Source organism: Prevotella sp. S7 MS 2 (genome assembly GCF_000762865.1).
GTDB lineage: Bacteria > Bacteroidota > Bacteroidia > Bacteroidales > Bacteroidaceae > Prevotella.
Genome location: NZ_JRPT01000027.1, coordinates 1 through 57,671 on the forward strand (window position 1 = coordinate 1; position 57,671 = coordinate 57,671).

A 57,671-nucleotide genomic window follows, 5' to 3' on the forward strand; every position below is an offset into this window, starting at 1 on the left:
CATAGAATGAGTCTATACGAGGGATTACAAGTATCTGAAATCTCCCAAACATTACATATGAACTATAAGAGCGTTGAAAACAGACTTGGAACAGCCCGAAAAGAGGTGCGACAGTACGTGCGTCGGATGCTAGCTTCATAAAAACAACAATCCCTCGATGTGCATTTCGCTTCATCGAGGGATTGTTGTTTAGTTGTTTTTGCAAGCAATAACCGTTGTCAATTGGTCATCGAAATAGAACGTTTGCTTCAAAGTGTCTGTCCCATTGACATATTTTGCCCGTACGAAGAGCACTTTTTTATTGGGCGAAGTCTTGAATTTGACGCCTTTCTTGAATGATTTTTGCGTTGCAATATTCGTTTCCATGCGTTTGATGACAGCCGGTGTGATGTAGAAAGAAGAGTCTACATCAGAGACCGTAAGGGCTGCAATGTCTTGGTTTACGAGGTTATTGGCCAAGTAATTTTCTACCAAACCCTTTGCCCGATGCTTCATTCCGCATGAGGAAAGAGCCATTGCTATGAAGGCAATGGCCATGTATGATACAGTCTTATTTTTTAGTTGCATGCTTGAGAATGTCTATCAAATGATCCCAAACCATCTGTACGCTTGGAATATAGAGGCGTTCCTCGGGTGTATGGACGTAGCGAAGAGTTGGGCCGAAGCTCACCATATCTACGTTAGGATACTTCTCTGAGAACAGTCCGCATTCCAAACCTGCATGGATACCCAGTACTTTCGGTTCTTTACCAAATAATCTCTTGTAGCTTTCTACAGCGGTTTTGGTCAATTTACTGTCTGGATTCATCTTCCAAGCAGGGTACTTATCGGTGACGGTAAGTTCTGCACCGGCCAATTGGAATGCCGCTTTGACAGTATTGGTCATATTCTCTAAGTTGCTCATTACGTTACTACGCTGGCTTGCAACGACGTAAATCTCGTTGTCAGAAGTCTGTACACTCGCAACATTGCTTGATGTTTCGACCAACCAAGAGATGGCTTCGTCTTGGCACATGGTGAATATTCCGTTGTCAATGGCTTGCATGGCCAAGATGAACTTATTGGAAATGTCCTGAGGTAGCACCTTTACGGCGTCTGTACTTGACATGGCAAACTGCATCGCTTGGTCGGTTACGTGGAACTCTTCTTCCACTTCCGATACGAAAACATTCCAATCTGCCTTTACATTTTCCTTCATATCGCTCTTGACAGCGAATATAATCTTGCCGTCACGAGGGATAGCATTGTGCATTTTTCCTGAATTGAAAGAAGCTAAACGCAGTCCATATTTCTCGTTGGTAAGGTATAAGAAGCGAGTTAAAATTTTGATGGCATTAGCTCGTTTCTTGTTAATATCGTCCCCGGAGTGCCCGCCTGTCAGTCCCTTTAGCGATGCCTCTAGGAAGAAGTAGCCCTCCGGAGCATCCTCACGGTCAAACTTAAACTTGGCATGTGTGGTTTGGCCACCCGCGCAACTGACGAATATCAATCCCTCGTCTTCTGAATCCAAATTGATTAATTGGGTTCCAGTCATGAATCCGGCAGCCAATCCGTGGGCGCCGGTAAGACCGGTTTCCTCGTCACGAGTAAAGAGACATTCTAGTGGACCGTGCTCTATCTGGTCGTCTTCTAACACTGCTAACTGCATAGCCACACCGATACCGTCGTCAGCACCGAGCGTTGTGCCCTTAGCTGTGAGCCAATCTCCATCGACATAAGTCTGTATTGGGTCGGTCAAGAAGTTGAAGTCAACATCCACCAATTTATCACATACCATGTCCATGTGGCTTTGTAGGATGATGGTGTCGCGGTCTTCGTAGCCCTTGGTTGCCGGCTTAGATATTAGCACGTTGCCTATCTCATCGACCTTGGTAGCTAGTCCATGACTCTTACCAAACTCTTTTAAATACTCTATAATTTTCTCCTCGTGTTTCGAGGGACGCGGAATCTGATTTATTTTTGCAAACTGTTCAAAAATGTGTGCAGGCTTTAATTCGTTTTTATTCATTTAATTATGTTATTTTATTTTGTCCTTTTATGGTTTTATATTACCTTTGCGACGTACTAAAAGGGTACATCTTATTCTGCAAAAGTAATAAAAATGGTACAAACATTATTAATGAGCGTGTTAATAATTGCTATCTCTATAGCTTTGTTGAGCGTGAAATTGATATTTAAGAAGAACGGAAAGTTTGCTTCTCAGCATATCCATGACAGTGCTGCCTTGCGTAAACAAGGTATTCATTGCGTCGTAGATCAGGACAAAGAGGCTAGAGCTGCGAACAAGGCATATTAAGAATCATAATTAAATAAAATACAAATGAAAAAGAAAAACATCTTTCTCAATATGGCTCTTGCTGCTACAGCAATTCTTGCCATGACTTCATGTAATCAGTCAGCTCCTAAAGTAGATAACAAAGCTGAGGCTTCTCAGCCTGCTCCTACAAGCTTGAAGATAGCTTATGTAGAAGTAGATAGTATCATGACACAATATAAGTTCTGCAAAGAATTCTCTCTCATCCTTCAGAAGAAGGGGCAGAATATTCAGAATACATTGGCTTCCAAGAACCAGCAATTGCAGGCTGCGGCTGCCAACTTCCAGCAAAAAGTACAGCAGAATGCTTACACTCGTGAGCAGGCTGAGGCTATCCAAGCCGGTCTTCAGAAGCAGAACAACGACTTACAGGCTCTTAATCAGCGTCTAAGTAGTGAGTTTCAAGTAGAGACCGATAAGTATAATAAGGCTTTACGCGATAGCATTCAGAACTATCTGAAGACTTACAATCAAGATAAGAAGTACAGCATTATCTTGAGTAAGGCCGGTGATAACCTACTCTATGCAGACAAGGCATACGATATTACCAACGAGGTAATTGCAGGTTTGAACAAAGCTTACAAGTCTACAGTAAAGGCTGGAGCTGATAAAAAGTAAGAAACAATTTCTAAATATTAAATACCTTCTCGTTTCGAGAGGGTATTTTTTTTGTCTATAATCGGTGCTTGCTGTCATTTGTTTTTGTACTTTTGTATTATGACAAGAAAAGAACGATACGAGTATATACTCGATTATTTTCGTCGCGAGAAGCCTAGTGTGGGCACAGAATTGCAATTCGGCAGTGCTTTCCAACTGCTCGTTGCCACATTGCTCAGTGCACAATGCACCGATAAACGTATCAATGAGGTGACTCCGGAACTCTTCCGCCACTATCCGGATGCCCGCTCCATGTCGCAAGCCGAGCCCGAAGAGGTGTTCGAATATGTGCGAAGTGTGTCTTATCCCAATGCCAAAAGCAAGCATTTGGTAGAGATGTCGCGTATGATAGTGAGCGATTTCGGCGGAGAAGTACCTAGCGAAATGACTGATTTAGTGAAACTTCCGGGAGTGGGGCGTAAGACTGCTAACGTGCTTCAAGCCGTTTGGTTTGGTCGTGCAACAATGGCTGTTGATACCCATGTCTATCGGGTGAGCCATCGACTAGGGCTCGTCCCCAAGACGGCTAACACTCCTTTGAAGGTTGAGCAAGTCCTCATGAAGAGCATACCCGACGAGGATATACCCAATGCACATCACTGGTTGTTGCTGCATGGACGCTATGTGTGCCAGAGTGCACGTCCTAAATGCGAAGTGTGTCCATTCGATTCGTTCTGTCCTAAACTGTTGGAAGGAAGTAAATTAGAATAAATAATGTATGGATATAAGGAGAATCAATAAGTTTTTGCAGGCCATTGCAGCCAATAATAATCGCGAGTGGTTTCAAGAACACAAAGCAGAATACGAGGCCTGTAAAGCTGATTTCGAGCAGAGTGTAGACCAACTTATTTTGGCAATAGCCAAGTTTGACCCTTCAATTAGTTATCTGACGGCTAAAGATTGTACCTATCGCTTCTATCGAGATACACGTTTCAGTGAGGATAAGAGTCCGTACAAGACTCATTTCGGAGCTTATGTCAGTGCCAAAGGAAAGAAGAGTCTCCATGCCGGTTATTATCTCCATATAGCTCCGGATGGCTGTATGCTTGCCAGTGGAGCATATTGGTTGCCTACCAATATACTTACCTCGTGTCGCAATGAGATTCTTGGTAATACCGAGGCATGGCTCAAGTGTGTGGAGAATGGTGCCTTTGTCAAGACCTTCGGCTACGCCAATGAGGGTGATATGGAGGTGAAGTCGGGCAAAGGATTCGGCATGACTCGTCTGAAGACTGCACCGAAAGGATTTCCTCGTGATTCGGAATTAGTACCTTATCTACGCATGAAAGATTATGTGTGTTGGCAGTATGTGCCGGCTACCCTGTTTGAAAAGGAGAATTGGATAGCTGAGAGTGTGAAGGTATTCAAGGTTGCCAAGCCCATGATGGACTTTATGAACAGCGTCATAGATGACTACGAATAAAATGAAAATGGGAGTTAAACGAGTTTAGTCTTTTCTTTTTTATATGTAGACAAATTCGTTTAATCCCCAATAGTTTTGTAGCTTAGTATTTTAGCTAAATTACGATAATGCCCTTATAATTCTGCATCCGACTTATCAAATGTAGTCGTATTCATATTACCGGTCTCAATACCGAGTTTCAACCATTTCATGCGTTGCTTGCTAGTTCCGTGGGTGAAACTCTCCGGTTGACTATATCCACGTGCTTTTTCTTGCAAGTAGTTGTCTCCAATTACCTGTGCACAGTTAATAGCCTCTTCTAAATCACCCTCTTCCAGACTGTTGTATTCTTCGTTGTCATAGTGTGCCCATACGCCCGCATAGTAGTCTGCCAATAGTTCCAGTCGTACGCTTACCTTATTGGCATCGGCTTTACTCATCGAGTTCATGGCTTGATGGGCTTTGCCGAGTGTTCCTAATAGGTGTTCTACGTGGTGTCCTACCTCGTGGGCTATGACATAAGCGTAGGCGAAATCGCCCTCAGCCCCTAGTTGACTCTTCATCTGTGAGAAAAACGAAAGGTCTATATAAAGCTTTTGGTCGGCCGAACAATAGAACGGACCTACCGATGCCGATGCGTTACCGCAAGCGCTTTGAACTTGTGAGGTGAACAGTACAAGCGTAGGAGGTGTGTATTTACGCCCCATCTTTTGGAACACTTCGGTCCATACATCTTCTGTTCCTGCAAGGATTTGGCGTGAGAATTTAGCTAATTCCTGCTCTTCCGGAGCGAACGATTGTTCCTCTCTTGGTGAGGTCTGATCTTGTAATTGTTCCAATCCTCCTTGTTGTACGACGTTGTTAACGACATCGCCAAGGTTGCCACCCGACATGAATGTGATGATGGCAATGAGGATAATACCTCCTATACCACCTATACCAGCCTTGGCACCTCCGCTCATTCCTCTGCGATCTTCAACGTTGTTGCTCTCGCGTCTACCTGATAATCTCATAACTCTTATTCTAAAACTATGTTAATGTATTTTGTAAACTTACGCAAAAAATCCGAATACAGCATCGTAATGGTGTGATTTTTCTCTCTTTGATTATCGTGCTTTTATTTCTTGTCTCTTTACTTTTTCCCTTTCAACTCATCACTTCTCACTCTTAACTCATCACTCTTTACCATGCTGCAAGGCCTTGGCAGTCTTGCTGTTTGGCTTTTGCAGCGATGTTGAAGAGTCGATGCAGCGATGCTGCGAAGCCCTTGCAGTGAGGTTAGTTTTTAAGTTTATGGATTTATAAGTTATTGAGTTCTGTGGTAAATACAATTTGTTTACACATGGAAAAATAGAAACTTGAATCGTAATCGTTGCATTCTAACGATTTATTCGTTATATTTGCGTAGAGCAACCGAATGTGGAACTAATACTAAAAGCTATGGATAAGAACGAAAAATTTATTATTACGATAAATCGAGAGTTTGGTAGTGGTGGGCATGCTATTGGTGAAGAGCTGGCTCAAAGGCTCGGAGTGAAGTTGATAGACAAGCAGGTGTTACAGGCTGTGGCCGATAGGTTCAGCCTGTCTAAAGAAGAGGCTGAGGCTTTGGAGCAGCGCCGCCCATCTTGGTGGGACGACTTTACACACTTCTATCAGTCGTTTATGGCTATGAACGAGTATCATGTTACCCCTCGCGATATCACGTCTCGACAATTGTTTTTTGCTCAAGGTAAGGCCATGAGCGAGATAGCTAGTCGTGAATCTTGCGTGATAATAGGTCGCTGTGGATTTGATATTTTCAAGGATACGCCTAACGTTTTGAAGCTGTTTGTGCATGCTTCGCGTGATTATAGAGTTCGGCGTATCATGGAACGATATGGTGTAGACGAGCAAAAGGCTATGCAGATGATAGACGATAACGACTATACGCGACAACTTTATACCAAGATTTTCACAGGGCACGAGTGGTATGATGTGCACAACTACGATTTGACATTAAACGTAGGAAAGTATGGGCAGAGTGGTGTCGTAGATTTATTGATGCGATTTATTGACTCCTAAAAATGCTTTTCGGGGCAGTATTACAGTAGAAAACTTTTTGCAAAGTGCTGATTTTTTCGTATTTTTGCAACGTTTTTGAGTATACATAAAAATCATTATATAATGAATATTTCTTATAAATGGCTTAAAGAATATGTCGATTTTAATCTCACTCCTCAAGAGACAGCGGACGCGTTGACTTCTTGTGGACTTGAAGTCGGTTCGCTAGAAGAGGTACAAACCATCAAAGGAGGGCTGAAAGGCTTGTTTGTTGGTAAGGTGTTGACCTGTGAGGCACATCCAAACAGTGACCATTTACACGTTACTACAGTAGACTTAGGCAAGGAAGCGCCACAGCAAATCGTATGTGGAGCAGCCAACGTGGCAGCCGGACAAAAGGTTATCGTAGCCGATTTGGGGTGCGTGCTTTACGATGGTGACGACTCGTTCACCATCAAAAAGAGTAAATTGCGTGGTGTAGAATCATTGGGAATGATTTGTGCTGAAGATGAAATCGGAGTGGGAACATCTCACGATGGTATCATCGTGTTGCCCGAAGATGCACCGGTGGGTATGCCTGCTGCAGAATATTATCATCTAGAAAGTGACTGGTTAATAGAGGTAGATATCACTGCTAACCGCAGCGACGGGTTGAGTCATTATGGTGTGGCTCGTGATTTGTATGCTTGGTTGTTGCAGAATGGGTATGAAACCAGTCTGCATCGTCCTGATACATCAGCTTTCCAAGTAGACAACCACGATCTGCCCATTGACGTGGAGATACAGAATACGGATGCTTGCAAGCGTTATGCTTGTGTGAGCATCAGCGACTGCGAGGTGAAGGAAAGTCCAGAGTGGTTGAAGAATAAATTGAGCGTGATAGGTCTTCGTCCTATTAATAATATAGTAGATATTACCAATTATGTCATGATGGCTTATGGCCAACCCATGCATTGCTTTGATGCCGACATGGTAAAAGGGCACAAGATAGTAGTTCGCACGCAACCAGAAGGTACTAAGTTTGTGACACTGGATGGCGAGGAACACGAATTGGGCGAGCAAGATTTGAGCATTTGTAATGCCGAAGATCCTATGTGTATAGCCGGAATCTTTGGTGGAAGGGGTAGTGGAACATACGAGACAACACGCAATGTGGTGTTGGAGAGCGCTTATTTCCATCCTACATGGATTCGCAAGAGTGCACGCCGCCATGGTTTGAGTACGGATGCCAGCTACCGTTTTGAGCGTGGTATAGACCCTAATGGAGTTATTTATGCACTCCAACAAGCTGCTATTCTTTGTAAAGAGTTGGCTGGTGGCAAGGTGTCTATGGAAATTAAGGATGTTTATCCTGAACCTATCAAGGGCTTTGATGTAGAGTTGAAGTATGAATATTGCGATCGTCTCATCGGTAAGCAGATTGGTAAAGATACCATCAAGCGTATCGTTACAAGTTTGGAAATGGAGATTGTGTCCGAAGATGAAGAGGGCTTGAAGCTTCAAGTACCTGCTTATCGTGTGGATGTACAGCGTCCTTGCGATGTGGTAGAGGATATTCTCCGTATTTATGGCTATAATAATATCGAGATACCTACTCAGTTGAAGAGTTCGTTGACAGTTACCAGTGATGGCGATACCAAGCATAAACTGGAGAATTTGATAGGCGAACAGCTTGTTGGATGTGGTTTTAACGAAATCTTAAACAACTCGTTGAGCAAGACTGCTTACTATACAGAGCAGGAACTTAACGCTTATCCGGAGGCTCGCACGGTGAAGGTGATGAATCCACTAAGTGCGGATTTGGGCGTGATGCGCCAGACATTGCTGTTCGGTGGACTCGAAAGTCTCGTGCGAAATGTGAATAGAAAGCAGACTAATCTGAAATTCTTTGAGTTTGGTAATTGCTATACATTCGAGAAAGAACGCCAAACCGAGGATGCTCCTATTCGTGGTTATGTACAGCGTTCGCACCTTGGCTTGTGGCTGACAGGTAAGCATGTAGAAGGCAGTTGGATTCATCCGAATGAAGATATGTCGTTCTATGAGTTGCGAGCTTATGTACAGAATATTTTCAATCGTTTGGGTGTACCGGCTGGTAGTGTCGTAATGAAGAAGAGTGAGAATAATATCTTCTCTCATGGATTGCGTCTTGAAAACCGTGGTGGTAAGGTGCTTGCAGAGTTAGGTATCCTAATCAAGGCCTTGCAGAAGAAGTTTGGTCTCGATTCGGAAGTATATTATGCTGATATAGAATGGGATGCAGTGGTGAAAGCCGTGAGCAAAAACAAACTTGAATATCAAGAGATAAGCAAGTATCCTGCTGTAAGTCGCGACCTCGCTTTGTTGGTTGATGCCGGCGTAGAGTTCTCTCAGATAGAGCAAATTGCCCAACAGACAGAGAAGAAACTATTGAAGAAGGTAGAGCTCTTCGATGTATATGAGGGTAAGAATCTGCCTGCCGGTAAGAAGAGTTATGCTGTTAACTTCATCTTACAAGACGAGCAGAAGACACTGAACGATAAGCAGATAGAGGCTATCATGAGTAAGTTGATACATCAGTTGACAACAAAACTGAATGCAGAATTGAGATAATCAGAACATTATAAAAACAATTATATTATAGAATTCCAATGGGAAGAGCATTTGAATATCGTAAAGCTGCAAAGCTAAAAAGATGGGGCCATATGGCTCGAACGTTCACGAAGTTAGGTAAGGAAATCGCTATTGCTGTTAAAGCCGGTGGTCCGGAGCCTGAGAATAATCCGCGTTTGCGTGCCATCATCGCTACTTGTAAGCGTGAGAACATGCCTAAAGATAATATTCAGCGTGCTATCAAGAACGCTATGGGCAAGGATACCAGCGACTACAAAGAGGTGACTTACGAAGGCTATGGACCTCATGGAGTAGCTGTTTTTGTTGATACTTTGACAGACAATACTACCCGTACCGTAGGTGATGTACGTTCTGTATTCAATAAATTCAATGGTAATATGGGGACACAGGGCTCTTTGAGCTTCTTGTTCGACCATAAGGCTGTGTTCTCTTTCAAGAAGAAAGAGGGCTTGGATATGGAAGAATTGATTCTCGACTTGATTGACTTTGGAGTGGAAGATGAGTTCGATGAGGATGAAGAAGAGAACGAAGTAACCATCTATGGTGAACCAACAAGCTTCGGAGATATTCAGAAACATCTGGAAGAGAATGGCTTCGAGATTACTTCTGCCGAGTTTACTCGTATTCCAAACGATTTGAAAGACGTTACTCCGGAGGAGCGCGAGACAATTGATAAAATGGTAGAACGCCTCGAAGACTTCGATGATGTGCAGAACGTTTACACGAATATGAAACCTGCGGAGGAGTAAAATACAACTCTTAAGGTATGAAATAGGAAAGGGAAAAGGCTTAGATGCTTTTTCCCTTTTTATTGTTTGAGATTATTTATATTCCTTTGTGGTGAAGTTATGTTGGTATAATACCGTGTTTGGAGTTTGTGCCGAGTGAACCACATATTGGAAGTTGAAGCCGGCTTCTTTATATATTTTGATACCCGGATTGTCTTTGATGGCTTTCAAGAGTCCGTCGGTGATGTTCTTATTGTTATCTTGAATCACCTTTGCATTGTCAAATTTATCCGTGAACGAGCAGTAGTAAGTATAAGTTTTAGACTGCTTATTGAATACAACACTGTCGGTACGAGTGTTGTTGACAACCGGAGTAGGGCAGTATTTACGAGTGTATTCACTCGCTTCTCTGGCTGCACGGTCTTCTAAACTCTCATGGCATGATGCAAGAACTACGATGGCACCCATGATAAACACACATCGTCTGATGACTAAATATGTTGAAACTTGCATATCGTTTCGTTTGTATTTCTGTACAAATATACGAATAATCTAATGAAATCTTTGTATATTTGCACTTTAAAAGCGCACTTATTAAATGGGTAATATCAACAACATAAGGAATTTTTGCATCATTGCACACATCGATCATGGTAAATCTACGCTCGCTGATAGAATGCTTGAGTATACGCAGACCATTAAGATTACAGGTGGACAGATGCTCGATGATATGGATTTGGAGCGTGAACGTGGTATCACAATCAAGAGTCATGCCATCCAGATGGACTATCGTGCAAGCGATGGAGAGCAGTATGTATTGAATCTTATAGATACTCCGGGACACGTAGACTTCTCTTATGAGGTGTCTAGAAGTATTGCGGCGTGCGAAGGAGCATTGTTGGTTGTAGATGCGACACAGGGTGTTCAGGCTCAAACCATATCTAATTTATACATGGCGATAGAGCATGATTTGGAGATAATTCCTGTTATCAACAAGATAGACATGCCTAGTGCGATGCCCGAAAAGGTAGAAGATGAGATTATAGACCTTATCGGTTGCAAGCGGGAGGAAATCATTCGTGCCTCAGGAAAGACCGGTGAAGGAGTCAATGAGATATTGGAAGCAGTCGTAGCACGTGTTCCTCATCCCGAAGGAGATGCTCAAGCACCACTCCAAGCATTGATTTTCGACTCTGTATTCAATAGTTTTAGAGGTATTATCGCATACTTTAAGATAGAGAATGGAACCATTCATGCAGGCGATAAAGTGAAGTTCTTTAATACTGGAATGGAGTATGTGGCCGACGAAGTAGGTGTCCTCAAGATGGATATGGTGCCTCGCAAGGAGATTACATGTGGTGAAGTGGGCTACATCATCAGCGGTATCAAGGATGCCAAAGAGGTGAAAGTAGGTGATACGATTACCCAAGTCAGTCGTCCATGCGAGCATTCTATCGCTGGTTTTCAGGAGGTTAAACCGATGGTATTTGCCGGTGTTTACCCGATAGATCCATCGGAATACGAGAATTTGCGAACTTCTTTGGAGAAGTTACAACTCAATGATGCGTCGCTGACATTTATGCCTGAGAGCTCCGTTGCGTTGGGGTTCGGTTTCCGTTGCGGCTTCTTGGGACTTCTACACATGGAGATTGTGCAGGAGAGATTGGATAGAGAGTTCAATATGGATGTCATTACGACGGTGCCAAACGTATCGTATATGGTGTACGATAAGCATGGAGAGAGTCGCGAGGTGCACAATCCTTCAGGCTTACCCGACCAGACTTTAATTGAACATATCGAAGAACCGTACATTCGTGCGACCATTATTACAGATACAAACTTTATCGGTCCTATCATGACCTTGTGTCTTGATAAGCGTGGCGAGCTCCTTAAACAAGAGTATGTGAGCGGCAATCGTGTGGAATTACATTTTCTGTTGCCACTCGGCGAGATAGTGATAGACTTCTATGATAAGCTTAAGAGCATCTCAAAAGGATATGCTTCGTTTGATTATCACATCGATTCGTTCCGACCATCTAAATTGGCCAAGCTCGATATATTGCTTAATGGTGAGCCTGTAGATGCTTTGTCTACACTGACACATCAGGACAATGCCGTGACATTGGGACGTAGAATGTGTGAGAAGTTGAGAGAGTTGATACCGCGACAGCAATTCGATATTGCCATACAAGCAGCTATTGGGGCCAAGATTGTGGCTCGCGAGACGATTAAATGTGTGCGCAAAGACGTTACAGCCAAGTGTTATGGAGGTGACGTAAGTCGTAAACGAAAATTGCTAGAGAAGCAGAAGAAAGGTAAGAAACGCATGAAGCAAATCGGTAATGTAGAAGTTCCGCAAAAGGCGTTCTTGGCCGTTTTGAAGTTGGATTAATCATTCTTAAATATGTAGAATAATCAGGAAGAGAGGACATTGAGATGAGAGAACCAGTTAATACTCCCCGTGATATAGCGCGAGAATTAGCTCGCAAATACAGTACTATGACTCATGATGAACTTGATATATTAGAGAGTATCTTAGTACCGATGAAGTTTGCGAAGAATGAAATGATTCTTAAAGAGGGCGAAGTGTGCCGAAACATCTACTATGTGGACCGTGGATTGATCCGACAGTTCTATTTTAAGAACGGTAAAGAGGTCACTGAACATCTTGGTGAAGACCGTACCATCTTCATGTGTATCGAGAGTTTATTTAAGGAAGAGCCTACCAAATTGCAAGTAGAAGCCATAGAGCCAACCATAGCTTATGCTCTTCCGAAGCATCGTTTAGAAGAAGTAGCCTTGCACAATGTCAATATTCAAATTTTATATCGCAAGATATTGGAAGAGAGTTTGATAATATCGCAAGTTCATGCCGATCTTGTAAGATTTGAATCTGCGCAAGAACGTTACAAGAAAATATGCAAATTGAATCCGCAGGTAGTGTTGAGAGCGCCATTGGTATATATTGCCAACTATCTACAAATGACTCCTGAGACGCTTTCAAGGGTCAGAGCTTCAACATTACTCGATTGATATAAAAAAGAAAAAAGGATAAGGTTTTGCCTTATCCTTTTTTCTTTTATTACCTAGTATAGAGGTAACGCTTAATACTTTTCTTTGGTGTCTTCTCGAATTCCTCCTCATGTATCTCGATAGCCGACAGTTTACAATATGATGGTAGCTTTTGGTTAAGCTCTTGACGGTTTTGTTCCATCACGTTTTGTAGGTCTTCGTTATTAAACGATAGCGATGAGGCTTCTTCGTAATCCGGGTGAACCAATCCTATCAGTTTGTCTCCATCTTGTATCACGACACTCTCGTTTACCAGTGCCATGGAGTTCAATTGGTCTTCCACTTCTTCGGGATAGATGTTTTGTCCATTCGCTCCTAGCAGCATATTTTTTGAACGTCCTTTGATGAAGATGTTGCCTTCCTCGTCCATTGTCCCCAAGTCGCCGGTGTGATACCATCCCTCTGAGTCGATTGTTTGCTTGGTAGTTTCCTCATTTTTATAATATCCCAGCATCACATTCAAGCCTCTGGCTAGAATTTCACCGGGCACATTGGCAGGGTCGGGACTGTCTATCTTCACATCCATATGGACCACACTGCGACCACAACTGCCCGGTACGAAAGTCTGATAATCGGCATAAGCGATGATGGGAGCACACTCTGTGGCGCCATAGCCCACTGTATATTTGAACTTGATTTGCTGTAAAAACTGCTCAACTTCTTGGTTTAGAGCGGCTCCACCAATAATAACTTCGTAGAATTTGCCACCGAACGCATCGGTTACAAGGTCGCAAATCTTCTCTTTTACCTTCTTGCTAACCATCGGCATGTTTAGCAACAAGCGCATCTTATTGTTCTGTATCTTCGGGAATACCTTCTTCTTGATAATCTTCTCAATGATGAGTGGTACCGCGATAATGACGTCCGGTTTCACCTCTGAGAATGCTTGTGCAATGATGGCAGGGCTGGGTATGCGTGTCAAGTAATAGATATGACATCCCTTGTTGAACTCAAATAGGAACTCGAACGACATACCATACATGTGTGCCATAGGCAAAATGCTGATGACTTTTGATCCTTTCTTGAGGTGACTACCAAGTACATGCTCTGCAAAATCGTAATTGCTCCACAGTGCACGATAAGGAATCATTACGCCTTTAGAGAATCCTGTCGTACCACTGGTGTAGTTAATGAGTGCCAATTCATCGGGACTCTGTTCTATATAGTAGTTGACATGCTCCTTACGATAGTACTTCGGGAACTTCTTACCGAACATCTCGTTCAGATGTTCGCGTGCGTATGTCAATTTATCTGTACGCGAAAGAATCAGTGAATTGTCCGGTATATAGATGATACCTTCCAATGCCGGCATCTTCGTTGCGTCGATCTCGGTAGTCACAACATCTCCTGCGAAGAGCAATTTCGACTCGCTGTGGTTGACGATATTGTGTATTTGGTCGGCCGTAAACTCGTGTAGAATGGGTACAGCTACGGCTCCGTAAGTAAGTGTAGCAAGGAAAGCTACAGCCCAGTTGGCACTGTTTCTACCGGCAATTGCAATCTTGTCGCCTCGTTCGATACCACAGTTCTCAAACATGATGTGCAGCTTTTCTATCTTTCTAGCTACATCATGGTATTGTAAGGTCATACCTTTGAAGTCGGTCAATGCATCTTGTTCCCAATGATCAACTATTGTTTTCTGAATTAAAGCGTTAAAGCTTGGAATATTCCCTGTCATAGATTATTCGATATTTTGATATAGATACCGTTTGATACTCTTTTTAGGTGTCTTTTGAAATTCTTCTTCGTGTAATTTAATAGAAGACAATTTGCAGAATGAGGGTAAAACAGAGTTGAGCTCTTGGCGGTTCTGCTCCATAATACTTTGTATGTCTTCGTTGGAGAAGCCCATGCTCTCAGCTTCTTCAAAGTCCGGATGTACCAATCCTACAAGGGCGTTGCCATTCTGTACGATGAGACTTTCACTGACCATTGCCATCGAGTTGAGCTTGTCTTCTATTTCTTCAGGATATACGTTTTGGCCATTGGCGCCTAACAACATATTCTTGATACGCCCTTTGATGAAGACATGTCCATCGGCACTTACGGTCGCTAAGTCGCCGGTATGATACCATCCATTATCGTCTAGTACTGCCTTTGTGGCTTCCAAATTCTTGTAGTAGCCCACCATGACGTTTGCTCCACGGGTAATAAGCTCGCCCGGAATGTTCTCCGGATCGCTGCTTTTCACCTTTATCTCCATGTTTTTGACCACCGTTCCACATGAACCTGGCACGAAATTAGTCCAATCGCTATAGGTTATCATGGGCGCAGTTTCGGTCGTACCATAACCCATTGTGATGGGAAAGTCAATGGATACAAGGAATGCTTCAATCTCTGTGTTCATGGGTGCACCACCGATGATAATCTCATATAGGTTGCCTCCAAATGTATCTTTCACCATTTGACAGATTCTTTCTTTCAGTCTTTTCTGTATCACAGGCATTCTCCACAGTAACTTTACCTTGTTGTTTTGAATCTGTGGGAATATCTTTTTGCGGATAATCTTCTCAAGAATAAGTGGTACGGCAACCACAATGGCCGGCTTAACTTCCATCATTGCCTCCTGAATGAATGAGGGACTGGGAAGGCGAGTGAGGAAGAAGAGATGGTTTCCATGGCAGAATTCCAAGATAAACTCTGCCATCATACCATACATGTGAGCCATAGGTAAAATGTTCAGCACATTGCTTCCTGCTGGAATATGCCCGGAGATAGACTCCGAAAGTCCCTCTAGATTACTCGATAAAGTTCTAAAAGGCAGCATTACTCCCTTTGAAAATCCTGTGGTACCACTGGTATAATTGATGAGTGCGAGGTCTTCGTTCTTGTCTTCGTAATACTTAATGTGCTCCGGACGGAAGTATTTGGGATACCGCAGACCGAATATTTCGTTCAGATGTTCGCGTGCATACGTCAGCTTTTCAGAGCGTGAAACGATGATAGAAAAGTCTGGTATATAAACCACGCCTTCCAAATTGGGCATTTGGTTTGGCTCAATCGTGGTGGAAACCACGTCGCCTACAAACAAAAGTTTGGATTCGCTGTGATTTACAATGTGGTAAATCTGGTCGGGAGTGAATTCGTTTTGTATGGGGACGGCCACTGCACCATAGGTCAAAACAGCCATGAACACAACGGCCCAGTTGCTACTGTTTCTACCACAAATAGCAATCTTATCTCCACAGTTAATACCGCTGTTCTCGAACAGTATATGGAGTTTCTCTATCTTTCTTGCTACATCGTGATATTGTAATGTTGCCCCTTTGTAGTCGGTCAGGGCATCTTTATACCAATTTTCTTTGATACTGTGTTCTATATACTTATTGAAGCTGGGTATTAATTCCATTGCACAAAAATCAAAATATTGTGCAAAGGTAATGATTTAGGTGCACAATACAAAACTTTATGTGCAATTTTTAGGGCTGTCTATGAACCTTTGAAAAGGTAATATAGGATATGTAGTCATATCAACTATTCTTGTTCGGATATAGAATACATTGGTATGGAATGACTGCAGGGGCGTGGCAACATCGCTGCAACAACCGAACAGAATTCCTGCAAAGCCGGTTCAGCAATGTTGCCACAGCTCAGCAGTGAGATGAGCGAGTTGTTTGGAGTGAGAAAAGAGTAGTTTCTGCGTAAACAAGTGGACTTGTTTGGCTGTTAGATGTAAGAATTTATGACTGATAAAAGAGGGCTTTGGCAATTGGAAAAATACTTTTATTCATATCGCATAGACTTAGCCGGATGGATATGCGAGATGAGGTAGCTCGGTGTTATCAGTATAAATAGGCTTATCAACAAGGTTGCTACATTTAAGAGAATGATGAGGGGGAAATTGAATTCCACCGGTACGGTGTTGACATAGTATGTGGTTGGGTCGAGCTTCACCAAGTGGGTGAAGTGTTGCAGGGCTATAAGGCCGAGCCCGATAAGATTTCCGATGAGCAGTCCGCGGCCAATAATGAATGCTGCAAACCACAAGAATGTGTGGCGAATAGTCTTGTTTTGTGCGCCCATTGCTTTGAGTAAACCTATCATAGACGTGCGTTCCAATATAATGATAAGCAGTCCGGAAACCATCGTTACACCGGCTACACATACCATTAAGGCCAAGATAATCCATACATTCAGGTCGAGCAGGTCGAGCCAAGAGAATATCTGTGGGTTGATTTCCTGAATGGTTTGCGACGAGTAGGTCTCTCCATATTTGTCAATGCTACGGTTAACCTTGTCCACCATGGCTGCTGCAGTCTCGTAGAGACGATTGAAGTCGGTTACGGTAATCTCTGCTCCAGTGGCTTGATCGGCTTCCCAATTATTCAATTTCACCGCTGTGTATAGGTCGGTAAAGCAGATGGCGTTGTCGTATTGTGATAGATTGGTCTGATAAATGCCCGATATGGTGAACCGGCGTACGTGTATCCCGTTGTTATCAATGAAGTAAGCGAAGATGCGTTGGCCACATTTCAGATTCATTTTCGACGCCATTGATGCCGAAACAAGTATTTTATTGGTCGATTTTTGGTCACTGAAAGTGGGTATACTGCCATCTATCATATTCTGATGGAGGAAGGTGGAGTCGAACTCGGGACCTACACCTTTGAGTAAAACACCCATAAAATCATTGTCGGTCTTGAGTATTCCGCGTGCAGTGGCAAAGCGTTCCACATGCTTGACACCCGGAATGGTCTTAATGACACGTATCATCGAGTCGCCCATTTGGATGGGGTAGGACTCAGAGGATTGCTGTGTCATGAAGTTAGCTACCTGAATATGGCTGCCAAATCCGATGACCTTATCGCGGATGGTATGCTTGAATCCCAATACTACACATACAGATACTATCATCACGGCAAGTCCGATAGCTACTCCGGCAGTGGCTATTCGGATGGCAGGGAGCGATACTTTGCGCTTATCGCCCGTATCGCTGTAGATGCGTTTGGCTATGAATAAGGGGAAGTTCAAGCTTAATCGTTTTATGGTAGTTCCTCGTCTACGCGACCGGGATAGGCCTCCAACGCCTTGCGCAAGACGATGAGGGCACGCTCCAAGTCTTCTTTCTTAAGTACATATGCTATACGTACTTGGTTGATTCCGGCTCCGGGAGTGGTGTAGAAACCTGCTGCCGGGGCCATCATGACGGTTTCTCCCTCGTAAGTAAACTCTTCTAAGCACCATCGACAGAACTTTTCACTGTCGTCGACGGGTATTTTTGCTACGGTATAGAAGGCTCCCATAGGAATGGGGGAGTACACACCGGGAATGCGGTTTAGGCCGTCTATTAAGCATTTACGACGCTCTACGTATTCGTCGTAGACGTCTCTGTAATACGCTTCGGGGGCATCAAGGGAGGCTTCGGCTACTATTTGACCAATCAAAGGAGGTGATAGGCGGGCTTGACAGAACTTCATCACGGCCTTTCTCACCTGTTCGTTCTTGGTGATAAGTGCACCAATTCTGATACCACATTCCGAATATCGCTTGGAAACAGAGTCAATCAAGATGACGTTTTGTTCGATTCCTTCGAGGTGACAAGCACTGATATAGGGCGAACCTGTGTAGATATATTCGCGGTAAACCTCGTCGGAGAAGAGGTAAAGGTCGTACTTTCGCACCAAATCGCGTATTTGATTCATCTCTCGTCGAGTGTATAGATAGCCCGTAGGGTTATTGGGATTGCAAATCATGATGGCACGTGTGTGCTCGTTGATAAGCTCTTCGAACTTCTCAACTTTAGGCAATGAGAATCCCTCTTCAATGGTTGTGGCAATGGTACGAATCTTGGCGCCGGCACTAATGGCAAATGCCATGTAGTTGGCATAGGCAGGTTCGGGTACGATAATTTCGTCTCCGGGATTCAAACAACTCATGAAAGCGAACAAAACAGCCTCGCTTCCACCCGATGTAATAATAATATCATCGGCTGTTACTTGAATATTGTATTTCTTGTAATAATCAACAAGCTTCTCTCTATAGCTCTGATAACCTTGGCTGGGAGAATATTCCAATATCTTTCTGTCAATATGGGAGAGGGCGTCCAAGCCACATTGAGGTGTGGGAAGGTCTGGTTGTCCGATATTGAGATGATAAACCTTGGTTCCTTTCTTTTTAGCGGCTGCAGCCAATGGAGCCAACTTCCTGATAGGAGACTCTGGCATTTCCAGTCCGCGCACAGATATTTCAGGCATCGTTACTAAATTGTTTGTTGAATTGCAAAGGTAGTATATTTAATTGAAACGAAAACCTATGGATTGGATTTTGTTGTGTATCGCCTTATTTTTATGACTATTGTTCACCTCATGGTCAAAAATATATTATCTTTGCAAAGAAGAAAATAAATCAGAAATACATATTATTAGATTATGAGATCAAGGACAGCTTCTTGGTTTGAAACCAAGATTCGTTATGAGAAAACAATGGAAGATGGCATGCAAAAGAAGGTTACGGAGCAGTATGTTGTTGATGCTTTGAGCTTTACCGAGGCCGAAAATGCCATTATCAATGAGATGTCTTCTTATATAAGTGGTGAATTTAAGATTACAGACATTAAGCCCGCGTCGTACGGAGAGATCTTCTTTAGCGATGCAGATTTGGATGATCGCTGGTATAAGGCGAAACTTCAATTCATCACTATTGATGAAAAGACCGAGAAAGAAAAGCGTTCTACGGTTACTTATTTGGTACAGGCAGGTAATGTTCCGGTTGCTGTGAAGCACATAGATGAGATTATGGGCGGCACGATGATAGACTATGTGATAGCCGGAATCAACGAAACCCAAATCATGGATGTTTTTGAACATCAAGTAACAAAGAAGAAACCGGAGGTGAACGATGTGCCGGAATACGAACAACCAACCGAAGAGAAGAAAGAGGGAGAGTAGAGATGGATATTGATGTAGCTCGTAATTTGCACGAAGTACAGTCTCATTTACCGTCTACTGTCAAACTGGTAGCGGTGAGCAAGTATCATCCTAATGAGTACATCGAGGCTGCCTATCAGGAGGGACAGCGCATTTTCGGAGAGAGTCATGAGCAAGAACTCTCCAAAAAGGTGGCGTCGTTGCCCGATGATATAGAGTGGCATTTTATCGGGCATCTTCAAACTAACAAGGTGAAATACATCGCACCATACATCTCTATGATAGAGGCTGTGGATAGTTTGAAGCTTTTGAAGGAGATAGAAAAGCAGGCATCAAAATGTGATAGGGTCATTCGTGTACTTCTGGAACTGCACATTGCCGAAGAAGAAACGAAATACGGCCTTACGTTAGATGCGTGTCGGGAACTCTTGAATGATTCTACATGGCGCCAATTGAAGCATGTACAGATATGCGGCTTGATGATGATGGCTAGCAATGTAGACGATGAAACTCAGATAACGAGCGAGTTTGAGGCTGCTCGCAAGTTCTTTGACGAAGTGAAGTCGACCTATTTCCCAACCGATGATGCCTTTTGTGAGCGTTCTTGGGGGATGAGTCACGATTACCAATTGGCAATCAAACACGGCTCAACGATGGTTAGAGTCGGTACAACAATATTTGGGCCGAGAGTCTATTAAGACTTCCGGCCCAAATCGTTTTATTTTATTGAATTACAACTTTCTTTCTGTTGATGATGTAGATACCCTTGGGTAGTCGTGTCTTATCGGTTCCTAAGTATCGTCCGTCAATTGAGTAGATGCGATTATCTTTGTATAGTTGTTCTGCCACTGTGCCCGGAACACCAATGATTCCAGTCGGTGTGTCGTTATTTTCTTGTAAGAAATTGAACGTGATAACGCCATCAGTTTCAGTGATTTTGTATATAGGTTTAGCTAAAGCTGTCCCATTATAAACTGTAGGTTTCACCGTAGTTTCGTCTGTTAGAGTCGTATTGTTACCCGTTCCGGGGAATGGATCGGCAGCAGCCGAAGCTTTATATGCATATTGAGAAGTAATATCTGTGACATTAGATATATTCAGCAGTGTACCATCGGCAGGCACTAATGTCATTCGTGGATGTCCTAATGTATTGTTGACGGTATTGCTTAGTATACCAGAAGTGAGCGAAAAATGAGCTATACGCCGAATTTTCCATAGCTCATGGCTTTAAAATAGCCTCGAATACTGCCGATATTGGCAGTGTTATTATTCCCAAAATCACTCAGTTTATCAGCATTCAAGTATTCCTGATATGCTTCTATGGGCTTGTTGATTTTAAAAGTTGTGTCTTGAAATTCTGCAAGAATGACTAGTGCTTTAGGGCTATTTAGATGAGGAAAGAAACTGCCACCCGACTTGATAACTTCACGTGTACGAATCTTGTTAGTTCATGTGTTAGTTGCATTTTTGTAAAATACCTCCTTATTTTGACTGTTGATGAGTGTTTGTTCGGTGGCCGAACGTTGCCCAACTTCATGAGCCAATTGGGTGGAAGCCGTCAAACTGCCGTAAGAATCTATTTGGCCGATATAATACTCGAAGCCTACATGCACGAGGATAACGCCATCGCTAGCTGTGTACCATGATACATGTTCGTCTCCATGTCCGGTAACCAAGAGTGTCGTTCCATCTGATTGAGTAACACTGAAAGGCTCACTTAAGACTTTTGCACCCCATGCATATACAGTTATAACCAGTAGAAAAATGATGAGTAGAGGTTTCTTCATATTATAGAATCTATTATTAATACTTGTTTTATTTATAATGATATTGCCCTTTATGGCGCGTCTTGCTGCCGTATTCGATTGCATGATGTGGACAATAGTGATAACATGCAAAACACGTGATACATTTGTCTGCGTGCAACCAAGTTGGTTGGAAGCCGAGTCCGCCTTTGATATTGTCTGTAGGACAGACGTCAGCGCAGATGCCACACTTCACACAACGGCTCTCATCAACGCTGAATGGCTTATCTGTAAGAAGCCTTTTGACAAACAGATTTCCCAAGATATCAGAGTTGATACGAGGCCAATGGCTCTTATGGATAGGAGTAATACCGTTCTCGCAATTTTGAATGCGAGGGATATATTGTCGCAATAGCTTTTCTGATTCCTGCTTTTTAGCCTGTACGATTTGCGGTTTATCTGTGTTCATAAGTGGTAATCCCACATACGTATTAGGCATTTTTAGCGAGAAAGCGGCATGGGTGTGCAGTCCGAGTCGACCGAGTGACCCGTTGAGGTAGTCTACACTGCGTCCAATATCGTCACCGGCAGTCATGGCCGTATAGCAATAATGAGTATCGGTATCGCCTTTGAAAGACAGGGTAGCAATAAAGTCGAGCATGATTTTTGGCGGTCGCCATCCGTGGACAGGAAACACAAAGCCTATTCGCTCATCATCTTTGAGCGTATAGCAATGGAACATTGGGGCATCACAGATAGATATTATCTCTTCTTGTGTAGCTTGTCCCAGTTCCTTAGCGAGCCATCTGGAGTTACCTGTCGCCGAAAAATAGAAAATCATTCGCTTGTTCTCAATATTACATTTACAAAAATAAGTATTTCTCTTGAGCCCACCAAGAACCTTGATAGAATAGATGTATTGTAATGAAAAAACCATCCTGCGGATGCGGGATGGTTTTTTTGTGTATCTGTAAGATTAATATTCTACTATTTAGCTTCTGTCATCACACCCTCAATGTATAGGCGTGTCATCTCTGTTTGGCCATTGGAACGTACAGTAATGCTCTTCTTGAAATGTCCGGGGAACTTTCCTTTACCATTATAGGTAATCATAATTTGGCCTTTCTGTCCGGGCATCACCGGTGTTTTGGTGTAAGAGGGAACGGTACAACCGCAACTTGCGACAGCCTGATTGATGACAAGAGGTGCCTGGCCGACGTTGGTAAACGTGAAAGTACATTTCTGTACAGGGTTGTTTTCAGAGAAAGTACCCAAATCTATGGTTACTTTATCAAACTTAATATCGGCTTGATTTTGTGCCGAAACGGCTATCAAACCAATTACCAACATTGTTATGATGCTTAAAAACTTTTTCATTTCTTCTCGTTTTTGATTCTAAAAATTCGCAGCAAAGATATGAAACTTCGTGATAGCAAGCAACTATTCAGTCATATATTTATCTAATTTACGTTAAATGATGAATACTTTTAGCTCTTTATATTGTTGATTTGGCAGTTGATAAAGCACAGTTTCTCACTTCCCACTACTAAATCCTCATTCGCTGCAAGAGCGTGTCAATAGTACTGTTTTGGCTTTGCAGCATTACTGAAAAGGCTAGGCAGCAACGTTGCTAAACCTTTGCAGGAAATGAATATTTAATAATGAGCAATGAGAAGTGATATGTTTGGAGTTGGTGATAGCTTGCTTTGGAAAGGGAAGTAAGGTAGTTCCTCTTTTAATTATGTAGATAAAAGAATGTACGTTCTTTGTGTAATGCTTTTTTTTGTATAACTTTGCATGATACAAAGGAAATATCAAAAATATGTATAGAAGCAATACTTGTGGAGAGTTAAGACTCTCTGATCAAGGTAAGGAAGTTACCTTGGCTGGATGGGTTCAGCGTTCGAGGAAAATGGGAGGTATGACTTTCGTCGACCTACGTGACCGTTATGGTATTACCCAGCTCGTATTTAACGAAGCAGACGATAGTGAACTCTGTGACAGAGCCAACAAGTTGGGACGTGAATTCTGTATTCAGATCAAGGGTACGGTGAGCGAGCGTCAGAGCAAAAACGAGAAGTTGGATACCGGTGATATAGAAATATTGGTGCATGAACTCAATGTTTTATCAGAGAGCGCAACGCCTCCTTTCACGATAGAAGACAATACCGACGGTGGCGACGATATTCGTATGAAGTATCGTTATTTGGATTTGCGACGTGCCTCTGTGCGTAAGAATATGGAGTTGCGTCATCGTATGACCATTTTGATTCGTAATTTCTTAGACTCAAAAGAGTTTATGGAGGTGGAGACACCTATATTAATAGGTAGTACACCTGAGGGTGCTCGCGACTTCGTAGTGCCTAGCCGCATGAATCCGGGACAGTTCTATGCACTGCCACAGAGCCCGCAAACACTGAAACAATTGTTGATGGTGGCCGGCTTCGACCGCTATTTCCAGATTGCAAAGTGTTTCCGCGATGAGGATTTGCGTGCAGACCGTCAGCCCGAATTTACACAGGTAGACTGTGAAATGAGCTTTGTAGATCAGGAAGACGTGATAGGTATCTTTGAAGATATGTGTCGTATGCTCTTCAAGGAAGTCAGAGGCGTAGAGCTACCGGCTAAGTTACAGCAGATGCCATGGCACGAAGCGATGAGGCGTTTCGGTAGTGATAAACCCGATTTACGCTTCGGTATGGAGTTCGTTGAGTTGAAAGAGGCTTTCTCAGGTAAGGGAAACTTCTCTGTATTCGATGAAGCTAAATATATAGGTGGTATCTGTGTACCCGGTTGTGCAGACTATACTCGCAAACAACTTGATGGTTTGACCGATTTCGTGAAGCGTCCACAAGTGGGTGCCAAAGGCCTTGTGTATATTAAGTATAATGCTGATGGCACTATCAAAAGTTCGGTAGACAAGTTCTACTCGCCCGAAGAGTTGGCTGAAATCAAAAAAGTGATGAATGCTAATGATGGAGATTTGGTGTTGATACTGAGTGGTGACAATGCAAACAAAGCTCGTGTACAGTTGTGTGCGCTCCGCTTGGAGATGGGTGACCGTCTTGGTTTGCGCGATAAAAATAAGTTTGAATGTCTGTGGATAGTCGATTTCCCCTTGTTTGAGTGGAGCGATGAAGAGCAGCGATTGATGGCTACGCATCATCCTTTCACCATGCCTAACCCCGATGATATTCCATTGTTGGAAGAACATCCGGAACAAGTAAGGGCCAAAGCGTACGACTTTGTCTGCAACGGCATTGAAGTAGGTGGTGGAAGTCTTCGTATCCATGATGGAAAATTGCAAGAACGTATGTTCAAGATATTGGGGTTCACTCCCGAAAGAGCCATGGCTCAGTTCGGTTTCCTTATCAATGCATTCAAATATGGTGCTCCTCCTCACGCTGGTTTGGCTTTCGGACTCGATCGTTTCGTTAGCATTATGGCCGGTTTGGACTCTATTCGCGACTGTATTGCGTTCCCGAAGAACAACAGTGGTAGGGATGTGATGCTCGATGCTCCATCAGAAATAGATGTCAAACAATTGGACGAATTGAACTTGAAAGTCGATTTGAAAGATTGATGTAAATCAAGAAAAAGAGCTACATAGTTGTTATTGAGATGTTTTGTGTAAAAAAATGCACGAACATGGAAAGATTGTCGTACTTTTGTAGTGATAAATAGAGTAATCTGATTCCTAATATAAGGAATTGAGATGAAATTGTAATCAAAATAAGAATATGGCAGAAAAGAAAGCAACAAAGGTAGTAGCAGCTCCTAAAAAGGAGACTACAAAGAAGGTAGCAGCAAAGAAACCGGCTGCACGCAAGGTGGTAGTAGCACTTAATGCAGAGAGTGTGGGCTTCCGCGCCGGCGATGTTTATCAGGCTTTGGCAGCTGCTGGAAAGGCTCTTAGTGTTAGCGAGATTTCCAAAGCAGCAAAGATTAGCGCTGAAGAGACCTATCTTGGAATAGGTTGGCTACTTAAAGAAGGCAAAGTAAAAGGCGACGAAAGCCTAGTAGCGTTGGCTTAATTTAGATTAAGAATAACCAAATAAGGAGCTGCATTGTTATAATACAGCTCCTTTTTTATGTTTTGTAAATAGTGTACATGAGTTACGATGCAGCGATATTACAGGTATTGGCAGAAGCCGGCAACGATGGTTTGTCGGTCAGGAAGATTGCACACCATGTATTGAATGCATGTAATTCGCTGTTTGAACCGGTCGAATATACTACCGTACATGCTTATGTACAGCAATTTCTTATTAGAAATTCTAAAACCACGAATGCTCTTATAGAGCGTACTGAGACGCGTGGAAAGTATCGGTTGAACTTGAATAATGTCGGAAATCAGCAGTTAATGCTCCAGTTTTGCGATGAGGTTGAGATAGAAGAAGAGCAGAATTGTCCGCCGGAAGACCAATCGCTGAGCTTGTTTTGAGTGTTCGATGATTTCTAATGATTTTTAGGGAACACATGTTTTGATTCGTATTATACAATATATATAATATGAATCTTATGTCAAATAGATATTTATTGGGCTTTGATGTGGGTAGTAGCTCGGTTAAAGCCTCTCTTGTAGAGGTGGAAAGTGGGCAGACTGCGGCCACAGCTTTTTATCCTAAAAGCGAAGCTCCCATGCTTGCAGTGAAGACGGGATGGGCAGAACAGGATCCACAAATGTGGTGGGACAATGCTAAACTAGCCTTAAAGCAGGTCATGGCTGATAGCGGTATCACCGGTGAGGAGATTCTTGCTGTTGGTATTTCTTATCAAATGCATGGCTTGGTTTGTGTAGATAAGAATCGGGAAGTACTTCGCCCAAGTATTATTTGGTGTGACTCTCGTGCTGTACCTTATGGTGAAAAGGCATTCAAAGAGCTGGGGACAGACTATTGTCTGGGTCATTTATTGAATTCACCCGGTAATTTTACGGCCTCCAAATTAGCTTGGGTAAAGGCAAATGAGCCGGTACTTTACGAGCGTATAGATAAGATTATGCTGCCCGGAGATTACATTGCGATGAAGCTATCCGGTGATGTTTGCACCACTATTAGTGGCTTGTCTGAGGGCATGATGTGGGACTTTAAAGACAAATGTCCGGCCAAATCGCTTTTGGATTATTATGGTTTTGATGAGCATATATTGGCTCATATTGTCCCGACTTTTGCCGTACAAGGTGAAGTTTCTAGTGAGGCGGCTGCCGAAACCGGTTTGAAGAAAGGTACACCTATATCTTATAGAGCTGGCGACCAACCCAATAATGCGGTGAGTTTGAACGTTTTTAACCCCGGTGAGATAGCCTCTACAGCAGGTACTTCTGGAGTGGTTTATGGTGTTTTGGGCGATGTAAATTACGACGTAAAGAGCCGGGTCAATACTTTTGCACATGCCAATTATACATTAGAAGAGGACCGTTTGGGTGTGTTGTTGTGTATTAATGGTACCGGTATCTTGAATGCTTGGGTACATCGAAACGTTACTCCCGACATCAGTTATGCTGATATGAACAAAATGGCAGAGACCGTTCCGGTCGGATCAGAGGGCGTGAGTATCATCCCGTTTGGTAATGGTTCTGAGCGTGTGTTGGAGAATAAAGAAGTCGATTGTTCTATCCATGGCTTGAATTTCAATAAGCATTCGAAGGCTCATATCGTCAGAGCGGCTCAAGAAGGCATCGTCTTTAGCTTCTGTTATGGCATGGAAATCATGCGGGATATGGGTATGGACATTCGTAAGATACATGCCGGTCATGCTAATATGTTCCTAAGTCCGCTGTTTAGAAATACTTTGGCAGGAGTCAGCGGAGCCACCATTGAACTCTACGAGACCGATGGTAGCGTTGGAGCTGCAAAAGGAGCGGGTATTGGTGCAGGTATTTATAAGAATCATGATGAGGCATTTGCTACGCTCAAAAAACTGGCTGTGATTGAACCGGAAGAGCATTTGAAGACTTCGTATACCGATGCTTATGAGCGTTGGAAATCAATATTGAACAAAAATATGAATCAATAAGAACTTAAATTTAAAAACTACAAGATGATGACAAAAGAGTATTTTCCACAGATTGGTAAGATTCCTTTCGAAGGAACAGATAGCAAAAATCCCCTAGCATTCCACTATTACAACCCAGAAAAAGTTGTTGCTGGGAAGAAAATGAAGGACTGGTTGAAGTTTGCAATGGCTTGGTGGCATACGCTCGGAGCCGCAAGTAGCGACCAATTTGGTGGACAAACCCGCGATTATGCATGGGATCATGCCGACAGTGCCATCCAACGTGCCAAGGATAAGATGGATGCTGGCTTCGAAATCATGGAGAAGTTGGGTATCGAGTATTTCTGTTTCCACGACGTAGACTTGTGTGATCCCTCTGATGATATTGCTGAGTATGAGCAGAATATGAAGGAGATTACCGATTATGCTCTTGAGAAGATGAAGGCAAGTAACGTTAAGTTGCTTTGGGGAACAGCCAATGTGTTCAGTGATAAGCGTTATATGAATGGTGCCGCAACGAATCCTAACTTCGACGTAGTGGCTCGTGCTGCCGTTCAAATCAAGAATGCTATTGATGCAACTATCAAACTTGGTGGTACCAATTATGTGTTCTGGGGCGGTCGCGAAGGATACATGTCTCTGCTCAATACACAGATGCAACGTGAGAAAGACCATTTGGCTCAAATGCTTATAGCGGCTCGTGACTATGCTCGTGCTAAAGGTTTTACAGGTACATTCCTTATCGAACCGAAACCTATGGAGCCTACAAAACATCAGTACGATGTAGATGTAGAGACCGTTATCGGGTTCTTGCGTGCTCACAATTTAGACAAAGATTTCAAGGTAAATATCGAAGTTAACCACGCAACATTGGCTGGTCATACCTTCGAGCATGAATTGGCTGTTGCTGTAGACAATGGTATGTTGGGTAGCATTGATGCTAACCGAGGTGATGCACAGAACGGTTGGGACACCGACCAATTCCCCATTGACAATTTTGAATTGACTCAAGCCATGATGCAGATTATCCGTAATGGTGGCTTAGGCAATGGCGGTAGCAACTTCGATGCAAAGATTCGCCGTAACTCTACCGACCCTGAAGATATATTTATTGCCCACATCAGTGGTATGGATGCCATGGCACGTGCGCTTGAGAATGCCGCAGCTATTCTTGAAGAGAGCGAACTTCCTCAAATGTTGAAGTCTCGTTATGCTAGCTTCGACAGCGGTATGGGCAAGGAATTTGAGGATGGAAAGGTCAGCTTGGAGCAGTTGGTAGACTATGCAAAGAAGAATGGTGAGCCTAAACAATTGTCAGGTAAGCAAGAACTTTATGAGACTATCGTAGCTTTATATTCTAAATAAGGCACGATAAAGATTACGCTATAAACATGGATAGGAGAGACCTTTGAACGGGTTTCTCCTATTTTTATGCCTAATACAGAGACTAAACGGTAAATAAAATTTTGTATCGATGCAGGTATGGAATATTTTGCCTATATTTGTAACTATATAAAATGAAGAATTAATCTTATGGTTATCGCAAACAATCATTTAGTCATTATGGCTGGTGGTGTAGGAAGCCGATTTTGGCCAATGAGCACCGAAGAACTTCCAAAACAGTTTATAGATATTCTAGGCGTAGGAAGAACACTGCTCCAACTCACTTTTGATCGTTTTAAAGGCCTTTGTCCTTCGGAGAATGTTTGGGTTGTTACGAATCGAAAGTATGAAGCACTTGTTAAAGAACAGTTACCTGAAGTTCCGGTAGAAAATATATTGTTAGAGCCTTGTCGGCGCAATACGGCACCTTGTATTGCCTATGTTAGTTGGCGTATCAAGGCCAAATCTTCCAAGGCAAATGTCGTCGTATCGCCTAGCGACCATATTGTTACCGATATCATAGAGTTTCAACGGGTCATCTCTTCGTGTTTACAGTTTACCAGTGAGACCGATGCTATTGTCACATTGGGTATGAAAGCTGACCGTCCGGAGACGGGTTATGGCTACATACAAGCTGATTTGACAGCACGTTCGCCGCGTAATAAAGAGATATTCCGTGTTGACTCGTTCCGCGAAAAGCCAGATTTACAGACTGCAACAGAATATATACGACAGAATAACTATTACTGGAATGCAGGTATATTCTTGTGGAGTGTAGAGACGATAGTCAACGCTTTCAGAGTTTATCAACCCACGATGGGTAAGTTGTTTGAGAGTATGCTGCCTGTATTGGGAACTCCTAAGGAACAGGAAATCATTGATCAGCGTTATGCAGAATGTGAGAATATCTCCGTTGACTATGCTATCATGGAGAAAGCCGAAGAAATTTTCGTGTGTCCGGCAAACTTCGGTTGGAGCGATTTAGGTACGTGGGGGAGTCTCTTGATGAAGAGTAATAAAGACTTATATGGAAACTGTGGTATTGGTGAAAATATTCGATTTTTTGATAGCCACAACTGTATAGTGCATACTATGCAAGAAAAGAAGGTTGTCGTCCAAGGACTTGATGGCTATATTGTAGCTGAGAAAGACAATACACTCTTGATATGTAAACTATCTGAAGAGCAGAAAATCAAACAGTATAGTGAGTAAAAATATAATAAATGATGGATAAAAAAGTAGCATAAATTACAGGAATATCAGGCCAAGATGGCAGTTATTTGGCAGAGTTTTAATATCAAAGGGATACGAAGTGCACGGCTTGCTACGTCGTTCTTCTTCTTTCAATACCGGACGTATAGAACATTTATACTTGGATGAATGGGTTCGCGATATGAAGAAACAACGCCTTGTCAATCTGCATTGGGCAGATATGACCGATTCTTCATCTTTGATACGTGCCATTTCTGAGACTAAGCCTACTGAAATCTACAATCTAGCGGCACAAAGTCATGTGAAAGTATCGTTTGACGTGCCTGAATATACGGCCGATACAGATGCTATAGGTGTATTAAGACTCTTAGAAGCCGTACGTATTTGTGGGTTGGAGCACACTTGTAAGATTTATCAAGCAAGTACATCAGAACTGTTTGGAAAGGTACAAGAGGTTCCTCAGCGCGAAACTACGCCTTTTTATCCGCGTTCACCTTACAGTGTAGCAAAATTGTATGGCTTTTGGATTATGAAGAATTATCGTGAGAGCTATGGTATGTACTGTTGCAATGGTATTCTTTTCAATCATGAGAGCGAACGTAGAGGTGAAAATTTTGTTACTCGTAAGATTACTTTGGCTGCTTGCCGTATAGTTCAAGGATACCAAGAGAAACTGTATTTGGGGAATTTGGATGCTCGACGTGACTGGGGTATGCCAAGGATTATGTGGAATGTATGTGGTTGATGCTGCAACAATCTCAGCCTGACGATTTTGTAATAGCTACCGGTGAATATCATACCGTCCGAGAATTTGTTACAATCTCATTCCGGCATGTGGGAATAGAATTGGAATGGCAAGGTGAAGGTATTGATGAAAAGGGCATTGACAAGGCTACCGGTAAAGTGTTGGTAGAAGTAGATCCCAAGTATTTCCGCCCGGCTGAGGTTGAGGAATTGCTGGGTGATCCTACAAAAGCAAAGACTGTATTAGGTTGGAATCCTGCCAAGACATCTTTTGAAGAACTCATTCGTATCATGATAGAACATGATAAGAGGTGGAGCAATACCGCAATTGGGAGAAATTCGCAATTGTCATATTAATGTAGGAACAGGTAAAGAACTTACTATCAAAGAACTTTCTCAACTAGTTGTTGATACTGTCGGGTTTACGGGAGAAGTGTATTTTGATACTTCAAATCCGGATGGAACACCACGGAAATTAATTGATGTGTCGAAGCTACATCAGTTAGGTTGGAAGCATCATGTTGAGATAGAAGATGGTGTTCGACGCCTTTTTGATTGGTATAAGCAGTCATTAGAATAGTTTTTGTACTCTATATTTCTTATAAAGTACAATCTAGTTGAATCATTGCAATGGCTTGGCAGAATCGCTGTCAAGCCGTTGCTGTTTTACTGTTTGGACTTTTCAGCAATGTTGTTGGGGCTTTGCAGTAATGTCGTTGATAAGTAGACGAGTAGACAGGTAGGCTTGTTTAGTAATTGTTATATTCCTATATATAAGTTAACTATATTATACTGTAATATTAAAAAGGTGGCAATAACATATATGCTATTGCCACCTTTTATACTAGGATGATGTTTATTTCGACTCTCTTTCGGTTATGAGACCGTGCCGATAAGCATAGAGTAGTTTCTCAAGATCTTTGATTTGGCGGTTTAGCTCTTCGCCCTTGTCAGTATTAGCCACCAGCATACGTTGACTACTTAGCTCAACAATCTGCGTTGTGCTCTTGATATCGGTTCCTCGTTGTACTGCATCGGCTGCGCTCGTGAAGGGTTCGTGTTGTACCAACTGGAGTCCGCGGCTATGGTATACAAGTGTATATCCGGCTATACCAGTCTCTTTGTGGTATGCTTCTGAGAAGCCGCCATCTATCACCATCAGTTTTCCGTTGGCCTTGATGGGATTTTCTCCGCTGCCGGCATGCACCGGTACGTGCCCGTTGATGATGTGCCTATTTGTACCATTTACACTGAAAGCATCCAGTATTCGGTCGGCTACAGCCTCGCTATCCCTCAGTTTGAAGTAGTTTCCTTTCTCTTCTTTGTGTGTAGCTTTGTCTTCGATGAAATATCGTTCGAATGTAGCCATTTTGCTTTTATCGAAGAGTGGGCTATCGGGACCGCACCATAGATAGAGGAAATAGTCGATAGCATATTGACGTTCGGCTGGCGGAGTGTCGTTTTGGAATGCAGAACGAATGAGCATTCCGGTGTGATGCATGAGCTCACGTCCTTGATATACTTGTCCTTTAGCTATTTCTACGTCCTTGAGACTACCATCTTCGTTGAGCGGAATAGAAGCATGGAAGAGTAAATTGTTGTTGTAAATGGCATACATACAACCATGCTGCAGGAGCAGGCGGATATGTTTGTGAAGTTTTTCGCACACCATGAACGAATGATGTAGCTTGCTCATCAGTGCAGTTTCTTCTTCTGTCATGTCGCACGGATGCTCCGGGTCGATGGTAGGGAAGTTGTTGCTGGTTAGTGGATACTCTTTACCGGTGAGCATGATGGTGCCTTTCTTGTAGTCGATGTTTTTGAATAGCTCTCTCTCTTGCATGTCCCATGACGGATTTCGTTCGAAGAGTTGAGCCTCGGCTTTGAACTGTAGCACGGCAATGGCTTTGTGCATGAGTGCCATGAGGCGCACTGATTTATCATCAGTATTCTTATTATCGCCTATCAGTTTGGGTATAAACTCCTTGCATTCATCGTCTCCATAAGTCTCCATGGCAAATGTAGCCAATGAGATAAGATTGATACCGTATCCCTCTTCCAGTGTTGTCAGGTTGGCATAGCGCAGAGACAGCCGGATGACATTGCAAATACATGCATCGTTTCCGGCACAGGCTCCCATCCAAAGTATATCGTGGTTGCCCCATTGCATGTCCCAATTGTGGCGCGAGGCCATGGTGTCGAGAATGATATGAGCACCCGGACCACGGTCGAAGATGTCGCCGAGAATGTGCAAGCGGTCAATGGCTAGCCGTTGAATGACATTGGCGATGGCAATAATAAAGTCGTCGGCTCGTCCCGTAGAGATAATAGTATCGATGATGACATTGACGTATGCCGTCTTATTTGTGTCTTCGGTACGCTCGTGGAGGAGTTCCTGAATGATGTAAGAGAATCCGTTTGGTAATGATTTCCTTACTTTCGAGCGTGTATATTTGCTTGATACGTCGCGGCATACAGCCACGAGTTGGTGGATGGTGATTCTATACCAGTCAATGATATCCGTCTCTTTGGACTTGACAAGTTCCAATTTTTGTTCCGGATAGTAGATGAGTGTACAAAGTTCTCGTTTCTCGTATTCGCGTAAAGAGTTGCCAAAGAGCTCGTTGACTTTTCGTTTGATGTTACCCGATGCATTCTTCAGTACGTGCTGGAAAGCCTCATATTCACCATGAATGTCGGCTAAGAAATGTTCCGTTCCTTTCGGAAGATTCAAGATGGCTTGCAGGTTTATAATCTCTGTACTGGCTTCAGCCACTGTCGGGAATGATTGCGCCAGCAGCTGTAAATATCTCATGTCCTTGTTAATTGTATCTTGTTTTGTCATTTTAGCTTAATATTTTTGTGTTATCATTTCTACTATTTTTTGTGCTCTTCGGTCGTTGATGGCCGGAATAGGAATGAATCCTTCGGTGAGAGAAGTCTCTTGTAGCATGGCTTGTTCAAGACTTGCCACAAAAGGATGTATTTTTAATTGCTGTAATATCTCGCCCATTCGGTCTTCATCGTAATCGGATGTTAGCATCTCGTTGGTTAGTTGTTGGACGAAAGTGGGGGTGAGCCCATCTCTATTGAATAAATATTGGGCGTACAAGAACTCACTACATAGTTTATGTATTGGTGAGTCTGTACTATCAAACTTATCAACTTGTTGCTTGATTTGGCTACGTATCTGTTGATCGTGTGCGGTTGTTACCTTTATATATAGGTCTAATAATTGCCTGTATAAGTCGTTGCTTGCTTCGTCGTTTGTAATGATGGGGTTTTTGACCAGATATACTTTATGTGTTTGGAAACGTTGTTGGATGTATTGTTTCTCATGTCTGCCCATGGCATGGAATGTGAGATTGCGTCGTTTTAATGAATGTTGAAGCGGGGAATGGTGCCATGGAACCATGGATGCCAGTGGACTATAGAGGATGGGAATCAATTTTGAATTAGCTGTTTTGATACATTGAAGCCTCGAAAAATCCAATTCTCCCATGACATGAATAAGGTCTACGTTCTTGCTTTCCGCGAAGTTTACACCTTCACGGGATAACTCATGCTGTATCGTAGAGATGTATTGTGCAGCGAGAGATTCCCTTTTAATAACAGAACTTGTTACGACCTGTATTCTCATAGTTTATGACTTGTAAATTCGTATTTGTCAGCAAAGTGATGTTTGATGGCGTATCGACAGTTTGTCCATACACTTCTCAACTGGAAGAAAAAGAGTTTGAATGGGGAAATATGGGTACTGAATTTAGCTAAAGCGCTAGAGCAGGCGAGTGTACGCCAAATAAACAAGATGAATAAAGCAGTGATAGAGGCACCCAGCAATATCCAATTATTGATGATAGATGCATAGATGATAGATGCAATATTAGCCAAAAAACAGAAGTGAAGCAACAGATTGTCCATGAATATAGGAAATTTATATCTGAAACTTCCACGCATATATTTCTTTGATTCACGATAGAAAAGCCGGTTGTTGGTCCATGTTTTGGGACTCACGTCCATATCGGTGAGCCAACAAGTTGGCGAGATTGCTAAGGAAGAGTTGTCTTCTGTGGAGAATTTGTTGACGATAAAATCATACTCTCCACGTATTAAATGAAGATTGCCAAGGAATCCATTGCCTTCCATAAAGACTGTTTTACGGAATGCTAGATTCGCACAATTACATCCATAGCTATGTCCACGTTGTATGGAACGGAACATCTGTCTAGCTTTAGAGAAGTGTTGGAAGTGTTGATAGTCGGTTACTTTGTCGTCGGGGAAGTGAGTATATCCCATCGCGATAGCTTTATCTTCGTGCATGGCGGTGGCCATTGAAGCAAGCCAAAAGTCACTATCGGGTCTGCAACTAGCCTCGGTTAATAGGCACCATTCGTATTTAGCGGCCTTAACACCGACGGTTATGGCAAGTTTTCGTCTGCTCATGTACCGGGAAGACATGGGAAGGAAGGTGGCATAGAGTTTGTCGCTGGCTCCTAATCTCTTGAGTACATCTTCTGTATCTGTATCTCCCTTCTCAGCCACCACCACCACTTGGAAAGGTGAGGTATATTGTTGTTGTAAGAAATAGGGGAGGTTTTCTTCTAAGAAAGCAGCTCCTTTATGAGCCGGAATAATGATACTGATTCCCGGTAAAGGCTGTTTTTGCTCACCGGACAAATCGTCTTCTTCGGTATTGATGGTCAATTTGCGAAGAAAAGGACTTGCCAACGATGCAATAACAGATAATAAAATGAGGGTTCCTCCAATATATATAGTGGTCAGGAGAGTAAGCATGATAGTCTATAGAATTACAAATCTTCAGTAAGATAACCTTGAGGGAGTGTGCGACAATTGTATTGGTTGGCCATAATTTCGCCATAAGCCCCCGCACTTCTGAGCGCTATCAGGTCGCCACGGTGGCATGCGTTGAGCTTAATAGCCTTGGCAAACACATCGCTGGATTCGCAAATAGGTCCCACAATATCGTATGTTTCGACTTTATCTTCGCTGCTGAGATTCTCTATTTTATGCGAAGCTTGATACAAGGCTGGGCGGATGAGGTCGGTCATGCCGGCATCCACAATGGCAAACTGTTTGTATGTACCTTGTTTGATATACAGTGTCTTGGTGATGAGTGAACCGCATTGGCCTACAACCGCACGTCCTAATTCAAAGTGTACTTGCTGTCCTGCACGTAATTCCAAATGTTTAGCGTAGGTATCGAAATATGATTTGAAATCAGGAATCGGGTTCTCATTGGGATTATCGTAGTCGATTCCCAAACCACCTCCGACGTTGATATTTTCTACAACGATGTGATGTTCTTCCAATTGAGATTGCAATTGGTTGATTCTATCGCATAGTGCGATGAAGTCGGACATCTCTAATATCTGAGACCCGATATGGAAATGTAGACCTATGAACTTGATATTCTTGAGTTTCTTGGCCTCAGTTATTACGTATTCCATATCCTCCATGGCGATACCAAACTTGTTTTCGGCAAGTCCGGTGGTAATATTGGCATGCGTATGTGCCCCAACATTGGGATTAATACGGAATGCTACCTTGGCAATCTTGCCCTTCTGTTCGGCAATTTCATTAATGACCATCAACTCCGGGATGCTCTCTACATTGAAACAATAGATGTCATGGTCGAGTCCGAGTTCTATTTCCCAATCGCTTTTACCCACACCTGCATAGACAATATGAACAGGAGAAAAGCCCGATTGAATCGCTGCTCTTATTTCACCACCACTCACACAGTCGGCTCCCAAGCCAGATTGGCAAATGATCTTCAATATTTTGGCATTGGCATTGGCTTTGACTGCATAGTGAACTATGAAGTTGGCGTGCTTGCCAGCTTCTTCTTTGATGGTATCTAAGGTCTTTCTCAAGACCGCAGTATCATAATAATAAAATGGAGTTGGAATCTTTTGAAACTTGTCAATAGGAAATATTCCTTTACTCATAGTGTCTTGTATTGAAAGGAGAGTGTGTACTTGAGCGGTACACACTCTTAAAAATAATCTTCTTATGCTTCGAAAAGAGTGCGGCTGAGATTCTGCAATGCTCTCTTCTTATCAGCTTCACGAATTAAGAAAGAGATATTGTAGTTTGAGCCACCGTATGAAATCATGCGCACAGGAATGTCTTTCATAGCATCCAATGCCACTGTCTCAAAGCCGACATTACTCCAGTCAAGATCGCCGACCACGCAGATAATACACATATCGGAATCCACTGTGACAGTGCCATACTTCTTGAGTTCGTCTACGATCTCATTGAGATGAGTAGGATTATCCACGCTCATTGATACTCCTACTTCTGATGTTGTAATCATATCAATAGGCGTTTGATAGCTCTCGAAAATCTCAAATACCTTTCTTAAGAAGCCTGTAGCTAGCAGCATTCGGCTCGATTTTATCTTGACAGCAGTGATATTATCTTTCGCAGCTACGGCCTTAATCTTGCTTCTAACGATGACATTATCAATGATAGTACCCTCTGCATTCGGGGCCATTGTGTTCTTTAAGCGAACGGGAATACCTGCATATTTAGCCGGTTGAATGCAAGTGGGGTGAAGAATCTTGGCTCCAAAGTAAGCCAATTCAGCTGCTTCTTCAAAGTTCAACTGCCTTACTGCCTCTGTTCTCTCGACGATACGAGGGTCGTTATTGTGCATGCCGTCGATGTCGGTCCATATCTGTATCTCCTCTGCCGGCAATGCTGCGCCAATCAACGAAGCTGTATAGTCAGAGCCACCACGTTCCAAATTGTCTACTTCTCCATATGCATTGCGGCAGATGAAGCCCTGTGTAATGTAGATTTGGTAGCCCGGATTATTCGCCATAATCTCTGTTAACTTCTCCTTTATATATTGTGGATCTGGCTCAGAGTTTTTATCTGTGCGCATGAAATCAAGCGCACTAATGAGTTTAGCCTTTACCCCTGTCTCCTGAAGATAGTTTACTACCATGTTGGTACTCATGATTTCACCTTGAGCAACAATGTTCTTTTCCTCGAAACTTGTGAACAAATCCTTGGTGAAAGAACGTAGATATTCAAACTCTTCGTGCAAGAAATCAGCGGTTTGGGTCTTCTTTTCTGCTGTAGTATATAGTTCTTCTACATGCTGGGCATACTTTCTTTCCAGTGCATTGATGACTTCGTTTGCGCCTTCGGGGTTCTTTTTATATAAGTAATTGCTGATTTCAATGAGCGAATTAGTAGTTCCGCTCATAGCAGATAATACGACAAAGGTGGGTTCCCCTGATTCTGTGATTAATGAGGCGACATTCTTCATACGTTCGGGTGAGCCAACGGAAGTTCCTCCAAATTTCATTACTTTCATACCGCAATTATTTTGTTGATGGATTATCTAATTCTTATTCTGGTTTGGCCGATTCTGTATGGTCAGCTATTTCGTTTTCTTCCTCTTCATCGTTGATAAGGTCAAGCTGGTTGTGTTCGCCTGTTACATCTTGTAAAGTTTTGTCCTTACATTGATATACGATGCCGGGGAACTGGTCTAGCATAGAAATATTATGCGTCGTCATGATAACTGCTGCCCCCGTACCTGTAATGTCTTTCAGCAGCGACACGATGTTTCCGGCCGTCTCTGCATCCAAGTTACCGGTCGGTTCGTCGGCAATAATCATCTTTGGCTGGTTCAGAATGGCACGCGCAATGGCAATGCGTTGCTGCTCGCCACCGGATAACTCGTGTGGCATCTTGTCTATTTTGTCTTGCATACCCACTTCTTTCAGCACGCTTTCGATGCGTTTGTTGATTTCATCTTTGCCTTTCCAGCCTGTAGCTTCAAGTACAAAGCGGAGGTTTCTGCGTACACTTCGGTCGTGCAACAGCTGGAAATCTTGAAAGATAATGCCTAAGTCTCTACGCAATGCCGGTACTTCTTTCCTCTTCAAATCAAATAGGTTTCGACCAAGCACTTCTGCTTTCTGGTTTTCGTTTTCCTGTTCTAAGTCGAGTTCACAGTATAATGACTTCAGCAAAGAACTTTTACCGGTTCCTACCTTACCTATTATATAGATGAATTCTCCCTCATTCACTTGCAAGTTTACATCTTGTAGAACGAGGTTGTCGGCTTGATATACATTTATGTTTTGGTAATCTATTAACATCATCCGTTAGTTTTAATCGTGTTTATGCCAGTTAGGATCATGGCGAACTTGCAACTCTTTGGCAATATCCTCAATTCTTAACCCCTTGCTTGTCAGTAATACGATGAGGTGATAGAACATATCTGCGCTCTCATAGATGAGGCGTGAATCCTCTCCATTGGTTGCTTCGATGACGGCTTCCAAAGCTTCTTCGCCCACTTTCTGAGCCATGCGGTTCAGTCCATCCTTAAATAGACTGGTGGTATATGAGCCTTCTGGCATCTCTTCATGGCGTTTCTCTATGAAGTCTTGCAACTCTGTCAAGAAGAGTAGGGGATTTGCGTTGTTGTCTTCTCCCCAACAAGTGTCGGTTCCTTTGTGGCAAGTTGGTCCCTGTGGATGCACCATGATGAGCAACGTATCGTTGTCACAATCGTTTTTGATGCTCACTACGTTTAGGTAATTTCCCGATGTTTCGCCCTTTGTCCACAGGCAGTTGCAAGTCCTACTCCAAAAAGTCACCTTTTTAGATTCTAATGTTTTCTCGTAGGCCTCTTTATTCATGAATCCCAACATCAGTACTTTGTGGGTTATAGCGTCTTGTATAATAGCCGGCACAAGGCCGTTTAGCTTCTCAAAGTCTATCTCTGTCATATCTTAATCTTGTTTTTATTTCTTTATAATCTTATATTGATGTCCCTTTGGGATAAGTATTCTTTCAGTGCCGGTATCTTGATTTCGCCGAAATGGAATACACTGGCAGCCAGCGCAGCATCGGCTTTACCGCTGATGAAAGCATCTCTGAAATGTTCCATTGTGCCTGCTCCACCACTCGCAATGACCGGTATATTGACCTCTTCGCTCAACTTTGCTAGTGCTTCATTGGCGAATCCCTGTTTCACTCCGTCGTGGTTCATGCTCGTGAAGAGTATCTCTCCGGCTCCTCTATCGGCAGCTTCTTGTGCCCATTCTATCAATCCGCGCTCGGTACGACCCCTTCCGCCATGCGTATAACAGTGCCATCCGTCTTCGTCCAGCCGTGCATCTATGGCGCAGACGCATACTTGTGAACCGTAGTTATGGGCTATCTCTTCGATGAGTTCGGGGTGGGCGAGGGCGGCACTATTGATACTTACCTTGTCGGCTCCAGCGTTGAGGAGCCTGTCTACATCCTTCAATTCGTTGATACCTCCACCAACCGTGAAAGGTATATTGATTTCACGAGCCACCCGTGTCACCATTTCGGTAAATGTCTTTCGGCCTTCGAAACTTGCCGTGATGTCTAGAAAGACGAGTTCGTCGGCTCCCGCATTGCTGTAAGCCTTGCCTAGTTCAACCGGATCACCGGCACTCCGCAGATTCACGAAGTTGATTCCTTTAACCGTTTCTCCGTTCTTTACATCAAGACAGGGGATGATTCGCTTGGCCAATCCTCTATTTGTCATACGCTTATCATGCGGTTTAGTTCTTGTATATCAATTCGTCCTTCATAGAAGGCTTTGCCGAATACCACTGCAGGGATACCGGCTTTGTCGAGTTCCATGATGTCTTGGTTGTCCGAAATACCGCCACTTGCAATGAGATGCAACTGTGGATAGGTTGCCATTATCTGTTGATATAGCTCCGTGGCCGGCCCAGCAAGTGTCCCGTCTTTGCTGATTTCCGTGCATAGTACGTTCTTCACACCATGGTCGGTATAGGTCTTTAGGAATGGCAACAACTCCATTTCTGAATCTTCTTTCCATCCATTGATGGATACTTTTCCATGTCTGACGTCGGCGCCCAGTATGAGTTTGTCGGCTCCATATTTGTCCAACCATTGCAAAAACAATTCCGGTTGGGTCACGGCAATAGACCCCACGGTCACTATTTCAGCCCCACAAGCAAATGCAGTCTGAATATCTTCATCGGTCTTGATGCCACCTCCGAAGTCGACTTTCAGCTTTGTGGCTGTCGTAATAGCTTTGAGTGTTTCAGAGTTGACGATGTGTTTAGACTTTGCCCCGTCCAAATCCACGATATGCAATCGCTTGAATCCCATCGATTCAAAGCCCTTAGCTACCTTTACCGGGTCACTTTCATACACCGTTTTACGGGCATAATCTCCTTGGGTCAGTCTTACACACTGTCCTTCGATGAGGTCTATGGCAGGAATTAGTTCGATGTTCATCTTCTTACAATATCAATGAAATTCTTTAATATCTGTGCCCCCACATTACCACTTTTCTCCGGATGGAACTGGGTGGCATAGAAGTTGTCCTTGTGCATGGATGCACTGAAAGGCTGGACATAGTCAGCTGTGGCTATCGTATGCTTGCAAAGAGGTACATAGTAGCTATGTACGAAGTAGGTATACGGATGTTCTGGTATGTCGGTATATAGTTCCGACTTCAAGTCGTAAATCTCATTCCATCCGATGGCCGGCACTTTATCCTCGTGCCGAGTAGGTGTAAAACGCTTTACTTTGGCATCGAATACACCGATACAGTCGGTATCTCCCTCTTCAGAGTGTTTACAGAGCAGTTGTTGACCGATACAAATACCCAATACTGGTTGCTTTAGATTTGCAATGACTTGATCCAATTTATGTTCTCGCAGATAAGCCATGGCATGATGAGCTTCGCCCTGTCCGGGGAAGAGTACTCCGTCGGCGCGTTGCAATTCCTCTATGTCGTCGGTTAAGGTTGGTCTTATTCCCAATCTTAACATGGCATTGACGACCGAGTAGATATTGCCGGCATTGTATTTTACGATTGCTATCTGCATGTTGTTTCTTGTTTAACTGAAGATGATGGTCTTGTTGTGATAGGTCAATATCTTACGCTCTATATGTTTGGTCACGGCTCTAGAGAGTACTATCTTCTCCAAGTCTTTGCCTTTTAATACCAGACTTTCGGGCGTGTCTTTGTGCGTAATGCGCGTCACATCCTGCTCGATGATGGGACTGGCATCTAATTCTGTGGTAACATAGTGACTGGTCGCGCCAATGATTTTCACTCCGCGCTCCCATGCTTGATGGTAGGGACGCGCACCGATGAACGCCGGCAAGAACGAGTGATGGATGTTGATTATCTTGTTAGGGTAGGCCTGAATCATGTTGTCGGTGATGATTTGCATGTAACGAGCCAACACGATGAATGTCACTTTCTCCTTTTTGAGCAACTCCATTTCGGCTTTCTCCACCTCTTCTTTGTTGCTGTGGTCTTTCTTGATAGCCCATACATGGTAGGGAATATCAAACTGTTCGGCTACATATCTCAGGTCTTCGTGATTGCTTACGATGCAAGGTATCTCTACGTTCCACTCACCGGCTTTGTACCGAGCAAGCAAGTCGTATAGGCAATGGCTCATCTTACTGACAAAGATTGCCATTCTCGGACGCTCGTCATTGAAGTATAGGTTGAATCCCATTTGGTAGCGTTGAGCATATAGAGTGGAAATATAGTCTTCTATCTTTGCCCTAGGAATCACGAAGTTATCCAATTCCCATTCTATGCGCATGAAGAACATACCATCTTCACGATCCACATACTGGTCAAGGTACACAATGTTTCCCTTGTTATCAGTGATGAACTTAGTGACCTCGGAGATGATCCCCTGTTTGTCAGGGCAGTGAAGGAGCAATATAGCCGTCGGTTTCATCCTCAATTATTCAATTTATACCGTAAATAAGCTTATGCACTTTAGCCTTGCAAGGCTATGCAGCCTATCTTATGCAATGATAGTGCCAATGAGTGTAATGTGAGTTTACTCACGTATTACCGAGTGCAGCCTATCTTATGCAAAGGTAGCATATTAAATTGATAATCGATAATTGAAAAATGAAAAAATAGATACATCAGCCGAATATCATATCCGGATGGAATAAATATGCATTGTAAAATCGGAAATAGCTATTATTCTGTTGTTTCGGGAGTATGCAATATGATGCTTGTGGCGCCGATGGTAAAGAGACTCCCATCTTCTAATATTCGACGCTCCTTGTCGCCCAATATTTCGTTGTCTACGAATGTTCCGGTGTAACTGGGGCCATCTCTTAGCACGTATTTCAGCTTGCCTTTCTTGTCTCTGCTGACCGTTACGACACAATGGTTCATATCAATACTAGGGTCAACAGTTTCGATGGGGCAATTGGTTTTACTGCCTTTCATGTATCGCCCCAGTACGTTGTCGCCCATTCGTAGAGGAATGACCTGTTTGTAATGGAATACATTCTCGATGACGGTTAAGGTTCCGTATTCTCCGGTGGGAACTTCGTCGGTGTTGGATTCTTCTTTTTGGGTCTTTCTTAATTTAGAAACGCCCATTCGGATACTGAATTGCTTGCCACATTGCGGACACTCAAATACCAAGGATTGTCCTGTCTGGTATTTGGTCTCGTCGAATATGATAAAGTTGTCGCATTTAGGACAGCGTACTCTCTTCATTTAGTTGATTTTACTAATCCAACAATCTGCAAACTCACTATTGTCGTTGAGTTTGTTCATAGCTTGACGAGCTTCTTGCTCTGTAGCGTATTTGCCGTAGACTACTTTTCGGTTTTGTCTCTTCTCCAGTACGCTTGCTTCTTTGTATCCTGCCGCTTTGAGGCGAGCTACATAAGCCTCAGCGTTGTGTCGAGTCACTTTGCTGGCTAATACCAAACTATAATATGGTACATCAGTGGCTTTGTTTTCGCGAACTCGCGAGGCTGTGGAAATTGAATCGGCAGCTTTTGCTACGGCTTCTTGGATGTTTTTTGGAGTGATAAGGGACTTGCTGTTTATGTCGCCAATAGTCATATCGCTAGGCATAATCTTGAGTAACAGACTCGTATCGGGAGTTGCGTTCGACAGCATCTTATCGTTGTTGAGCGGAGCCGGAATGAGCAAGAATGCCATCAATATGATGCATGCCGCTGCAATATTACGTAGGATGCTAACCTTGATACTGACAACTTTTTCCTCCTCATCTTCTGCTATGACAGTGGAAGTCTCGGACAAATGGCGTGTGCCAACATCTCCCGACATTGGTTTGAGTGGAATAATGGCAGCCTCTTCTGTCTGAGTTTTCTGTTGTCCCAAGGCTCTCATTTGGAACGAACTCAATCCATATAAACTAGGCGTGAGAATACCTGCTTCGCAAGGAGTAAACTGGAGGTGCCCGTCTTTATCTAATGAAAGGGTACCAATATCATTGAATTCATATTCTCCTTGGTTGTCAAGGATGAGCCGAAGTTCTGCTACTTCCTGCTGGATTCGGTCTAATGCCTCCGGGTAACTGATGTCGTATGCCTCAATATACGACTGTGCTAGAAGCGAATCGTTCAATTTGAGTTGCGGATTAAATCCTACTGTACGCGAAGGGGGGAGGAAAACACCGTCTCCCTCGTCATACCTTGCTTCCACATGATGTGCCATAAATCCACCGAATCCGGGGATTATCACACAATCATTGTTCAGCAATAGAATCTCTATATGTCTTTCAATTCCTAGCACGTTTGCAAAATTACCAATTTATTACGAGAAAGACAAGTGAATCAAGCAAAAATAGTTTCGTCATTTTCTGAATAATCTTTTGTCGTCAATTTTATTTGTAGTATCTTTGCGTTGTTACAATTGCTGTAGTAAGCTTGTTACTTCGTAACTTTGGAAGTTAGTGGAAGGTAACGGAAGTTAAATTCTCTAGGAGGAGAGGAGTCGACAGGCAAATGTCAATAAACTCCACCTAGTACTGCGACATCTATTAAGTGTCTAACTCCTGATGATTCTGAGGTGAGGCATTATAGCAACGTTTGGACAATGTAGTTAAATTATGGAATATCAAGAGACCGAGATAAAAGGAGTCTTTATCATCAAACCGAAGGTGTTTAACGATGCTCGCGGCTATTTTTACGAGGCGTGGAAGCTAGCGGAATTCAATGAGCATGTGGGACAAGTGGACTTTATTCAGGATAATGAATCTAAGTCGTCTTATGGCGTTTTAAGAGGATTACATTACCAGAAAGGTGAATATTCGCAAGCCAAATTGGTGCGTGTGATTCGTGGTCGTGTGCTCGATGTGGCTGTAGATATTCGTCGTAGTTCACCTACTTTCGGCAAACATGTGATGGTGGAATTGAGTGAAGAGAACAAACAACAACTTTTTATTCCGCGTGGCTTTGCCCATGGCTTCTTGGTATTGAGTGATGAGGCTGTCTTTACTTATAAAGTAGATAATATTTATGCACCTGAACATGAAGCTGGTATACGGTGGAATGATGAAGCACTCAACTTGCAATGGCCTATAGATAAGAAAGATGTGCTGACGTCGGAGAAAGATTTGAAGGCTAGCAGTTTGAAAGATGCCGTGTTGTTTGATTGATATACGCGGTATGAAATGCTATTGAATGAATTTGAGAATAGAATTTTAGACTAATATGCATAGGCAAATTAATATCACTTACATTCTCGCGAGCGCTGTATTGCTGACCTTACTACTCTTGGTATCATCTTGTAAAGAAAGAGGGCAGAAAGCTATGGCGGTGGAAAATCGTGTAGCAAAGAAGATGTTGCAGGGTGTTTGGGTGAACGAAGATGAAGATGAGCCGGCTTTTAGAGTGAAAGGTGATACCATCTATTATCCTGATTCTACTTCAATGCCTGTTTATTTCCAAGTGGTAAAAGATACGTTGGTACTCCGTGGAACAAATGTGGTGAGTTACCCAATCGTTAAGCAAGTGGCTCATTTATTCGTCTTTCGGAATCAGGTGGGCGACGTGATTACGTTGCAGAAGACGACGGATAGTGCTTATCTGCGGTTCTTTCAAACCAAGAAAGTGGTTGTGCTCAACCAACAACGACTTATTAAGCGCGACTCGATAGTGATGCATGCTGATGAGCGGTATCATTATTATGTGCAGGTGAATCCCACATCCTATAAAGTGGTTAAGAGTTCATTCAACGATGATGGGGTAGAAGTGGAGAATGTTTACTACGACAATATTGTTCATCTAGGTGTCTTCAATGGTAATCGTCGACTCTATTCGCGTGATTTTCGTAAACAAGATTTTAGTTTGAAAGTTCCTGAACAGGCGCTCAGGCAAAGCGTATTGAGCGATATTGTATATGTGAAGTCCGACTCCGAAGGGCTTCATTTCTCAGCTTCTGTTTGTATTCCTGATAGTCCAAGTAGTTATGTTGTTGAACTTATTGTGGATTATCAAGGACGTATGAAGATGCAAATAGCATAATATTACAACTTCACTTGATTTGCTGTCGAGTCTTTACAAGAATGCTGTAAAGACTCGGCAGCATTGTTGTTAGGGCGGGGCAGCAGTGTTGCCAAAGTTCTGCAGCGAAATAAGTGTGTGAATTGTTAAGTTCGTGAGCTATTGATTTGGTAGCAAGAAGTGAGAAGTTGGATACAAAGAGCGATGATTGCCGCCTGCTTACGCCTATTATCATACACTTAATATCATTGTTTGTGTGGGTGAATCCAACTCGCCCCTACATGCAGATTTTTGTTTGAAGAACCACGATCGTTTCAGCCTTAATCCCTCATTTTTAGTCTCTTTTTTCCCTATATTATAAAAGATGTGTAATCATTGCAATATTTTCATAAAAAATATATATCTTTGTACGTCAAATAGGACTGTCTTTAATGGTGCGTTCTCTGCGAGTTATAACAGGCTCAGATGTGGAGACGAGTTCTCTGGAGTAGCGCGTTTATCGTAGCGTTATATTAACCTCCATGCTATTTGTATGAAGGAGGGGAGCCTCGTCTCATAAAATCAAGGAAACCATCTGTTTATTTACTTGCTGGATATTGCGAAAATCCATTTCCCATTTTATTTTTTTCTGTTTTTGGAGTACAAGCTTGTGGCCCAAAAAGGAAAGCTAGTGGTATTAGAGGATGCTGATAAGGGAGGGTAGATTATATTACTAAGTGTGTGAAGAATAGGGTAATCATACAAAAATACATGGTAGCGCAACGTGATATGAGTATGGATTTGGCAAAAGCTATTGCAATGGCCTTAGTTTGTATAGCTCATTCTTATGAAATGACAATAGGAAATGCAAGTTCTTTTAGGCCCATTTTTTCTACATTTTACATGCCATTATTTATGATGATATGTGGCTATTTTTCTCACCACTCGCTTATGCTTCCGTTATGTGATATATTGGTTAAGAAAGCTAAACAATTACTGTTACCCACTATGAGTGGTATTCTACTAATATGTGTGATTGAATTTTTATTAAATAGTAAAGTTGATGTGGTGATGGAAATTATAGGAGGATTATGGTTCCTTAAAACATTATTTATCTGTTATCTCATTGTTGCTGTGTTTAAACAATTGCGATTGTCGGATGCCATGACTTGTCTTTTTTCATGTATAATCTTGCTTCTTATTCCGAAGGGTAGTTTCTTACAAGTCAATTTTCTGCTAATTATGTTTTGGGCAGGTTATTTTCTGCGGAAGTATTTGGATTGGTTTACTAGAAATTATCAATCACTGACAATTGTTGGTATTGTCTTGTTCTGTATTTTTATTTATTTGGGTTATGACGATGCTCCCGAACAATTGACTTATAATTATATCATCAATAATTATTGGGTTGTTATTATTCAGATACTAACAGGGCTTATTGGTAGCATAAGTGTTATCGGTGCTTCTAAGTATGTGTTAAATAGTAATAGAGAGGGGTGTTTTGTTTACAATATTTCGATTTTAGGGCGTTATACCTTGGGAATTTATGTTGTACAATCAATTGTGATAGAAAGAATTATTAATCATTATCTACATATTAATCCCAATGCTAGATGTAGTCTGCAAATTTTAGATTGGATAATTACCCCATTGTTAGGATGTGTGCTCATGTTTTTGTGTTATGGAATCGTCAGATTATTGGAGAGGAATAAGATTATTAACAGTATGCTGTTTGGGAAAGTCTAATAGCTAGTTGTATTATTCAAGGATGATTCGTATTTGGTTTAAAAGATATTTTAATTTGCCATGTTTAGTGTTCTTTATACTAGCAATGGTGTTTTTGGTAAGATTATATAGCCTGTTTACTACGCCTTTAACTTATACAGAATGGGGAGTAAGTGAATGGATGATTAATTATGCTGGAGGGTTTGTTAGAAGAGGATTGAGTGGCCAGGTTCTTTGGTTTTTATATAATATTCATCCTTTTAATCTGCTTATGGGTATAAGAATGATAATATTTCTAAGTTCCATTTTAATCTTAATTTTGGTTATTCGGGTGTTTTGGAAAGAAAAACTTTCTTTGCTATTACTTCCAATAGGTTGCTTCTTTAATTTTACACTATTCAGCACTAATGCGCGGAAAGATTTCTTGCTTTTGTTATTTGCTTATGTGTTATTTTATAGTTTTCATAAGTTGATAACAAAGAGTACTTCGTGGAGGTGGGGATTAGTATTCTTATTGTCTTCTGTAATAATGTTACTTATACACGAAGCATCTTTCTTTTTTACGTTTCCATTTCTTGCTTTATTTGGGTGGTACTATTGGGATAAAAAGGATAAGAATATTTTGTATCGAATTTTGTATTTTATTCCATGTGTAGTCGTGTTTATTATGGTGATAAAATACAAAGGGGATTCAATAATGGCTCAAAAGATATGGAATTCATGGGCCTCGTCAATTAATTCCTATCCAGACAATGGGGGACAGGAGGTTTCTCAAATTGGTTTAGGAGTTGCTGCATTAGGATGGAATGCCATTGAAACTTTTAAAAATCATTTAAGTTGGTCTTATTTAGGGATACCACCATCTTTGTTGAAGACCCCATTTGTCTTTTTAAATTTGTTTAGCTTATATTATTTAGTGACAAGAGTCAATACAGCTAATCCACGTTTTTGGAAATTAGGACAGGTAGATACTATAGCATTAAGTAATATTTTAATTGTGCAATTTATTTTCCTCCTTCCCATGTATACAATACTGTCGTGCGATTGGGGAAGAACTTTACCATATATGGTAATTACGACATTCTTCCTATATCATATATTTAAAAATATTGAAATAGTTCCAATAGTAAGATTTTCTGAGATAATTCAGAAGAAGATAGATGATATAAGATTATTGAACTCATCCTATTTCTATATTTTTATCTTAATATTTACCCCATTTTCAGCTTATCATGCGCCGAGTTTAGAAAATGAGCTCTTATATAGAATGCTACATTTGGTAGGTATAGGTTGATTCTCTATATTTTGTGAGTATAGATATTTGATAGATGGATAAGAAAATTCATTCCTTATTAGTACGTATCTATGATATATTAGTGCGTGAGCCGAGAATGATTTGGCATCGTTATCGTCCTTGCTCTTTTTGTGTGAAAAGGGAGGATATATATATATTCATGGTAGATGGCGTGATACCTCATGGGGGAATGTTTGATCGGCTGAAGGGTATGATTACCATCTACGCTATAGCCAAGAAACAAGGTAAGAAATTTAAGTTGCATTTTACATATCCATTTCGTTTAGAGGAGTATCTTGAGCCTAATACGTACGATTGGAGGATAGCTGATGAAGAAATTTACTATAGTTATCCTGTAAGTAGACCTGTAATAGCTTATGGTGAGATAGATAATCCATCTAGATTGCTGAAAAATCGCCATCAGGAGACTCATTTTTATTATGGCTATAATTCTTTGGAGGAGGTAAATAAGTATTATAATACAGATTATGAATGGGGAAACCTATATTGTGAACTCTTCAAACCTACACCTCGGTTACAGCAATATATTGATAAATATAGAGCTGAGATAGGCAAAGAATATATTGTGATACACACTCGTTTCCTCAATCTACTTGGAGATAAAGTAGAAACGGCAATCAATTCTGAGCTATCTGATGGTGATAAGTGCCAACTTATAGCCCTATGTCAAGAAGAAATAGGACGTATCATCCATTTGGAGCAAGCCAAGAAACCATGCCGTTTGATGCTTGCCTCCGATAGTATGACTTTTATCTACGCTATGCAACAAACTTTTCCCGATGCATACGTAGTACCGGGCGAGGTGAGACATATCGACACCGCTGGTCAAACGGCTGATGATGAAAATTTAAAAATGTTTCTCGACTATTATCTTATCGCTTCTGCTCGCAAAGTTTATAACCTAGTAGGTCCCAATATGTGGCCTAGCGCTTTTCCGGAATATGCAGCGAAGATTGGGAAAACAGGGTTTGAGAGGATATGTTTATAAAAAAGATTTTTATTGTATGGTGAGAATACATATATCTGTATATTCTTTTTGAAGTTTGTTTAACTATGATAACTTTTATTGTTCAAGCTAGAGTAGGTTCTACTCGGTTACCACAAAAAATCCTTTTACCTTTTTATGAGGGGAAGTCTATTTTAGAGTTATTGATAGCAAAATTTCGACTCGTATCGAACACCCAGATTTTGATAGCAACATCTGATGATTCTAAGAACGATGTTATCGAGGAAATAGCACTGAGCAATAATGTAAAGTGTTTCAGAGGTTCGGAGAATGATGTTTTGCAACGTTTTATAGATGCTGCAGAATATGTTGGAGCTGAACAAATTATTAGAGTTTGTTCTGATAATCCTTTTTTAGAATTAGCTTCTATCCAAACTTTGGTTAATCGTGTCTCGGATGAGAAATGTGATTATATGAGTTTTTGGGTTGATGGTAAGCCTTCGATTAAGACCCATTTTGGTTTTTGGACAGAATATGTTACTTTGAAGGCACTTAAAAAAGTACGAGTATTAACAGAGGATTCACTCTATCATGAACATGTAACTAATTTTATCTATTCTCATCCAAAAGATTTTGTCGTATCATGGATAAATGGACCTGATGTGTTGAAAGGGAGAGATGATATTCGACTTACCACTGATACCATTGATGATTTTAAGACGGCTCAAACTGTATATTCAAGATTAGTAGGAGTGCAGATTTATCCCACAATAGCTCAGGTAGTGAGTTTTTTGGATCAACATGGTGAATTATTACAATGCGCAACTACGATATTATTCATACGCACAATTCTGCTCCACAACTTTTTGTGGCAATAGCTAATATTGAGCTAGGGAAAAAACTTATAACAACTGAGCATTCTACTAATAATCGGAAGCGGGGTAATCCCTTTTATGCTGTTATCGATAAATGGATGTATGGCCGATATGAAAGGATAGTATGTATCTCGGAAGAGGCTCAAAAGAAACTTGCGCAATATTTGGATGAACCGAGGGAAAATCTGACAGTTATTAATAATGGTGTGGATGTATATGCCTTTCATCATGCAAAACTGATAGTCCCGACTATGCATGACGGAATATTCGTCACTGTTATGGTGGCGGGATTTCGTGAAGCAAAGGATCAGGACACAGTTATTAGAGCCATGGAGCTGTTGCCAGAGAATTATCATTTGTGGTTGGTTGGCGATGGGGTACGTAGAATTGAATTAGAAAAAGAGATAGAGGAAAGACATGTCGGTGATAGAGTTAAATTGTGGGGAATACGCTCGAATATAGCTCAAATATTAAAGTCTGCTGATGTTGTTGTCATGTCTTCACATTGGGAGGGGCTTTCTCTCTCAAATATTGAAGGGATGGCTGTAGGTAAACCATTTGTTGCTTCTGATGTTGATGGATTGCGAGAGGTTACAAAGGGTTATGGAATCCTTTTTCCGCATGGTGATGCTCAAGCCTTAGCTGATATAATCCGCCAATTACATGACGACCCTATATATTATAATATGGTGGCAAAAGCATGTTATCAGCGTGCTTGCCAGTTTGATATAAGTAAGACCGTGGAAAGATATATTAGAGTGTATCGTGATGTGTTTACATTGAATTGACACGGATATTATCACGACCAAGTATGGAGTCTTGTAGTGGTTCTCGTTGCAAAAGTTGGAATTAAAATGGAGAAAAGAAAACTAATCCGTGTAACAACATCTGATATCAGCCTTGAATCTCTGATTAAGGGACAATTGAAGTTTCTGAGTAATGAGTTTGAGGTGGTAGGGGTCTCGAATAATACCGGTATGTTACAGATGATAGGTGAACGTGAGGGTATTCGGGTGATAGAGGTGTCGATGCATCGTGAGATTTCTTTAAAGGATGATGTGAAGTGCTTGTGGGTGTTATATCGTCTGTTTAAGAGAGAGAGGCCGGATATCGTTCATGCCAATACACCCAAAGGAAGTTTACTCTCAATGCTAGCTGCAAGATGTGCTCGTGTGCCTCATCGTATTTATACGGTTACGGGACTGCGCTATCAAGGGGCTAAAGGATTGTTTAGAGACATACTTATAGGTATGGAGCGTATTACTTGTTGGGCTGCTACTAAAGTGATTCCTGAAGGGCAAGGAGTTCTACATACTTTACAGAGTGATAAAATTACGAAGAAATCATTGAGCGTGATATATCATGGAAGTATTAACGGTATTGATACGGAATATTTCTCGCGTGAGGTAACTGTTAAACATTTAAAGCAAAGTGTGGAATTCAAGGAAGATATTCCTACAGATGTGGTTAGAATGCGTGTTCGCCAATCGCTTGGATTAGCAGATGATGATTTCGGTTTTATCTTTATTGGGCGTATTGTAAGGGGGAAAGGGATGCATGAGTTAGCAAGTGCAATGAAGAAATTTTCACTGGAGAATATACATTGCAAATTAATTCTTGTGGGTAACTTTGAAGAGGAATTAGACCCTTTGCTACCGGAAGATATGGAATTCTTTACTCATGATCAAAGTGTTAAGTTTGTAGGGTATCAAAATGATGTCAGACCTTATTTGTTTGCGGCTGATGCCTTGGTATTCCCAAGTTATCGGGAAGGATTCCCTAATGTTGTATTACAGGCTGGGGCTATGGAGCTTCCTTCCATAGTGACAGATATTAATGGTTGTAATGAAATTATAGAGGATAACATCAATGGCATCATCATACCAAGTAAGGATGTGGAGGCTTTGTATATGAGTATGAAATATTTTATGGAACATATTGAAAAGATAAAGCAAATGGGGATTTATTCCCGACCACTCATCTGTAAACGATATGAGCAACAAGATGTGTGGCATGCGTTAAGTGAAGAATATAGAAGGGTTTTATCTAAATAAGTTAAGATTGTGTATAAGTTCTTTTTTAAACGACTTATAGATTTTAGTATAGCATTGATAAGTCTGATTTGTATAAGTCCTATTTTATTGATTATTACAATATGGCTTTATTTTGCGAATAGAAAGAGTGGTGTATTCTTTTTACAAGATAGGCCAGGGAAGAATGGGAAAATCTTTAAAGTTATCAAGTATAAGACCATGACGGATGATAGGGATGAGCGGGGGGAGTTGTTGCCCGATGAGGATCGATTGACAAAGGTCGGTCAATTTGTACGTTCTACTTCGATAGATGAACTTCCACAATTGGTTAATGTATTAAAAGGTGATATGGCACTAATTGGTCCTCGCCCATTGTTAGTACAATATTTGCCTTTGTACAGTGAGAGGCAAGCTCGTCGGCATGAAGTACGACCGGGAATAACAGGATGGGCACAATGCCATGGACGTAATGCTATTTCATGGACAAAGAAATTTGAGTATGATGTATGGTATGTAGATCATATTTCTCTTAAAACAGATCTAAAAATATTGTATTTAACTCTGGTATCTATACTTAAGCGGGAAGGTATATCTGCGGAAAATAATGTAACAATAGAGGATTTTAATGGACACAATTAAGCATATGTTATATAATACTCCTTGTTTTATTCTTGATGAAGTAGAATTTAAAAGGAATGTTGATGGGTTTCGACTTGCGCTTAATCACTATTTCACAAATGGGCTAATAGGCTTTTCTGTTAAGACTAATTCTTTTCCTTATTTGCTGAAATTAGCAAAAGATTGTGGATGCTATGCAGAGGTGGTTTCATACTCGGAATATGAATTAGCCTTGATGTGTGGATTTGCTAAGGACAAGATTATCTATAATGGTCCTATGAAATCAAAAGAGTCTTTTCTTGATGCTCTAGAACATGGTGCAATAGTAAATATTGAAACAAAACGTGAAATAGAGTGGCTGAGGTTGTTAGATACGAATAAAGAATATCAAGTGGGGATTCGGCTGAATATAGATATTAGCCATATTTCTCCAGGGGATGCTAAATATGACAATGATGATAGCAGATTTGGATTCTCCGCAGAGAATGAGGAGTTCTTACTTGCATTAAAGAAAATATCCGAGATTTCTAATATTACAATAAAGGGACTTCATATTCATAGGACTTCAAAAACACGCAGTGTGAACTTTTATCAAAAGCTTGTACGATATGGGGCAGAAGTAATAGATAAATATCATTTAAAACTTCAGTATCTAGATATTGGAGGAGGGTATTTCGGAATCTTTGCTAATAAACCCACTTATGAAGATTATTGTAGTGCTATAGCTGAAGAACTAAAAAGACAAAAATTGGAGTATCTAAATATAATAGTAGAACCGGGAAATGCGCTTACAGCATCTGTATTTGAATATCATTCTTCAGTGATAGATACTAAACAGGTAGGGGAGACATTGTTTGTTACGACAGATGGTACACGTAATGATGTGGATCCTCTCTTTCAGAAATCTGATTATATAAAGGAATTAGTATACCATGGAAAGAATCAAGATATAGTAGCCCATCAAGTAATCACTGGGTGTACTTGCCTTGAGTTTGACCGCCTATTTGAGCTTTGTGAACAGCAGCGCTTAGATGTTGGTGATGAAATTATTTATAAGAATGTAGGTGCTTATACAATGTGTTTATCACCGTTATTTATTAGATATATCCCTAGAGTGTATTCAAAGGAATCGGGAGAATTATTAAGGCAAGAATGGACGGCACAGGAATATATTGCTCAATGTAAAATGTAATTGTAGATATAGATATAAATGGAAAAAAATATATTGTTTTGTAGTGTAGGTCGTAGAGCAACATTGTTACAGAATTTTAGAGAGTCAATGCGAGGTTGTGGTAAACTTGTTGCAACTGATTGTAGCCCAGTAGCTCCGGCATTATATTTTGCGGATAGCATTTATCGAGTTCCGCTTATTACGGATGAACATTATACAGAGGAAGTATTAGAAATTTGTAAAAGAGAAGATATTAAGGCACTTACAACTCTGATAGATCCTGAAATAGAAATAATGGCGAGACATGCTAGTGTGTATCGTAATCAGTCAATTTTGCCTCTTTGCCCAAATAAGGAGTCTGCCCATTTGTGTTTTGATAAGTATGAAATGTTTAAGTATTTTCAAAAGAAAGGAATAAGAACTGTACTTACTTATAATGATTTGGAAGTATTTAAGGAAGGCTTAAGTAAGGGCGAAATCTCCTTCCCGGTTTTTATGAAACCAATATCTGGTAGTGGAAGTGTTGGTGCACATCGTGTAGAAAACTTGGAGCAGTTGAAGAAAGACTGGAACGAAGGGCTTTTTACCTATATTATTCAAGAATTGATGGAAGAAGGGGACTGTGATGCTGATGTTTATGTAGATACGGAATCTCATCGCCCTGTTGCTATCTTTTCTAAAAAGAAAATCGAGACACGGATTGGCGGAGCAAGTAAAACCATCTCGTTTAAGGATGAAAAGCTCTTTGAATTTGTGGAACAGATTTGCAGCGCATTAGAGCTTAGTGGACCTTGTGATATGGATTTTTTTATGAAAGATGGAGAGTATTATCTTTCAGAAATTAATCCTCGCTTTGGAGGAGCTTATCTTCATGCTTATGGTGCAGGGGTTGATTTTATACAACTGATTCTTAATAATATAGACGGTAAAGAAAATAAGTCACTTATTGGAAACTACGATGAAGATATTTTGATGATGATGTATGATGCAGTAGTGATTCGAAAGAAAACAGACTTGTTGGAAGGAAATTTTTCGTTGTTATAGATTAAATGTCATTGTTATGCAAAAGCGAATTAATCTCTGCCTAGCTCATATGAGTGGCAATGAAATGAAATATATACAAGAGGCGTTTGACACAAATTGGGTAGTGCCTTTAGGGCCAAATGTGAATGCATTTGAGGAAGATCTGAGGCGGTTTGTTGTGTCGACAAGCAATGATGCATTGAAAGATCCGTACCTTAGAGAAACCTATCCGCAAACAGTAGAAGCGCATGAGAGTAATCCTGATAATTTGTGGTTGGAGAGCTTATCAGGACTGGAAAATAAACGGGTCGTGGCATTGGCTTCCGGTACAGCAGCTGTACATCTTGCGCTGATAGGTTTGGGTGTGAAAGTTGGCGACGAAGTGATTTGCCAGAGTTTTACCTTCTGTGCATCTTCACATCCTGTTACTTATCTTGGAGCTACGCCCGTATTTGTAGATTCAGAGGAAGAAACGTGGAATATGGATCCTGTATTACTAGATAAGGCAATCAAAGACCGAATAGCGAAGACTGGTTGTAAGCCAAAAGCTATTATCGTTGTTTATCTTTATGGTATGCCGGCTCGAATAGATGAAATCATGGCTGTGGCTCAAAAATATGATATTCCACTTATAGAAGATGCAGCCGAAGGTCTTGGTTCGCGTTATCATGGACAGGTGTGTGGAACGTTTGGCGAATATGGGGTATTGAGTTTTAATGGTAATAAGATGATAACCACGTCGGGTGGTGGTGCTTTAATATGTCCCGATGAGGCTAGTCGCAACAATATTATGTTCTATGCAACTCAGGCTCGTGAGGGGTATCCGTATTATCAGCATGAAAAGATAGGCTACAATTATCGGATGAGTAATATATGTGCGGGTATTGGACGAGGCCAGATGACAGTGCTTGATGAGCATGTTGCCCATCATCGGTACATTGCTGATTTATATGCCAAAGCTTTTGATGGAATAGACGGTATAACGTTTCATGGTAATCCTTCTTCAGAAATAGATTCTAACTTTTGGCTTAATACGATACTACTTGATCCAAGTCTTCAAGTTAGAGGACAAGGAAATGCATATAAGTCAACGGTGAAGGGGGCTGTAGGTGGAATTGCGGGAGTTATTCATTCTGTAGATAATGTTCATACAGATTGTGAACCTAATACCAATGTGGAAGCCATGCGCATCTGTTTGGACAATGTTGGTATCGAGAGTCGCCCACTATGGAAGCCTATGCATAAGCAACCTGTATACCGATATACTCCTGCTTATGTGAATGGAGTGTCTGAACAATTGTTTAAATGTGGACTATGTCTGCCTTCTGGTCCTTGTGTTTCTGATCAAGATGTAGAATGGATTGTTGAAACAATCAAGTCGTGTTTGTAAGCAAGGATGTTCTCCATGGTTACTGAAAATATGATTAATTAAATGGTGCGAGATATGAAGTTACTTGATAAACTAGTTAGTTGGTATTTTTCAAAAGATGCATTACCTTATTGGTGTGTGTTCATTATAGACTGTATTATTTGTTATTTATCTGGCTTATTTGTATTTTGGCTTTATTATAATGGCGCTGTGACGCTAGGTAATATCATCTTATTGACGAAGACTATATTTATGTATATGGTTTTCAACTTGATAGGTTTTAAGTTTTTTAGAACTTATACGGGTGTCATAAGATACTCTACTGTCACAGATTTAGTGAGAGTGGGATGTGCCATGTTCTTATCTTTGTTTGTAGCCGAGGTTATGCATTATGTTATTTATTATTGGCATTTGCATTTCATTAGGTTGCAAGGTCGCCAAATAGTTGCGATGTATCTTGTTGCAACGGTAGGAATGATGGCATTTAGAATGCTTGTAAAAACATTATATGAAGTGCTGTTTAGTTCTA

55 protein-coding genes and 2 pseudogenes (1 of these 57 running past the window's edge) are annotated in these 57,671 nt (G+C 41.6%); 32 read left to right on the plus strand and 25 right to left on the minus strand.

The annotated features are described in order from the left end of the window. Window positions 1-189: 189 nt before the first annotated feature. Both HMPREF0671_RS05870 and HMPREF0671_RS05875 read right to left on the minus strand, forming a co-directional pair. A complete protein-coding gene (locus tag HMPREF0671_RS05870; protein ID WP_036897974.1) occupies window positions 190-567 on the minus strand; it encodes a hypothetical protein in 378 nt (125 codons plus the stop codon). Then, a complete protein-coding gene (locus HMPREF0671_RS05875; protein ID WP_036897977.1) occupies window positions 551-2,008 on the minus strand; it encodes an aminoacyl-histidine dipeptidase in 1,458 nt (485 codons plus the stop codon). Before HMPREF0671_RS05875 ends, HMPREF0671_RS05870 begins: the two co-directional genes overlap by 17 nt. 93 nt (window positions 2,009-2,101) lie before the next feature. On the opposite strand from HMPREF0671_RS05875, the gene HMPREF0671_RS05880 reads away from it, so the two are divergent. From HMPREF0671_RS05880 to HMPREF0671_RS05895, 4 genes are all read left to right on the plus strand, one after another. Beyond that, window positions 2,102-2,296: a hypothetical protein gene (locus HMPREF0671_RS05880; RefSeq protein ID WP_036897980.1), complete on the plus strand. Its 195-nt coding sequence runs from the start codon at window positions 2,102-2,104 to the stop codon at window positions 2,294-2,296. Between the two features lie 24 nt (window positions 2,297-2,320). Further along, window positions 2,321-2,932, plus strand: coding sequence for an OmpH family outer membrane protein (locus HMPREF0671_RS05885; protein WP_036897983.1), 612 nt, complete (start codon window positions 2,321-2,323; stop codon window positions 2,930-2,932). A gap of 99 nt (window positions 2,933-3,031) precedes the next feature. Beyond that, window positions 3,032-3,682, plus strand: coding sequence for an endonuclease III (gene nth / locus HMPREF0671_RS05890; RefSeq protein WP_036897985.1), 651 nt, complete (start codon window positions 3,032-3,034; stop codon window positions 3,680-3,682). Window positions 3,683-3,689: 7 nt separating this feature from the next. Beyond that, a complete protein-coding gene (locus HMPREF0671_RS05895; protein ID WP_036897988.1) occupies window positions 3,690-4,394 on the plus strand; it encodes a DUF2461 domain-containing protein in 705 nt (234 codons plus the stop codon). Between the two features lie 113 nt (window positions 4,395-4,507). On the opposite strand, the gene HMPREF0671_RS05900 is transcribed toward HMPREF0671_RS05895, so the two are convergent. Then, on the minus strand, window positions 4,508-5,386 hold the full coding sequence (locus tag HMPREF0671_RS05900; RefSeq protein WP_036897991.1) for a neutral zinc metallopeptidase: 879 nt from the start codon (window positions 5,384-5,386) through the stop codon (window positions 4,508-4,510). A gap of 427 nt (window positions 5,387-5,813) precedes the next feature. Between HMPREF0671_RS05900 and HMPREF0671_RS05905 the strand changes: the two genes are divergently transcribed. From HMPREF0671_RS05905 to HMPREF0671_RS05915, 3 genes are all read left to right on the plus strand, one after another. After that, a complete protein-coding gene (locus tag HMPREF0671_RS05905) occupies window positions 5,814-6,437 on the plus strand; it encodes an AAA family ATPase (protein ID WP_036898119.1) in 624 nt (207 codons plus the stop codon). Between the two features lie 102 nt (window positions 6,438-6,539). Continuing rightward, the gene (gene pheT / locus HMPREF0671_RS05910) at window positions 6,540-9,008 is read left to right on the plus strand and encodes a phenylalanine--tRNA ligase subunit beta (RefSeq protein ID WP_036897994.1); all 2,469 of its coding nucleotides are present in this window, start codon (window positions 6,540-6,542) and stop codon (window positions 9,006-9,008) included. A 38-nt stretch (window positions 9,009-9,046) separates the two neighbouring features. After that, window positions 9,047-9,778, plus strand: a complete 732-nt coding sequence (locus tag HMPREF0671_RS05915) for a YebC/PmpR family DNA-binding transcriptional regulator (protein ID WP_036897997.1) — start codon at window positions 9,047-9,049, stop codon at window positions 9,776-9,778. A gap of 72 nt (window positions 9,779-9,850) precedes the next feature. Here HMPREF0671_RS05915 and HMPREF0671_RS05920 read toward each other — a convergent pair whose 3' ends face one another. After that, the gene (locus HMPREF0671_RS05920; protein ID WP_231725590.1) at window positions 9,851-10,270 is read right to left on the minus strand and encodes a hypothetical protein; all 420 of its coding nucleotides are present in this window, start codon (window positions 10,268-10,270) and stop codon (window positions 9,851-9,853) included. Between the two features lie 94 nt (window positions 10,271-10,364). On the opposite strand from HMPREF0671_RS05920, the gene lepA reads away from it, so the two are divergent. Then, the gene (lepA, locus tag HMPREF0671_RS05925) at window positions 10,365-12,149 is read left to right on the plus strand and encodes a translation elongation factor 4 (RefSeq protein ID WP_036898126.1); all 1,785 of its coding nucleotides are present in this window, start codon (window positions 10,365-10,367) and stop codon (window positions 12,147-12,149) included. Window positions 12,150-12,193: 44 nt separating this feature from the next. Continuing rightward, the gene (locus HMPREF0671_RS05930) at window positions 12,194-12,790 is read left to right on the plus strand and encodes a Crp/Fnr family transcriptional regulator (RefSeq protein ID WP_036898001.1); all 597 of its coding nucleotides are present in this window, start codon (window positions 12,194-12,196) and stop codon (window positions 12,788-12,790) included. Between the two features lie 49 nt (window positions 12,791-12,839). On the opposite strand, the gene HMPREF0671_RS05935 is transcribed toward HMPREF0671_RS05930, so the two are convergent. The 4 genes from HMPREF0671_RS05935 to HMPREF0671_RS05950 all read right to left on the minus strand — a co-directional run bounded on the left by HMPREF0671_RS05935 (window position 12,840) and on the right by HMPREF0671_RS05950 (window position 19,023). Then, window positions 12,840-14,507 carry an AMP-binding protein gene (locus tag HMPREF0671_RS05935; protein WP_036898005.1) on the minus strand — a complete coding sequence of 556 codons (1,668 nt, stop codon included), beginning with the start codon at window positions 14,505-14,507 and terminating at the stop codon, window positions 12,840-12,842. 3 nt (window positions 14,508-14,510) lie between these two features. Next, window positions 14,511-16,178 carry an AMP-binding protein gene (locus tag HMPREF0671_RS05940; protein ID WP_036898008.1) on the minus strand — a complete coding sequence of 556 codons (1,668 nt, stop codon included), beginning with the start codon at window positions 16,176-16,178 and terminating at the stop codon, window positions 14,511-14,513. A gap of 374 nt (window positions 16,179-16,552) precedes the next feature. Then, window positions 16,553-17,800: an FtsX-like permease family protein gene (locus HMPREF0671_RS05945; RefSeq protein WP_036898010.1), complete on the minus strand. Its 1,248-nt coding sequence runs from the start codon at window positions 17,798-17,800 to the stop codon at window positions 16,553-16,555. Window positions 17,801-17,811: 11 nt separating this feature from the next. Further along, window positions 17,812-19,023, minus strand: coding sequence for a pyridoxal phosphate-dependent aminotransferase (locus HMPREF0671_RS05950; RefSeq protein WP_036898013.1), 1,212 nt, complete (start codon window positions 19,021-19,023; stop codon window positions 17,812-17,814). Window positions 19,024-19,197: 174 nt separating this feature from the next. Here HMPREF0671_RS05950 and HMPREF0671_RS05955 point away from each other — a divergent pair, with 174 nt between their 5' ends. Then, window positions 19,198-19,716 carry a DUF4494 domain-containing protein gene (locus tag HMPREF0671_RS05955; protein WP_036898016.1) on the plus strand — a complete coding sequence of 173 codons (519 nt, stop codon included), beginning with the start codon at window positions 19,198-19,200 and terminating at the stop codon, window positions 19,714-19,716. 2 nt (window positions 19,717-19,718) lie between these two features. Next, complete coding sequence (locus HMPREF0671_RS05960; RefSeq protein WP_036898019.1) at window positions 19,719-20,393, plus strand: YggS family pyridoxal phosphate-dependent enzyme; 675 nt, start codon at window positions 19,719-19,721, stop codon at window positions 20,391-20,393. 25 nt (window positions 20,394-20,418) lie between these two features. Here HMPREF0671_RS05960 and HMPREF0671_RS05965 read toward each other — a convergent pair whose 3' ends face one another. From HMPREF0671_RS05965 to HMPREF0671_RS05980, 4 genes are all read right to left on the minus strand, one after another. Continuing rightward, window positions 20,419-20,826 carry a hypothetical protein gene (locus HMPREF0671_RS05965; protein WP_036898022.1) on the minus strand — a complete coding sequence of 136 codons (408 nt, stop codon included), beginning with the start codon at window positions 20,824-20,826 and terminating at the stop codon, window positions 20,419-20,421. 317 nt (window positions 20,827-21,143) lie between these two features. Continuing rightward, on the minus strand, window positions 21,144-21,482 hold the full coding sequence (locus HMPREF0671_RS05970; RefSeq protein WP_156958377.1) for a hypothetical protein: 339 nt from the start codon (window positions 21,480-21,482) through the stop codon (window positions 21,144-21,146). Window positions 21,483-21,510: 28 nt separating this feature from the next. Continuing rightward, on the minus strand, window positions 21,511-22,281 hold the full coding sequence (locus tag HMPREF0671_RS05975; RefSeq protein WP_036898028.1) for an EFR1 family ferrodoxin: 771 nt from the start codon (window positions 22,279-22,281) through the stop codon (window positions 21,511-21,513). A 146-nt stretch (window positions 22,282-22,427) separates the two neighbouring features. Continuing rightward, entirely contained in the window at window positions 22,428-22,817 is a 390-nt protein-coding gene (locus HMPREF0671_RS05980; RefSeq protein WP_036898031.1) for a DUF1573 domain-containing protein, read from the minus strand. Between the two features lie 445 nt (window positions 22,818-23,262). Here HMPREF0671_RS05980 and aspS point away from each other — a divergent pair, with 445 nt between their 5' ends. The 8 genes and pseudogenes from aspS to HMPREF0671_RS11975 form a co-directional block, all read left to right on the plus strand. Next, entirely contained in the window at window positions 23,263-25,023 is a 1,761-nt protein-coding gene (gene aspS / locus HMPREF0671_RS05985; RefSeq protein ID WP_036898034.1) for an aspartate--tRNA ligase, read from the plus strand. A 157-nt stretch (window positions 25,024-25,180) separates the two neighbouring features. Further along, window positions 25,181-25,474 (plus strand): winged helix-turn-helix domain-containing protein, encoded by a 294-nt coding sequence (locus HMPREF0671_RS05990; protein ID WP_036898037.1) that lies wholly within the window; start codon window positions 25,181-25,183, stop codon window positions 25,472-25,474. Window positions 25,475-25,551: 77 nt separating this feature from the next. Next, window positions 25,552-25,884, plus strand: coding sequence for a hypothetical protein (locus HMPREF0671_RS05995; protein ID WP_036898040.1), 333 nt, complete (start codon window positions 25,552-25,554; stop codon window positions 25,882-25,884). Window positions 25,885-25,961: 77 nt separating this feature from the next. Continuing rightward, on the plus strand, window positions 25,962-27,458 hold the full coding sequence (locus tag HMPREF0671_RS06000; protein ID WP_036898130.1) for a xylulokinase: 1,497 nt from the start codon (window positions 25,962-25,964) through the stop codon (window positions 27,456-27,458). A 24-nt stretch (window positions 27,459-27,482) separates the two neighbouring features. Further along, window positions 27,483-28,802, plus strand: coding sequence for a xylose isomerase (gene xylA, locus HMPREF0671_RS06005; protein WP_036898043.1), 1,320 nt, complete (start codon window positions 27,483-27,485; stop codon window positions 28,800-28,802). 168 nt (window positions 28,803-28,970) lie between these two features. After that, a complete protein-coding gene (locus HMPREF0671_RS06010) occupies window positions 28,971-30,032 on the plus strand; it encodes a mannose-1-phosphate guanylyltransferase (RefSeq protein WP_036898046.1) in 1,062 nt (353 codons plus the stop codon). Between the two features lie 35 nt (window positions 30,033-30,067). Then, window positions 30,068-31,133 (plus strand): annotated as a pseudogene (gene gmd, locus HMPREF0671_RS06015) (GDP-mannose 4,6-dehydratase). Beyond that, window positions 31,084-31,356, plus strand: a pseudogene (locus tag HMPREF0671_RS11975) (GDP-L-fucose synthase); the annotation flags it as partial. The pseudogenes gmd and HMPREF0671_RS11975, both read left to right, overlap by 50 nt. Window positions 31,357-31,632: 276 nt before the next feature. Here HMPREF0671_RS11975 and HMPREF0671_RS06020 read toward each other — a convergent pair. From HMPREF0671_RS06020 to HMPREF0671_RS06080, 13 genes are all read right to left on the minus strand, one after another. Next, a complete protein-coding gene (locus tag HMPREF0671_RS06020) occupies window positions 31,633-33,591 on the minus strand; it encodes a fructose-1,6-bisphosphatase (protein ID WP_369793931.1) in 1,959 nt (652 codons plus the stop codon). A gap of 36 nt (window positions 33,592-33,627) precedes the next feature. Continuing rightward, window positions 33,628-34,416 carry a hypothetical protein gene (locus tag HMPREF0671_RS06025; protein ID WP_036898051.1) on the minus strand — a complete coding sequence of 263 codons (789 nt, stop codon included), beginning with the start codon at window positions 34,414-34,416 and terminating at the stop codon, window positions 33,628-33,630. Further along, window positions 34,413-35,504 (minus strand): glycosyltransferase, encoded by a 1,092-nt coding sequence (locus tag HMPREF0671_RS06030; RefSeq protein WP_197421717.1) that lies wholly within the window; start codon window positions 35,502-35,504, stop codon window positions 34,413-34,415. The genes HMPREF0671_RS06025 and HMPREF0671_RS06030 overlap by 4 nt, the downstream gene beginning before the upstream one ends. 80 nt (window positions 35,505-35,584) lie before the next feature. After that, window positions 35,585-36,745, minus strand: a complete 1,161-nt coding sequence (gene lysA, locus HMPREF0671_RS06035) for a diaminopimelate decarboxylase (protein WP_036898059.1) — start codon at window positions 36,743-36,745, stop codon at window positions 35,585-35,587. 62 nt (window positions 36,746-36,807) lie between these two features. Next, entirely contained in the window at window positions 36,808-38,127 is a 1,320-nt protein-coding gene (locus tag HMPREF0671_RS06040; protein WP_036898062.1) for an aspartate kinase, read from the minus strand. Window positions 38,128-38,161: 34 nt separating this feature from the next. Further along, complete coding sequence (locus tag HMPREF0671_RS06045; protein ID WP_052052887.1) at window positions 38,162-38,920, minus strand: cell division ATP-binding protein FtsE; 759 nt, start codon at window positions 38,918-38,920, stop codon at window positions 38,162-38,164. A 12-nt stretch (window positions 38,921-38,932) separates the two neighbouring features. Continuing rightward, window positions 38,933-39,553, minus strand: coding sequence for a bifunctional phosphoribosyl-AMP cyclohydrolase/phosphoribosyl-ATP diphosphatase HisIE (gene hisIE, locus HMPREF0671_RS06050; RefSeq protein WP_036898065.1), 621 nt, complete (start codon window positions 39,551-39,553; stop codon window positions 38,933-38,935). Window positions 39,554-39,576: 23 nt separating this feature from the next. Further along, window positions 39,577-40,344: an imidazole glycerol phosphate synthase subunit HisF gene (gene hisF / locus HMPREF0671_RS06055; RefSeq protein WP_036898068.1), complete on the minus strand. Its 768-nt coding sequence runs from the start codon at window positions 40,342-40,344 to the stop codon at window positions 39,577-39,579. After that, the gene (hisA, locus tag HMPREF0671_RS06060; protein WP_036898071.1) at window positions 40,341-41,069 is read right to left on the minus strand and encodes a 1-(5-phosphoribosyl)-5-[(5-phosphoribosylamino)methylideneamino]imidazole-4-carboxamide isomerase; all 729 of its coding nucleotides are present in this window, start codon (window positions 41,067-41,069) and stop codon (window positions 40,341-40,343) included. The genes hisF and hisA overlap by 4 nt, the downstream gene beginning before the upstream one ends. Further along, window positions 41,066-41,665 (minus strand): imidazole glycerol phosphate synthase subunit HisH, encoded by a 600-nt coding sequence (hisH, locus tag HMPREF0671_RS06065; RefSeq protein ID WP_036898074.1) that lies wholly within the window; start codon window positions 41,663-41,665, stop codon window positions 41,066-41,068. Before hisH ends, hisA begins: the two co-directional genes overlap by 4 nt. Window positions 41,666-41,677: 12 nt before the next feature. Next, window positions 41,678-42,541 carry a formyltetrahydrofolate deformylase gene (purU, locus tag HMPREF0671_RS06070; protein ID WP_036898077.1) on the minus strand — a complete coding sequence of 288 codons (864 nt, stop codon included), beginning with the start codon at window positions 42,539-42,541 and terminating at the stop codon, window positions 41,678-41,680. A 254-nt stretch (window positions 42,542-42,795) separates the two neighbouring features. After that, window positions 42,796-43,326, minus strand: coding sequence for an FHA domain-containing protein (locus HMPREF0671_RS06075; RefSeq protein WP_036898080.1), 531 nt, complete (start codon window positions 43,324-43,326; stop codon window positions 42,796-42,798). Continuing rightward, complete coding sequence (locus HMPREF0671_RS06080; protein WP_036898083.1) at window positions 43,327-44,376, minus strand: SPOR domain-containing protein; 1,050 nt, start codon at window positions 44,374-44,376, stop codon at window positions 43,327-43,329. A gap of 316 nt (window positions 44,377-44,692) precedes the next feature. Here HMPREF0671_RS06080 and rfbC point away from each other — a divergent pair, with 316 nt between their 5' ends. From rfbC to HMPREF0671_RS06145, 13 genes are all read left to right on the plus strand, one after another. Then, window positions 44,693-45,241 (plus strand): dTDP-4-dehydrorhamnose 3,5-epimerase, encoded by a 549-nt coding sequence (rfbC, locus tag HMPREF0671_RS06085; protein ID WP_036898086.1) that lies wholly within the window; start codon window positions 44,693-44,695, stop codon window positions 45,239-45,241. Between the two features lie 55 nt (window positions 45,242-45,296). Next, window positions 45,297-46,109, plus strand: a complete 813-nt coding sequence (locus tag HMPREF0671_RS06090) for a DUF4738 domain-containing protein (protein WP_036898090.1) — start codon at window positions 45,297-45,299, stop codon at window positions 46,107-46,109. 729 nt (window positions 46,110-46,838) lie between these two features. Beyond that, window positions 46,839-47,813: an acyltransferase family protein gene (locus tag HMPREF0671_RS06095; protein ID WP_156958378.1), complete on the plus strand. Its 975-nt coding sequence runs from the start codon at window positions 46,839-46,841 to the stop codon at window positions 47,811-47,813. Window positions 47,814-47,835: 22 nt separating this feature from the next. After that, window positions 47,836-49,086: a hypothetical protein gene (locus tag HMPREF0671_RS06100; protein WP_156958379.1), complete on the plus strand. Its 1,251-nt coding sequence runs from the start codon at window positions 47,836-47,838 to the stop codon at window positions 49,084-49,086. A gap of 34 nt (window positions 49,087-49,120) precedes the next feature. Continuing rightward, a complete protein-coding gene (locus tag HMPREF0671_RS06105; protein ID WP_036898099.1) occupies window positions 49,121-50,095 on the plus strand; it encodes a hypothetical protein in 975 nt (324 codons plus the stop codon). A gap of 65 nt (window positions 50,096-50,160) precedes the next feature. Further along, window positions 50,161-50,931, plus strand: a complete 771-nt coding sequence (locus HMPREF0671_RS06110; protein WP_052052884.1) for a cytidylyltransferase domain-containing protein — start codon at window positions 50,161-50,163, stop codon at window positions 50,929-50,931. Next, window positions 50,871-51,716, plus strand: a complete 846-nt coding sequence (locus tag HMPREF0671_RS06115) for a glycosyltransferase (protein WP_084589729.1) — start codon at window positions 50,871-50,873, stop codon at window positions 51,714-51,716. The genes HMPREF0671_RS06110 and HMPREF0671_RS06115 overlap by 61 nt, the downstream gene beginning before the upstream one ends. Before the next feature lie 66 nt (window positions 51,717-51,782). Then, the gene (locus HMPREF0671_RS06120; RefSeq protein ID WP_036898102.1) at window positions 51,783-52,982 is read left to right on the plus strand and encodes a glycosyltransferase family 4 protein; all 1,200 of its coding nucleotides are present in this window, start codon (window positions 51,783-51,785) and stop codon (window positions 52,980-52,982) included. Window positions 52,983-52,991: 9 nt separating this feature from the next. Beyond that, window positions 52,992-53,600, plus strand: coding sequence for a sugar transferase (locus tag HMPREF0671_RS06125; RefSeq protein WP_036898104.1), 609 nt, complete (start codon window positions 52,992-52,994; stop codon window positions 53,598-53,600). Then, window positions 53,587-54,771: a diaminopimelate decarboxylase gene (locus HMPREF0671_RS06130; protein ID WP_036898107.1), complete on the plus strand. Its 1,185-nt coding sequence runs from the start codon at window positions 53,587-53,589 to the stop codon at window positions 54,769-54,771. Before HMPREF0671_RS06125 ends, HMPREF0671_RS06130 begins: the two co-directional genes overlap by 14 nt. An 18-nt stretch (window positions 54,772-54,789) precedes the next feature. Then, window positions 54,790-55,794 carry an ATP-grasp domain-containing protein gene (locus HMPREF0671_RS06135; RefSeq protein WP_036898110.1) on the plus strand — a complete coding sequence of 335 codons (1,005 nt, stop codon included), beginning with the start codon at window positions 54,790-54,792 and terminating at the stop codon, window positions 55,792-55,794. A gap of 16 nt (window positions 55,795-55,810) precedes the next feature. Continuing rightward, window positions 55,811-57,163 carry a DegT/DnrJ/EryC1/StrS aminotransferase family protein gene (locus HMPREF0671_RS06140; protein ID WP_036898113.1) on the plus strand — a complete coding sequence of 451 codons (1,353 nt, stop codon included), beginning with the start codon at window positions 55,811-55,813 and terminating at the stop codon, window positions 57,161-57,163. A 54-nt stretch (window positions 57,164-57,217) separates the two neighbouring features. Next, window positions 57,218-57,671, plus strand: the start of a protein-coding gene (locus HMPREF0671_RS06145; RefSeq protein WP_036898147.1) for a nucleoside-diphosphate sugar epimerase/dehydratase. Its footprint extends 1,472 nt past the window's final position; the window shows 454 of its 1,926 coding nt (coding positions 1-454); it begins with the start codon at window positions 57,218-57,220; its stop codon lies off the right edge, out of view.

Bases quoted from the DNA above. Each gene is read 5' to 3' on its own strand.
- HMPREF0671_RS05870 (WP_036897974.1), bottom strand. From the start codon at position 567: ATGCAACTAAAAAATAAGACTGTATCATACATGGCCATTGCCTTCATA.
- HMPREF0671_RS05875 (WP_036897977.1), bottom strand. From the start codon at position 2,008: ATGAATAAAAACGAATTAAAGCCTGCACACATTTTTGAACAGTTTGCA.
- HMPREF0671_RS05880 (WP_036897980.1), top strand. From the start codon at position 2,102: ATGGTACAAACATTATTAATGAGCGTGTTAATAATTGCTATCTCTATA.
- HMPREF0671_RS05885 (WP_036897983.1), top strand. From the start codon at position 2,321: ATGAAAAAGAAAAACATCTTTCTCAATATGGCTCTTGCTGCTACAGCA.
- nth (WP_036897985.1), top strand. From the start codon at position 3,032: ATGACAAGAAAAGAACGATACGAGTATATACTCGATTATTTTCGTCGC.
- HMPREF0671_RS05895 (WP_036897988.1), top strand. From the start codon at position 3,690: ATGGATATAAGGAGAATCAATAAGTTTTTGCAGGCCATTGCAGCCAAT.
- HMPREF0671_RS05900 (WP_036897991.1), bottom strand. From the start codon at position 5,386: ATGAGATTATCAGGTAGACGCGAGAGCAACAACGTTGAAGATCGCAGA.
- HMPREF0671_RS05905 (WP_036898119.1), top strand. From the start codon at position 5,814: ATGGATAAGAACGAAAAATTTATTATTACGATAAATCGAGAGTTTGGT.
- pheT (WP_036897994.1), top strand. From the start codon at position 6,540: ATGAATATTTCTTATAAATGGCTTAAAGAATATGTCGATTTTAATCTC.
- HMPREF0671_RS05915 (WP_036897997.1), top strand. From the start codon at position 9,047: ATGGGAAGAGCATTTGAATATCGTAAAGCTGCAAAGCTAAAAAGATGG.
- HMPREF0671_RS05920 (WP_231725590.1), bottom strand. From the start codon at position 10,270: ATGCAAGTTTCAACATATTTAGTCATCAGACGATGTGTGTTTATCATG.
- HMPREF0671_RS05930 (WP_036898001.1), top strand. From the start codon at position 12,194: ATGAGAGAACCAGTTAATACTCCCCGTGATATAGCGCGAGAATTAGCT.
- HMPREF0671_RS05935 (WP_036898005.1), bottom strand. From the start codon at position 14,507: ATGACAGGGAATATTCCAAGCTTTAACGCTTTAATTCAGAAAACAATA.
- HMPREF0671_RS05940 (WP_036898008.1), bottom strand. From the start codon at position 16,178: ATGGAATTAATACCCAGCTTCAATAAGTATATAGAACACAGTATCAAA.
- HMPREF0671_RS05950 (WP_036898013.1), bottom strand. From the start codon at position 19,023: ATGCCTGAAATATCTGTGCGCGGACTGGAAATGCCAGAGTCTCCTATC.
- HMPREF0671_RS05955 (WP_036898016.1), top strand. From the start codon at position 19,198: ATGAGATCAAGGACAGCTTCTTGGTTTGAAACCAAGATTCGTTATGAG.
- HMPREF0671_RS05960 (WP_036898019.1), top strand. From the start codon at position 19,719: ATGGATATTGATGTAGCTCGTAATTTGCACGAAGTACAGTCTCATTTA.
- HMPREF0671_RS05965 (WP_036898022.1), bottom strand. From the start codon at position 20,826: ATGACATTAGTGCCTGCCGATGGTACACTGCTGAATATATCTAATGTC.
- HMPREF0671_RS05970 (WP_156958377.1), bottom strand. From the start codon at position 21,482: ATGAAGAAACCTCTACTCATCATTTTTCTACTGGTTATAACTGTATAT.
- HMPREF0671_RS05975 (WP_036898028.1), bottom strand. From the start codon at position 22,281: ATGATTTTCTATTTTTCGGCGACAGGTAACTCCAGATGGCTCGCTAAG.
- HMPREF0671_RS05980 (WP_036898031.1), bottom strand. From the start codon at position 22,817: ATGAAAAAGTTTTTAAGCATCATAACAATGTTGGTAATTGGTTTGATA.
- aspS (WP_036898034.1), top strand. From the start codon at position 23,263: ATGTATAGAAGCAATACTTGTGGAGAGTTAAGACTCTCTGATCAAGGT.
- HMPREF0671_RS05990 (WP_036898037.1), top strand. From the start codon at position 25,181: ATGGCAGAAAAGAAAGCAACAAAGGTAGTAGCAGCTCCTAAAAAGGAG.
- HMPREF0671_RS05995 (WP_036898040.1), top strand. From the start codon at position 25,552: ATGAGTTACGATGCAGCGATATTACAGGTATTGGCAGAAGCCGGCAAC.
- HMPREF0671_RS06000 (WP_036898130.1), top strand. From the start codon at position 25,962: ATGTCAAATAGATATTTATTGGGCTTTGATGTGGGTAGTAGCTCGGTT.
- xylA (WP_036898043.1), top strand. From the start codon at position 27,483: ATGATGACAAAAGAGTATTTTCCACAGATTGGTAAGATTCCTTTCGAA.
- HMPREF0671_RS06010 (WP_036898046.1), top strand. From the start codon at position 28,971: ATGGTTATCGCAAACAATCATTTAGTCATTATGGCTGGTGGTGTAGGA.
- HMPREF0671_RS06020 (WP_369793931.1), bottom strand. From the start codon at position 33,591: ATGAGATATTTACAGCTGCTGGCGCAATCATTCCCGACAGTGGCTGAA.
- HMPREF0671_RS06025 (WP_036898051.1), bottom strand. From the start codon at position 34,416: ATGAGAATACAGGTCGTAACAAGTTCTGTTATTAAAAGGGAATCTCTC.
- lysA (WP_036898059.1), bottom strand. From the start codon at position 36,745: ATGAGTAAAGGAATATTTCCTATTGACAAGTTTCAAAAGATTCCAACT.
- HMPREF0671_RS06040 (WP_036898062.1), bottom strand. From the start codon at position 38,127: ATGAAAGTAATGAAATTTGGAGGAACTTCCGTTGGCTCACCCGAACGT.
- HMPREF0671_RS06045 (WP_052052887.1), bottom strand. From the start codon at position 38,920: ATGTTAATAGATTACCAAAACATAAATGTATATCAAGCCGACAACCTC.
- hisIE (WP_036898065.1), bottom strand. From the start codon at position 39,553: ATGACAGAGATAGACTTTGAGAAGCTAAACGGCCTTGTGCCGGCTATT.
- hisF (WP_036898068.1), bottom strand. From the start codon at position 40,344: ATGACAAATAGAGGATTGGCCAAGCGAATCATCCCCTGTCTTGATGTA.
- hisA (WP_036898071.1), bottom strand. From the start codon at position 41,069: ATGAACATCGAACTAATTCCTGCCATAGACCTCATCGAAGGACAGTGT.
- hisH (WP_036898074.1), bottom strand. From the start codon at position 41,665: ATGCAGATAGCAATCGTAAAATACAATGCCGGCAATATCTACTCGGTC.
- purU (WP_036898077.1), bottom strand. From the start codon at position 42,541: ATGAAACCGACGGCTATATTGCTCCTTCACTGCCCTGACAAACAGGGG.
- HMPREF0671_RS06075 (WP_036898080.1), bottom strand. From the start codon at position 43,326: ATGAAGAGAGTACGCTGTCCTAAATGCGACAACTTTATCATATTCGAC.
- rfbC (WP_036898086.1), top strand. From the start codon at position 44,693: ATGGAATATCAAGAGACCGAGATAAAAGGAGTCTTTATCATCAAACCG.
- HMPREF0671_RS06090 (WP_036898090.1), top strand. From the start codon at position 45,297: ATGCATAGGCAAATTAATATCACTTACATTCTCGCGAGCGCTGTATTG.
- HMPREF0671_RS06095 (WP_156958378.1), top strand. From the start codon at position 46,839: ATGGTAGCGCAACGTGATATGAGTATGGATTTGGCAAAAGCTATTGCA.
- HMPREF0671_RS06100 (WP_156958379.1), top strand. From the start codon at position 47,836: ATGATTCGTATTTGGTTTAAAAGATATTTTAATTTGCCATGTTTAGTG.
- HMPREF0671_RS06105 (WP_036898099.1), top strand. From the start codon at position 49,121: ATGGATAAGAAAATTCATTCCTTATTAGTACGTATCTATGATATATTA.
- HMPREF0671_RS06110 (WP_052052884.1), top strand. From the start codon at position 50,161: ATGATAACTTTTATTGTTCAAGCTAGAGTAGGTTCTACTCGGTTACCA.
- HMPREF0671_RS06115 (WP_084589729.1), top strand. From the start codon at position 50,871: ATGCGCAACTACGATATTATTCATACGCACAATTCTGCTCCACAACTT.
- HMPREF0671_RS06120 (WP_036898102.1), top strand. From the start codon at position 51,783: ATGGAGAAAAGAAAACTAATCCGTGTAACAACATCTGATATCAGCCTT.
- HMPREF0671_RS06130 (WP_036898107.1), top strand. From the start codon at position 53,587: ATGGACACAATTAAGCATATGTTATATAATACTCCTTGTTTTATTCTT.
- HMPREF0671_RS06135 (WP_036898110.1), top strand. From the start codon at position 54,790: ATGGAAAAAAATATATTGTTTTGTAGTGTAGGTCGTAGAGCAACATTG.
- HMPREF0671_RS06140 (WP_036898113.1), top strand. From the start codon at position 55,811: ATGCAAAAGCGAATTAATCTCTGCCTAGCTCATATGAGTGGCAATGAA.